51 protein-coding genes, 1 pseudogene and 1 riboswitch (1 of these 53 running past the window's edge) are annotated in these 57,671 nt (G+C 42.8%); of the genes and pseudogenes, 43 read left to right on the top strand and 9 right to left on the bottom strand.

What is annotated here, in order from left to right; genetic code table 11:
• On the bottom strand, positions 1 to 965 hold the 5' end (the start) of the coding sequence (gene acnA, locus CA600_RS13925) for an aconitate hydratase AcnA (RefSeq protein ID WP_094870719.1). 1,777 nt of this gene lie to the left of the window's left edge; 965 of the gene's 2,742 nt are visible here — the first part of the coding sequence; its start codon is at positions 963 to 965; its stop codon lies off the left edge, out of view.
• 270 nt (positions 966 to 1,235) lie between these two features.
• Here acnA and CA600_RS13920 point away from each other — a divergent pair, with 270 nt between their 5' ends.
• From CA600_RS13920 to CA600_RS13880, 9 genes are all read left to right on the top strand, one after another.
• Entirely contained in the window at positions 1,236 to 2,267 is a 1,032-nt protein-coding gene (locus CA600_RS13920) for an amidase domain-containing protein (protein WP_094870718.1), read from the top strand.
• Positions 2,268 to 2,289: 22 nt separating this feature from the next.
• Complete coding sequence (locus CA600_RS13915) at positions 2,290 to 3,381, top strand: D-alanine--D-alanine ligase (protein ID WP_094870717.1); 1,092 nt, start codon at positions 2,290 to 2,292, stop codon at positions 3,379 to 3,381.
• A gap of 47 nt (positions 3,382 to 3,428) precedes the next feature.
• Positions 3,429 to 3,746, top strand: a complete 318-nt coding sequence (locus CA600_RS13910) for a hypothetical protein (RefSeq protein ID WP_094870716.1) — start codon at positions 3,429 to 3,431, stop codon at positions 3,744 to 3,746.
• On the top strand, positions 3,743 to 4,750 hold the full coding sequence (uvsE, locus tag CA600_RS13905) for a UV DNA damage repair endonuclease UvsE (RefSeq protein ID WP_094870715.1): 1,008 nt from the start codon (positions 3,743 to 3,745) through the stop codon (positions 4,748 to 4,750). The genes CA600_RS13910 and uvsE overlap by 4 nt, the downstream gene beginning before the upstream one ends.
• 241 nt (positions 4,751 to 4,991) lie before the next feature.
• Positions 4,992 to 5,876, top strand: coding sequence for an inositol monophosphatase family protein (locus tag CA600_RS13900; RefSeq protein ID WP_094870714.1), 885 nt, complete (start codon positions 4,992 to 4,994; stop codon positions 5,874 to 5,876).
• Positions 5,877 to 5,891: 15 nt separating this feature from the next.
• On the top strand, positions 5,892 to 6,152 hold the full coding sequence (locus CA600_RS13895; RefSeq protein ID WP_094870713.1) for a hypothetical protein: 261 nt from the start codon (positions 5,892 to 5,894) through the stop codon (positions 6,150 to 6,152).
• 127 nt (positions 6,153 to 6,279) lie between these two features.
• Positions 6,280 to 7,572 (top strand): stalk domain-containing protein, encoded by a 1,293-nt coding sequence (locus tag CA600_RS13890; RefSeq protein WP_094870712.1) that lies wholly within the window; start codon positions 6,280 to 6,282, stop codon positions 7,570 to 7,572.
• Between the two features lie 100 nt (positions 7,573 to 7,672).
• Positions 7,673 to 8,224 carry a peptide deformylase gene (gene def / locus CA600_RS13885; protein ID WP_094870731.1) on the top strand — a complete coding sequence of 184 codons (552 nt, stop codon included), beginning with the start codon at positions 7,673 to 7,675 and terminating at the stop codon, positions 8,222 to 8,224.
• Between the two features lie 174 nt (positions 8,225 to 8,398).
• Positions 8,399 to 9,019 (top strand): hypothetical protein, encoded by a 621-nt coding sequence (locus CA600_RS13880; RefSeq protein ID WP_094870711.1) that lies wholly within the window; start codon positions 8,399 to 8,401, stop codon positions 9,017 to 9,019.
• A gap of 72 nt (positions 9,020 to 9,091) precedes the next feature.
• On the opposite strand, the gene CA600_RS13875 is transcribed toward CA600_RS13880, so the two are convergent.
• Together CA600_RS13875 and CA600_RS13870 are read right to left on the bottom strand one after the other, a co-directional pair.
• On the bottom strand, positions 9,092 to 10,408 hold the full coding sequence (locus tag CA600_RS13875) for a glutamate-1-semialdehyde 2,1-aminomutase (protein ID WP_094870710.1): 1,317 nt from the start codon (positions 10,406 to 10,408) through the stop codon (positions 9,092 to 9,094).
• A gap of 122 nt (positions 10,409 to 10,530) precedes the next feature.
• Positions 10,531 to 11,583 (bottom strand): LCP family protein, encoded by a 1,053-nt coding sequence (locus tag CA600_RS13870; protein WP_094870709.1) that lies wholly within the window; start codon positions 11,581 to 11,583, stop codon positions 10,531 to 10,533.
• Between the two features lie 105 nt (positions 11,584 to 11,688).
• Between CA600_RS13870 and bcp the strand changes: the two genes are divergently transcribed.
• Together bcp and CA600_RS13860 are read left to right on the top strand one after the other, a co-directional pair.
• Complete coding sequence (gene bcp, locus CA600_RS13865; protein ID WP_256989846.1) at positions 11,689 to 12,156, top strand: thioredoxin-dependent thiol peroxidase; 468 nt, start codon at positions 11,689 to 11,691, stop codon at positions 12,154 to 12,156.
• 123 nt (positions 12,157 to 12,279) lie between these two features.
• A complete protein-coding gene (locus tag CA600_RS13860; protein WP_094870707.1) occupies positions 12,280 to 16,563 on the top strand; it encodes a 2-hydroxyacyl-CoA dehydratase in 4,284 nt (1,427 codons plus the stop codon).
• 81 nt (positions 16,564 to 16,644) lie between these two features.
• On the opposite strand, the gene CA600_RS13855 is transcribed toward CA600_RS13860, so the two are convergent.
• Both CA600_RS13855 and CA600_RS13850 read right to left on the bottom strand, forming a co-directional pair.
• Entirely contained in the window at positions 16,645 to 16,956 is a 312-nt protein-coding gene (locus CA600_RS13855) for a zinc ribbon domain-containing protein (RefSeq protein ID WP_094870706.1), read from the bottom strand.
• Between the two features lie 91 nt (positions 16,957 to 17,047).
• Positions 17,048 to 17,998, bottom strand: coding sequence for a helix-turn-helix transcriptional regulator (locus CA600_RS13850; protein ID WP_094870705.1), 951 nt, complete (start codon positions 17,996 to 17,998; stop codon positions 17,048 to 17,050).
• Between the two features lie 151 nt (positions 17,999 to 18,149).
• Between CA600_RS13850 and CA600_RS13845 the strand changes: the two genes are divergently transcribed.
• Positions 18,150 to 19,421: an MFS transporter gene (locus CA600_RS13845; protein WP_094870704.1), complete on the top strand. Its 1,272-nt coding sequence runs from the start codon at positions 18,150 to 18,152 to the stop codon at positions 19,419 to 19,421.
• 13 nt (positions 19,422 to 19,434) lie between these two features.
• On the opposite strand, the gene CA600_RS13840 is transcribed toward CA600_RS13845, so the two are convergent.
• The gene (locus tag CA600_RS13840) at positions 19,435 to 20,103 is read right to left on the bottom strand and encodes a DedA family protein (RefSeq protein ID WP_094870703.1); all 669 of its coding nucleotides are present in this window, start codon (positions 20,101 to 20,103) and stop codon (positions 19,435 to 19,437) included.
• A gap of 107 nt (positions 20,104 to 20,210) precedes the next feature.
• On the opposite strand from CA600_RS13840, the gene CA600_RS13835 reads away from it, so the two are divergent.
• The 9 genes from CA600_RS13835 to CA600_RS13800 all read left to right on the top strand — a co-directional run bounded on the left by CA600_RS13835 (position 20,211) and on the right by CA600_RS13800 (position 34,527).
• Positions 20,211 to 21,623, top strand: a complete 1,413-nt coding sequence (locus CA600_RS13835; RefSeq protein WP_094870702.1) for a polysaccharide deacetylase — start codon at positions 20,211 to 20,213, stop codon at positions 21,621 to 21,623.
• A 127-nt stretch (positions 21,624 to 21,750) separates the two neighbouring features.
• The gene (locus CA600_RS13830) at positions 21,751 to 23,097 is read left to right on the top strand and encodes a DUF58 domain-containing protein (RefSeq protein ID WP_179281618.1); all 1,347 of its coding nucleotides are present in this window, start codon (positions 21,751 to 21,753) and stop codon (positions 23,095 to 23,097) included.
• Complete coding sequence (locus CA600_RS13825; RefSeq protein WP_094870700.1) at positions 23,066 to 25,456, top strand: transglutaminase family protein; 2,391 nt, start codon at positions 23,066 to 23,068, stop codon at positions 25,454 to 25,456. The genes CA600_RS13830 and CA600_RS13825 overlap by 32 nt, the downstream gene beginning before the upstream one ends.
• Before the next feature lie 160 nt (positions 25,457 to 25,616).
• The gene (gene guaA, locus CA600_RS13820; protein ID WP_094870699.1) at positions 25,617 to 27,155 is read left to right on the top strand and encodes a glutamine-hydrolyzing GMP synthase; all 1,539 of its coding nucleotides are present in this window, start codon (positions 25,617 to 25,619) and stop codon (positions 27,153 to 27,155) included.
• A gap of 379 nt (positions 27,156 to 27,534) precedes the next feature.
• Positions 27,535 to 29,082 carry a type I restriction-modification system subunit M gene (locus CA600_RS13815; RefSeq protein ID WP_094870698.1) on the top strand — a complete coding sequence of 516 codons (1,548 nt, stop codon included), beginning with the start codon at positions 27,535 to 27,537 and terminating at the stop codon, positions 29,080 to 29,082.
• Positions 29,079 to 30,320, top strand: coding sequence for a restriction endonuclease subunit S (locus CA600_RS31825; RefSeq protein WP_094870697.1), 1,242 nt, complete (start codon positions 29,079 to 29,081; stop codon positions 30,318 to 30,320). The genes CA600_RS13815 and CA600_RS31825 overlap by 4 nt, the downstream gene beginning before the upstream one ends.
• A 1-nt stretch (position 30,321) precedes the next feature.
• The gene (locus tag CA600_RS31555) at positions 30,322 to 30,717 is read left to right on the top strand and encodes a hypothetical protein (RefSeq protein WP_218832777.1); all 396 of its coding nucleotides are present in this window, start codon (positions 30,322 to 30,324) and stop codon (positions 30,715 to 30,717) included.
• A 28-nt stretch (positions 30,718 to 30,745) separates the two neighbouring features.
• Positions 30,746 to 31,426 carry a hypothetical protein gene (locus tag CA600_RS31550; RefSeq protein ID WP_373455883.1) on the top strand — a complete coding sequence of 227 codons (681 nt, stop codon included), beginning with the start codon at positions 30,746 to 30,748 and terminating at the stop codon, positions 31,424 to 31,426.
• Between the two features lie 2 nt (positions 31,427 to 31,428).
• The gene (locus CA600_RS13800) at positions 31,429 to 34,527 is read left to right on the top strand and encodes a type I restriction endonuclease subunit R (protein WP_094870696.1); all 3,099 of its coding nucleotides are present in this window, start codon (positions 31,429 to 31,431) and stop codon (positions 34,525 to 34,527) included.
• Between the two features lie 104 nt (positions 34,528 to 34,631).
• On the opposite strand, the gene CA600_RS13795 is transcribed toward CA600_RS13800, so the two are convergent.
• Positions 34,632 to 35,579 (bottom strand): hypothetical protein, encoded by a 948-nt coding sequence (locus CA600_RS13795; RefSeq protein ID WP_094870695.1) that lies wholly within the window; start codon positions 35,577 to 35,579, stop codon positions 34,632 to 34,634.
• 168 nt (positions 35,580 to 35,747) lie between these two features.
• On the opposite strand from CA600_RS13795, the gene CA600_RS13790 reads away from it, so the two are divergent.
• The 12 genes and pseudogenes from CA600_RS13790 (at position 35,748) to CA600_RS13750 (ending at position 43,113) form a co-directional block, all read left to right on the top strand.
• Entirely contained in the window at positions 35,748 to 36,062 is a 315-nt protein-coding gene (locus tag CA600_RS13790; protein WP_094870694.1) for a hypothetical protein, read from the top strand.
• Positions 36,059 to 37,129, top strand: a complete 1,071-nt coding sequence (locus CA600_RS13785; protein WP_094870693.1) for a helicase HerA domain-containing protein — start codon at positions 36,059 to 36,061, stop codon at positions 37,127 to 37,129. Before CA600_RS13790 ends, CA600_RS13785 begins: the two co-directional genes overlap by 4 nt.
• Positions 37,130 to 37,720, top strand: coding sequence for a hypothetical protein (locus CA600_RS13780; protein ID WP_094870692.1), 591 nt, complete (start codon positions 37,130 to 37,132; stop codon positions 37,718 to 37,720).
• A 144-nt stretch (positions 37,721 to 37,864) separates the two neighbouring features.
• A pseudogene (locus tag CA600_RS32100) lies at positions 37,865 to 38,168 on the top strand (Rep family protein); the annotation flags it as partial.
• Positions 38,142 to 38,471 (top strand): Rep family protein, encoded by a 330-nt coding sequence (locus tag CA600_RS13775; RefSeq protein ID WP_373455882.1) that lies wholly within the window; start codon positions 38,142 to 38,144, stop codon positions 38,469 to 38,471. The pseudogene CA600_RS32100 and the gene CA600_RS13775, both read left to right, overlap by 27 nt.
• The gene (locus tag CA600_RS31545; protein ID WP_256989845.1) at positions 38,464 to 38,583 is read left to right on the top strand and encodes a DUF3173 domain-containing protein; all 120 of its coding nucleotides are present in this window, start codon (positions 38,464 to 38,466) and stop codon (positions 38,581 to 38,583) included. Before CA600_RS13775 ends, CA600_RS31545 begins: the two co-directional genes overlap by 8 nt.
• An 86-nt stretch (positions 38,584 to 38,669) precedes the next feature.
• The gene (locus CA600_RS31820; protein ID WP_256989844.1) at positions 38,670 to 39,056 is read left to right on the top strand and encodes a hypothetical protein; all 387 of its coding nucleotides are present in this window, start codon (positions 38,670 to 38,672) and stop codon (positions 39,054 to 39,056) included.
• Positions 39,034 to 39,483: a tyrosine-type recombinase/integrase gene (locus CA600_RS31815; RefSeq protein ID WP_256989843.1), complete on the top strand. Its 450-nt coding sequence runs from the start codon at positions 39,034 to 39,036 to the stop codon at positions 39,481 to 39,483. Before CA600_RS31820 ends, CA600_RS31815 begins: the two co-directional genes overlap by 23 nt.
• 17 nt (positions 39,484 to 39,500) lie before the next feature.
• On the top strand, positions 39,501 to 39,905 hold the full coding sequence (locus CA600_RS31810) for a tyrosine-type recombinase/integrase (protein ID WP_256989842.1): 405 nt from the start codon (positions 39,501 to 39,503) through the stop codon (positions 39,903 to 39,905).
• A 312-nt stretch (positions 39,906 to 40,217) separates the two neighbouring features.
• Entirely contained in the window at positions 40,218 to 40,934 is a 717-nt protein-coding gene (gene deoD / locus CA600_RS13760; RefSeq protein ID WP_256989841.1) for a purine-nucleoside phosphorylase, read from the top strand.
• Positions 40,935 to 41,062: 128 nt separating this feature from the next.
• Positions 41,063 to 42,241, top strand: a complete 1,179-nt coding sequence (gene deoB / locus CA600_RS13755) for a phosphopentomutase (protein ID WP_094870691.1) — start codon at positions 41,063 to 41,065, stop codon at positions 42,239 to 42,241.
• Positions 42,242 to 42,369: 128 nt separating this feature from the next.
• The gene (locus CA600_RS13750; protein ID WP_094870690.1) at positions 42,370 to 43,113 is read left to right on the top strand and encodes a GntR family transcriptional regulator; all 744 of its coding nucleotides are present in this window, start codon (positions 42,370 to 42,372) and stop codon (positions 43,111 to 43,113) included.
• Positions 43,114 to 43,219: 106 nt separating this feature from the next.
• On the opposite strand, the gene CA600_RS13745 is transcribed toward CA600_RS13750, so the two are convergent.
• Complete coding sequence (locus CA600_RS13745; protein ID WP_218832775.1) at positions 43,220 to 44,797, bottom strand: carboxylesterase/lipase family protein; 1,578 nt, start codon at positions 44,795 to 44,797, stop codon at positions 43,220 to 43,222.
• A gap of 262 nt (positions 44,798 to 45,059) precedes the next feature.
• Positions 45,060 to 45,932 carry a helix-turn-helix domain-containing protein gene (locus CA600_RS13740; protein WP_094870689.1) on the bottom strand — a complete coding sequence of 291 codons (873 nt, stop codon included), beginning with the start codon at positions 45,930 to 45,932 and terminating at the stop codon, positions 45,060 to 45,062.
• 135 nt (positions 45,933 to 46,067) lie between these two features.
• On the opposite strand from CA600_RS13740, the gene CA600_RS31240 reads away from it, so the two are divergent.
• The 10 genes from CA600_RS31240 (at position 46,068) to CA600_RS13700 (ending at position 57,510) form a co-directional block, all read left to right on the top strand.
• The gene (locus CA600_RS31240; RefSeq protein ID WP_179281617.1) at positions 46,068 to 46,229 is read left to right on the top strand and encodes a hypothetical protein; all 162 of its coding nucleotides are present in this window, start codon (positions 46,068 to 46,070) and stop codon (positions 46,227 to 46,229) included.
• Positions 46,226 to 46,960 carry a CPBP family intramembrane glutamic endopeptidase gene (locus tag CA600_RS13735; RefSeq protein ID WP_094870688.1) on the top strand — a complete coding sequence of 245 codons (735 nt, stop codon included), beginning with the start codon at positions 46,226 to 46,228 and terminating at the stop codon, positions 46,958 to 46,960. Before CA600_RS31240 ends, CA600_RS13735 begins: the two co-directional genes overlap by 4 nt.
• A gap of 163 nt (positions 46,961 to 47,123) precedes the next feature.
• Positions 47,124 to 47,588, top strand: coding sequence for a hypothetical protein (locus tag CA600_RS13730; protein ID WP_094870687.1), 465 nt, complete (start codon positions 47,124 to 47,126; stop codon positions 47,586 to 47,588).
• Positions 47,589 to 47,775: 187 nt separating this feature from the next.
• Positions 47,776 to 47,875, top strand: a riboswitch (purine riboswitch).
• A 123-nt stretch (positions 47,876 to 47,998) separates the two neighbouring features.
• Entirely contained in the window at positions 47,999 to 49,399 is a 1,401-nt protein-coding gene (locus CA600_RS13725) for an NCS2 family permease (protein ID WP_042184716.1), read from the top strand.
• Positions 49,400 to 49,553: 154 nt separating this feature from the next.
• Positions 49,554 to 51,533, top strand: a complete 1,980-nt coding sequence (locus CA600_RS13720) for a glycosyltransferase family 39 protein (RefSeq protein WP_094870686.1) — start codon at positions 49,554 to 49,556, stop codon at positions 51,531 to 51,533.
• Entirely contained in the window at positions 51,530 to 53,578 is a 2,049-nt protein-coding gene (locus tag CA600_RS31805) for a glycosyltransferase 87 family protein (protein ID WP_256989840.1), read from the top strand. The genes CA600_RS13720 and CA600_RS31805 overlap by 4 nt, the downstream gene beginning before the upstream one ends.
• A complete protein-coding gene (locus tag CA600_RS31800) occupies positions 53,575 to 55,353 on the top strand; it encodes a phospholipid carrier-dependent glycosyltransferase (protein ID WP_256989839.1) in 1,779 nt (592 codons plus the stop codon). Before CA600_RS31805 ends, CA600_RS31800 begins: the two co-directional genes overlap by 4 nt.
• Positions 55,354 to 55,451: 98 nt before the next feature.
• Entirely contained in the window at positions 55,452 to 56,432 is a 981-nt protein-coding gene (locus CA600_RS13710; RefSeq protein WP_094870685.1) for a glycosyltransferase family 2 protein, read from the top strand.
• Entirely contained in the window at positions 56,419 to 56,826 is a 408-nt protein-coding gene (locus CA600_RS13705) for a GtrA family protein (protein WP_256989838.1), read from the top strand. The genes CA600_RS13710 and CA600_RS13705 overlap by 14 nt, the downstream gene beginning before the upstream one ends.
• 33 nt (positions 56,827 to 56,859) lie before the next feature.
• Positions 56,860 to 57,510 carry a class D sortase gene (locus CA600_RS13700; protein ID WP_094870683.1) on the top strand — a complete coding sequence of 217 codons (651 nt, stop codon included), beginning with the start codon at positions 56,860 to 56,862 and terminating at the stop codon, positions 57,508 to 57,510.
• The last annotated feature ends 161 nt before the right edge of the window (positions 57,511 to 57,671 follow it).

Below are 57,671 nucleotides of genomic sequence, written 5' to 3'. Positions count from 1 at the left end.
TCATCTACAGGGAAGAAACCGATCGTTGCTCCGTATTCCGGCGCCATGTTAGCAACCGTTGCCCGGTCAGCAAGACTGATGTTAGCAAGACCAGGACCGTAGAATTCGACGAATTTGCCGACTACGCCTTTTTTACGCAACATTTCAGTAACTGTCAGTGCCAAGTCTGTTGCTGTAGCCCCTTCGATAAGGCTGCCTGTAAGCTTGAAGCCCACTACATCTGGTGTAACAAAATAGAGCGGTTGTCCGAGCATACCTGCTTCAGCCTCAATACCACCTACACCCCAGCCTACAACACCAAGTCCATTGATCATAGTAGTGTGGGAGTCCGTTCCAACAAGGGAATCTGGATAAACGACAGTTTCACCATCGATAGTTTTAGTAGTGGCTACGGAAGCCAAATACTCCAAGTTCACCTGATGCACGATACCGGTAGCTGGAGGAACTGCGCGGAAGTTATTGAAAGCGGTCTGTGCCCAGCGAAGGAAACGGTAACGTTCCTCGTTACGCTCAAACTCCACGTTCATATTATATTCCAAAGCGTCTGCCGTACCGAAAGCATCAACCATAACAGAGTGGTCAATGACAAGGTCAACGGGAACGAGCGGGTTGATCTGTTTAGGATCTCCGCCGGCTTTCTTTACAGTATCACGCATAGCAGCCAGATCTACGACTACCGGAACACCGGTAAAGTCCTGAAGTACGATACGAGCAGGGATAAACGGAATTTCTTTATTGCGATCAATGTCGCCTGACCAATCAGCCAATTGTTTCACATGTTCTTCTGTAATCGCCCGTCCATCAAATTGACGAACAGCCGCCTCAAGTAATACTTTGATCGAGAAAGGAAGGGAAGAGATAGAGCCCAATCCTTGTTCCTCAAGGGAGTTAAGATCATAATAGCGATAAGATTTGCCACCTGATTCCAGGGTGCGGGCCAACGAGAAATGATCCTTGCTTGGCATATGTGCGCCTCCTTGTTTCATCTATTGAAACTCAATTTCACATTGCATGTTATTTAATTATAACGGTTACAAAGAGGGGAGTAAAGTTTTTTTTCCTATATATAAAGCCCGAATATCGCATCTCAGAAACCATTTAGAGTTACCTCTAAAACGTAAGCTATAAGTAAAGCATATGCCCTACCATGTAAATTGAAGCGATCTGTATAGCGGCCTGTTTCCTTTCATATACATAGAGCAGTAGTTAAAAGGGAATGAAGGGGTGCGAGTATAATGGAACAACAGTGGAAGCAGAGTCTATATGTATATGTAGATCAAGTGAATAAGGCCAGGGTGGAACCTAAGTCCTCATCGCAAACAGTTTCCGTATCCGTTAAAGATCCGCGTTTTCTGGTGGAGCAAGGGGAACGTTCACGCCGTATTGCTGAATGGTATACCGCTCGTGGGATCACTCCGCTGCGTGGGGAAACAGGTGTAAAGACTTTACGGACCGTCCGGCAGACTCCGACTGAGGTGGTAGCAGAGGTTACGCTGCATAGTGCACTCTATTATGAAAAAGGAGGCGTTAACCACCGCGAGGATAGGGTTGAGCTGGAGCGGTTGACCTTTGTGCGGGACGGAGGGGGTTGGGAAATTGCTGCTATAGAACGAACCATTCCCGAAAGGAATACAGTTCATAGAGCTGAGGCGGAGTTATCAGGCAGGTTGTCCAAATGGGGGGAAGCTTTGCCTGCTCCGCTGCCATCACAGCCCCTTCTAAACCGGAATATTCTTGGTGAGATCTCGGGCTCAAGAGAGGTTCGCTACAATCGTGAAGAAGCGGTGGCTTATGCCGACCGTTGGTGGAAAGACGGGAATCCGGAGTTCGAAACATTTGAGGTGGATTGTACGAATTATGTCTCCCAATGCCTCTTTGCAGGGGGCGCGCCTATCAACTATACTGGTAAAAGAGAAACGGGCTGGTGGTACAAAGGCTACCAAGGAAAACAAGAATGGTGGAGTTATAGCTGGGCTGTATCAGACAGTCTGCAGCACTATTTGAGCGTTAGCCGGAGCAATGGCTTGCGTGCGGAAGTCATGGAGCGGCCGGAGCAATTGATGCTGGGCGATATCATTCAATATGACTGGGATGGCAACGGGCAATATCAGCACAGCACGATCGTCACAGCCTTTGATGCTGGTGGCATGCCGCTTGTGAATGCACGTACCGTTAGCAGTCGTCATCGCTTCTGGGACTATCGTGATTCCTACGCATGGACGGATCAAACGAAATACCGTTTTTTTCATATTAACGACTATTTATAAGACAGAAAGAGGTTATAAAGGTATGGGGAACGCAAAACTAACCGTAGGGCTGGCGTACGGGGGCAAATCCGGAGAACATGAGGTATCGCTACAGACGGCTTTTGCCGTGATGAACTCATTTGATTACGATAAATATGAGATTATCCCTTTTTATATTTCAAAACAGGGCTTGTGGAAAGTCGGAGAGACGTTATCGGCACCTTACAGTGAGGTAGAGCAGCTTAAACTTTCAGATGCAACGGAAGATATGGGCACAGCTCTGAATGTAGTATTTAGTGGACTATCCGGTGGGGAAAATGCGGTGGACGTCATGTTCCCACTATTGCACGGCACGTATGGCGAGGACGGCACGATTCAAGGGTTGTTCGAAATGGCGAATATTCCTTACATTGGGGCTGGTGTTCTTGCCTCTTCGGCAGGGATGGATAAGGTTGTTATGAAGAAGCTATTCGCTGATGCAGGTCTGGATCAGTGTGAATATTGTTATTTTAACATCAGCGCTTGGAAAAGAAAAAGTCATGAGTTGATTGTGGGTGTAGAGGATAAACTGGGATATCCAGTATTCGTAAAGCCTGCTAATCTGGGCTCAAGTGTAGGTATTTCTAAGGCTTCTGATAAGGAAAGTCTTGTAAAAGCTATAGACTTCGCCTTCCGTTATGACACCAAAGTCATTATTGAGGAATTCGTGGATGCTCGTGAGGTAGAGGTCGGTGTGCTCGGAAATGATGAGCCAGAGGCCTCTGTTCCGGGTGAAATCGTTTCTTCTGGAGAATATTATGACTACGCAGCTAAATATACGGACGGCAAATCGCAAATGATGATTCCTGCGCCAGTAGATTCTGAAGTTGCCGATCATTTGCGGGAGTCCGCGATAACCGCTTTTCGAGCGATTGAGGGTAGCGGGATTACCCGGGCGGACTTCTTCCTGCGGAGATCGGATGGTAAAATTCTAATAAACGAAGTGAATACGATGCCCGGCTTCACGCCTTACAGCATGTATCCATTATTGTGGCGTGAGACAGGTGTGTCCTATAGAGCTCTGCTAGACCGTATGATTGAGTTAGCTTTAGAGCGCTATAATTTCAAACAAGGTCTTAAGTATGACAATGAGTAATTGAAGCTACCAGCGGGTTTATAGCGACTAGAAAGGGGCGAAAAAATATGGGTTTTCAAACTGAATTCAATTCCGTCTGTAAGTTCAAAAATGAACAAGAGCTGTACGAGCTGCTGGAGTACGGGCGTACCAAAATGGTGAAGCAGGGCTTTCGCGTATATCCGACAGGTCAGAAGGTGATTGCCTACACGCCTGAGAATGTAGCTGTAGCGATTGTCAAAATCTCTGCTTCGATTGCAGAGATTAATTTTCAGGGGCATGAGGTTACAGCGGTCGAAATGGAACTCGTGCGTAAACTGAATGAAGAAGAATCCAAAGTACAGACTGCACTAGCAGATGAAATGTTTTTTGGATCGCAGGGATGATAGTCCGATTTGGATATGTAGCGATGTCCACCGTTATTAAAGACTGCTCTCCATCCAAAACCATGACGATGGCCTCCTTCAAGAAGCTGGATGACCGTGAAGCGGCACTTCGTCGTCTGGAGAACCTCGCTCGGATGAATCTGCATAATACACTGCGACTAATGAAGCATAATGTGGGTTCGGACATCTTCGTGTATCGTCTCACTTCTAAGCTGATTCCTCTAGCGACGCATCCTGATTTACAGGATTGGAATCCGTTTGCTGCGCTCGCTGAGGAATTCGCGGAAGTGGGGCAATATGTGAAAAAGCATGGGATGCGGGTGTCTTTTCATCCAGATCACTTTACAGTGCTTAGTACACCCCGTCCTGAGGTGCTAGTAAGTTCCATCCGGGATTTGCAGCACCACACGGACATGCTGAATGCCATGGGTCTTCCTGCCATGGCGAAGAACAATATTCATATCGGCGGAGCCTACGGGGACAAGCCGGTGGCAGCCAAGCGGTTCGAGGAGCATTTCCGCGAGCTACCAGCAGCGCTGCAGGCGCGAATTACGCTGGAGAATGATGATAAGACCTTCACAGCCCCGGAGACACTGGCAGTCTGCCAGAATGTAGGTCTGCCGATGGTGCTGGATATTCACCATCAATGGGTGAATAATGAAGGAGAGCTCCCTTGGGAGCTGTGGCCTGACATTCAGCAGACATGGCGGAGTGAGCTTGCGCAGAAGGATGTTCCATCGGGAGAGCTTTTGCCGCCTAAGATTCATGTATCTAGTCCGCGCAGTCCGTCTGATCCACGCAGCCATGCAGATGGTGTGGAGCCTGCGCCATTGGTAGCTTTTTTAAAGCGAATAGCTGCAGATACCCCTGCTCTCGATGTTATGATTGAGGCAAAACTAAAAGATGGTGCGTTATTTGGATTGATGGAAGCAATGAAGGAGCTGGCTGATGCCGGTAACGGAATTTCCGTATTAAATGGGGCAAGTGTGAATATTGAACCTTAAACAATGAAAATAAGGCGATAGGTCCCGAATACGGGCCCTATCATGACTTGATATGTAACTTGAAATAGGGTACGTTGAATGAAACTTTATTACGATTAGATTAACATTCAAGGGATCATAGAAATGGGTATCCCTATGGCGGAACTTTGAGAACGTTTTGGCGTATTGAACGGTATTGTGAATAGGATTGCTAAAAATTTCATGCCAATGGCGATTATGTTCAAGGAAGCGGAGTGAAGATATGAGTCCTATAAAACCAGAGGGTAAGACCGAACGTGAACCCTATGTAGTAACGAGCAAGGGACATACGGCGGTAGCCATTAATGCTGCTGCCAAAGCAGGAGAGTGGATAAAGAGCAGACAGGGTCTGGTGAATGAACTTAGTACGAAAACATCGGCTCAGGATCTTGTTACGGAAGTAGATAAAGGCGTTGAACAGATGATCCGCCGATTGATTCTGACACATTATCCAGATCATGCGATCCTTGGTGAGGAAGGCGTATCCCCGGGAGCAGCAGCAGCGACGGCTGCATTGGAAGAAGCTCGTGAGCATGAATATCTGTGGATTGTAGATCCTGTAGATGGTACGACTAATTTTGTACACGGATTTCCGTTTTACTGTGTCTCCATTGCTTTGGTGATTCGTGGAGAATTATCGGTTGGTGTAATTTACGATCCGATTCGTGATGAAATGTTCGTTGCTGAAAAAGGTAAGGGAGCCTACATGCATGGTGTTCCTACCTCAGTATCTACAGAGAACGTTTTTGGAGATAGCTTGATTGCTATGGGCTTTCCGCCGGACCGTGAATTTGCGCAGCCTGTCAATATGGCAGGACTACAGAGCATTCTTCCGCAGATTCGTGGTATTCGCGCAGGAGGTTCAGCTGCTCTACACTTGGCTTATGTGGCGGCAGGTCGGGTAGATGGATACTGGGAAGTAGGCTTAAGCCCCTGGGATTGTGCAGCAGGAGTACTTCTAGTGCTGGAATCAGGGGGCAGAATTACGGATACGCTTGGGCGTCCATATGATATTGGCACTCGTCATATAGTTGCAAGTAATGGTCATATTCACGAATATTTGGTTTCGTCACTGAAGAATGCTGAAGCAACAGGATATAAGCTTTAGGGAGGACGATGCATCATGAGCGAGAAGGATGATCTTGAACGCAAGCTAAGCGAAATGTTGGTTGATGGAGAGATGGAACAGGGTGACCGTATAGCTAAAGAAATCCGTGAGATCTCTCCGAAGTATGAGATTCGTATCCAGACCACAATGGATCCTATTGTGGAGGAGACGCTGCGGTACCGTAAGATTGGACGTGAACTAGACGAGCGTTATGATAAATATCTGGAACGTGCCGGGAAAAATTTGAATTCACAAGAGGATTCCAATAAAGAATAAGACATTCGTTGCTAGCTGTGATAATAATTGTGATTTTCAGAGCGGTTTCCCGAATATGGGTGGCCGCTCTTTTGCGTTGCTATCAGGGATGGTAGAATGAGAATTAGAACATTTTGGGAGGGATACGATGCTAAGCAAGTGGAGAAGAATTTTAGCAGCCAGCACAAGCAGTATGCTTTTGTTATCTGTGCTGATTGGCGTAGGTGCCGGATCGGCAAATGCAGCTGACACGTCTGCAACACAAGATGCAAGTCAGGATGTCTTTCGCATCGTAGCTCTTGGCGATTCGATTACTGCCGGATATGAGCCGGGAATGACGGATGTGAATACCAAGCCTTACGGCTATGCGGAGCGACTACTGGAGCAGGGTTGGTATCATGGCAGGAGCGAGCTTACCAATTATGGTATTTTAGGACTGACTACTGCTGGATTACGTAATTACACAGGGTCAATCAAGGATGGCTCAGTGATTACGGCTGAAGGTATTCAGTCAGGTCTTCCAGATCCGCGGATAGACCAATTCGTAAAATTAACCCCTCAGATTGCATCAGAGCTGAAGGAAGCCGATCTGATTACGATTACAATTGGGGGGAATGATGTAAGCCGTCTTTTCTTACAGGTTAAGGAGCTGACAGATACAGATTTTGAATCTCAGCTGGAGCAGAAGCTGGCGGATTACAATACGAATGTGAAGGCAAGTCTTGAGAATATTCGTGCGATAAATCCACAAGCAACAATTATACTGGCTGATCAATATCAGCCTGCTCCTAAGATCGCTCTTGGTGCGATGTACACTAAATTGATGACCGCAGCAGCGAAATTTACGGATTCGGCAGATCGTGTGGCTGCAAGTATGAATCAAGAAGGAGCAAATGTAGTAGTAGCTCATGTAGCGGCAAAGTTTGCCGGCTCAGAGGGATCACTCACGCATATTATCGGGGCCGGACAAGCGGATTTTCACCCTACGCAGCTCGGATACGAGACCATTGCAAAAGTATTTGCTGAATTACAATGGGGGGAATACCGCATTCCCACTGTAATGGCGATGGCTGCAGATGCTGTACCGATGTCGATTGTTGTAAAGGGTGTAGAGTTAAATACGCCGAATAAGCCCATCCTTAAGAATGGTCAGAACTTCTTGGCGCTTAAAGATATTCTAAATGCCGTAGGCGCTAATGGAAAGTGGGATAATAAGACCTCCAGTGCGACTATTGAATACGGTGGACGGACTGTTGTAATCACGATCGGCAGCAAATTTATTAAGGTGAATGGACAGAATGTAGCCATTGATACCCCTGCTTTTCTGCAAAAGGTAGGCAAAGAAGATAAAACTTATCTTCCCCTTGCCGCATTGGCGACCGGACTTGGATTTGATGTTAATTATAGTAGCAAACTGCGAACGGCTTTCATAAATCCATAAATCTGCATACTATACCATAAGTACTTTAAATTAAGCCCGTAAGGCAAAGGTGGATGGAATATTGTCTAGTTCAAAATTTAGTGCTGAATATATCATCACAATGGATGATATTGTACGGGAAGGTCATCCCGTGCTTCGTACCGTGGCACAGCCGGTGGAGCTTCCTTTACAGAAGGAGGATCGTGAGACTCTGCAATGTATGCTTCAGTTTCTGAAGAACAGCCAGGATCCGGAGATCTCCGAAGAATACAATTTACGTTCGGGCGTAGGTCTGTCAGCGAATCAAATCGGACTGTTGAAGCGTATGTTTGTAATGTACTCTACGGATGAAAGAGGGCGGATTGTAGAGCATGCTTGGGTTAATCCTAAAATCATCAGTCACTCACTAACCATGGTATACTTACCGGAGAGCGAGGGATGTCTGTCGGTTGATCGGCCGGTGCATGGATTTGTACCTCGTTATGAATCTGTGAAGGTAAAGGGATATGATCTTGAAGGTAAGGAAGTGGTCCTTAAATTTAAGGGCTACCAAGCCATCATCATCCAGCATGAGATTGATCATCTCGATGGGATCATGTTCTACGACCGAATCAACAAGGAAAATCCATTCAAGCTTCCTCAGGGAGTGGAAATCCGTAACTTGTACGAGTAAAAGAAAATCTCCGAATCATAAAGCGTGTGGTCTTGCAGCATTAAGCTGAGGGGCACATGCTTTTTTTCTATCTGCAAGATTGAATGATTTCAAATATTTTACAAATTAATCCAAAGGAGGTACCATGTAGATAATGGGTAGAAATTAATTTTATTATCAGAAGGAGGTTATGAAATGGGGTGGGGTAGAATGCCAATAAGAGGCGTGGTCAACGAATATAATGATGAGGTTAAGAAGATTGATGAGCAGATTTTGACTCTGATTCAGGAACGTAAAGCTATAACAGGCAAAAAACGGTTCTCCCCCGAAAGTGAGCTCCTTGAGGAGTGGTCAACTAGATTCGAGATGGACACTGCTCAGATTGTACAGTATATACACAGTCTGAATGAGGCTGTGCCCAGACGGAAATATTGGGAAGAGCCCGGTTTACTGCTCGGCGTTCTTCCAATTGTGAAGCGGACAGTCCTCGAAGAGTGCGAGTATACACTTACACATGCTATGCAGTATGAAACGCTCAGTATAGTTACTGTGGAGATTAAGTATTTAAAAGAAACAGTGGAGCACGTTTATCTTAAACCGGCTCTAACATTGGAGATTTTGAGCGAGGCAGCCTATGAAATCCAGCCGCATGGAGGTCACGGAGGGGGAGCTCATACACAAATGCAATTCTTGGTCTCGCCACCGCTGCCAGCGGATCTGGATACGGTTCAATTTGCCTTAATACCCGGAGGAGACCAAATGTTTCGACCTACCATGACAGAGATTATATTGGACAAGCAAATTGACTTCGAATAGTGCCAATGCAAAAAAACCTACCACCAAGCTTGGTGGTAGGTTTTAGTATGTTTAGTGGCTGTAAATAACGTCTTATTTCTCAGCCGCCATAGCGCGGAATGAATCTTCTGCTGCAATCAGCGTAGCGTCGATATCTGCATCTGTATGTGCTGTCGTTAGGAACCAAGCTTCATATTTCGAAGGGGCGAGGTTAATCCCTCGGTTCAACATGTGACGGAAGAAGCTACCGAACAATTCGCCATCTGTATCCTGTGCCTCATCGTAATTCGTAACTGGATGCTTACAGAAATGAGTAGAGAATGAACCACGGATGCGGTTAATCGTCAGCGGAATGCCATGACGGTCAGCAGATTCCTGGAGTCCATCGACGAGGCGAATCGCAAGACGTTCCATCTCATCGTATACGCCTTCTGCGCTCAGCACTTCCAGACAGGCAATCCCTGCGGAAATGGAAGCAGGATTTCCCGCCATTGTTCCCGCTTGGTAAGCTGGTCCTAGCGGTGCTACTTGTTCCATTACATGCTTACGACCACCGTAAGCACCGATCGGCAGGCCGCCACCGATGATTTTGCCGAGGGCTGTAAGGTCAGGAGTAATGTCTTCATGATTATCCAGTCCTGCATACGTCTGTGTGGAACCGTAGTGGAAGCGGAAGGCCGTAATGACTTCGTCATAGATAACGAGGGAGCCGTTAGCATGAGCCAGCTTGCAGAGCCCTTCGAGGAATCCCGGCTTCGGCATCACCATACCGAAATTACCGACGATCGGTTCAACCATTACAGCGGCGACATCTTCGCCCCATTTTTCTAGTGCCTCTTGCAGGCTTTCCAGATCATTAAAAGGAACAGTGATTACTTCCTGTGCAATACTGCTAGGAACGCCGGCACTATCTGGAATACCAAGCGTAGAAGGCCCGGATCCTGCTGCTACAAGCACCAGATCAGAATGACCATGGTAACAGCCAGCAAATTTTACGATTTTGCTGCGCTTTGTATAAGCACGAGCTACACGAATGGTAGTCATAACCGCTTCGGTACCGGAATTGACGAACCGCACCTTATCCATTGAGGGAATTGCTTCTTTTAGCATTTTCGCAAGTTTGATTTCGAGCTCTGTTGGAGTTCCGTAAAGAACACCATTTTCTGCTGCTGTAGTAATTGCTTTCGTTATATGCGGGTGAGCATGGCCGGTAATGATCGGTCCATACGCTTGGAGATAATCGATATATTCATTGCCATCTACATCCCAGAAGTGAGATCCACTGGCACGTTTCATAAATACAGGTGCTCCGCCCCCAACGGCTTTGAAAGAACGGGAAGGGCTATTTACACCTCCAACAATATGTTGAAGGGCTTCGTGATAAAGTTGCTCAGATGTGGAACGATTCATAATGTGATCATCCTTTCGATTGTTGGTGCTCATGGCAACGGGCGAACAACGGTGTTTCCGCTGTCCGCCCGTATTATACCATTGCCTGTAGTGTCTACTTGTGAACGTTGCTTGTCAGATCTTTATTGGGTTCCGCTAGTACTACTATTTGAAGTAGTTTCTGATGAAGGTGATGGTGTAGGCGTTGGCTCAGGACCATTTAAGGTATCCTGCACAAATTCCCTTAACTTATTTTCACTGCGAATGCCGATAACCTGTGATCCGTCACTTGTAGTTTCCTCTTTGAGCAGATCCATCGGCGGAATTTGCTCACTACCGCCCATAGTACTGTCGTACCCGACGGTTGCCAGCTTCCACATATCATTTACTGACAGATTGGTTTCGATATAAGGCGTAACTTGAGACAGGATACTTGGCAGCTTGATTATGGATGTGGTCTGGATCAGTTTGTCAGCCACAACCTTGAGAAATGCACGCTGGCGCTCGGTCCGAGTGAAGTCGGAGGTAGCGTCATGCCGAAAACGTACATACTGCAGAGCTTTATTACCGTCGAGATGCTGATATCCTTTTTTAAGATCAATGTCATACTCGGGACCATCTGCAATGGTCTTGTACACCATGTCTTTCTCGACTTCATAATCTACACCACCAACGGCATCTACTAGCTTGATGAATCCTTGGAAGTCCGTGTAGACATAATATTGAATCGGGATGCCGAGCAGGTCGCTTACAGTCTGCATCGCCGTGTTAGGCCCATAAATGATAGCTGAATTAATACGTTTTTCTCCGTGATCTGGAATCGGAACGTAAGTATCTCTAAGAATTGAGAATACGGTGATTTTCTTCTTCACGGGATCAAGTGAGGCGACGAGCATTGTATCGGAACGAGGAATTTCCCCCTTCTTGACACCGCGGGCATCCACGCCCATTAGTAGTATATTAACAGGCTCTGTACCTTCCCACTTTGGAGGTTCTGGCGTGTCAACATCAACAGTCTCGGCATTTTTAAATGGTGAATCCTCGGTGTTCGACATGCTGCCAAGCTCATTGACAATGGAAGTAAAGTAATAAATGGCTCCACCGATAATAAGTAAGAGTATAATGGCCAGTGTCCAAAGCAGAGGTTTCTTTTTTGACTTACCAGTCTTTGCGTGCCTTTTCTTTCTAGGTGGCATTTCTCGTTCTTCCTTTCGCATTCACATTCTCTACATTATAATTTCTTTTGGGGATACGCGCAATTCATGCTCGATCCTCCAATATCAAGAAGGAGTGGATATAACTTGAACGTAGTAGCTATTGGACAAAAAGTACCGAATTTCACCCTTCCGTCCTCTACTGGACAAGAGGTTAGTTTAAGTGATTACTTGGGCCGAAAGGTCATTGTATACTTTTATCCTAAAAATATGACACCAGCCTGTACGCAGGAGGCCTGCGAATTCCGTGACGCCTATGATCAAATTTCTACGCTTGGTGCGGTTGTTCTAGGCATCAGCCCAGATCCCTTGGCGTCGCATATCCGATTTACGGAGAAGAATAGTCTGCCATTTCCACTGTTGTCTGATGAAGATCATAAGGTTAGTGAAATGTTTGGAGTATGGCAGCTTAAGAAGCTTTATGGTAGAGAATTCATGGGCATTGTACGTTCTACTTTTTTGATTGATGAGCAGGGGATCTTACTTCAAGAATGGCGGAAAGTACGAGTGAAAGGTCATGTAGCATCCACCATAGCAGGGATTTCCAAATCATAAAGTTTGTTAATAACTTTTTGTAAAAGTCTGTTACATTTTTAACAGCTTTCATTAGGTGTTGTCATGATATAGTTTCCTCATAATTGCTTCAAATTTGGAGCAAGACGAGGTGGTGTAGTGATCATGCTGCGTATTGGCCTTGATATCGGATCAACGACTGCGAAATTGGTTGTCATAGAGCGTAACACTATTGTTTATCAGGACTATGTAAGACATTATAGCGATATAAAAAAAGCTGCCCTCTCTCTATTAGCTGACGTACAAGTCAGATTTCCAGAGAGAGGAGCAGTCCTTACTGTAAGCGGTTCCTCAGGCTTATCTTTATCCAAACTGGGAGGCGTACCGTTTGTTCAGGAGGTGATCGCCTGTACGAAGGCGATTGGCGAGCTGATTCCAGAATGTGATACGGCGATTGAACTGGGTGGTGAGGACGCCAAGATCATCTATCTCCGGGGCGGCATTGAACAGCGTATGAATACGGCTTGCGCGGGCGGAACGGGAGCATTCATCGATCAGATGGCTTCGCTGCTACAGACCGACCCAGGGGGATTAAATGCATTGGCAGAGAAGCATGAGCGAATCTATCCTATCGCTTCACGCTGCGGTGTATTCGCCAAAAGCGATGTGCAGCCGCTACTAAACGAGGGGGCTCGCCGGGAGGATGTGGCGGCTTCAATCTTTCAGAGTATTGTTAATCAGACGATCAGCGGTCTCGCTTGCGGACGTCCAATTCGTGGACGGGTGGCTTTCCTTGGTGGCCCATTAACCTTCCTGCCAGCTCTGCGTCAGCGTTTTGCGGAGACGCTTGAACTTGCGGAGTCAGATATTCTTTTCCCCGAGCGGTCACAGTATTTCGTAGCGATTGGATCTGCTCTATCCGAAGTAAATCCGACGATCTTGCCTCTCTCAGGTTGGCTCGCGCGAATAGCAGCCGTGGATTTTTCAGCAGATCGGGCAGCAGATGCTGAATTACCACCGCTGTTTGAGAACCCTAATGAGCTTGCTGAGTTCCGGAATCGCCATGGTAAAGCTTCTGCTGCCAGATCAGACCTGGCTGTGTATCGTGGCCCTTGCTATCTGGGGATCGATGCGGGTTCGACAACAACCAAACTCGTATTGACCGGCTCTGCTGACGAAATTCTACATACCTTTTATGGCAGCAACAAGGGGAATCCCTTGTATTCTGTCAGTGAGGCACTGAAGGAAATGTATCGGGTTCTACCGGAAGGCTGTTATATTGCAGGTTCTTATGTAACAGGTTATGGAGAGGGATTAATCAAAGCCGCTTTATGGACGGACGGCGGTGAAGTGGAGACGGTTGCTCATTACAAGGCCGCATCTAAGTTCATGCCGGAGGTAGATTTTATTTTGGATATCGGCGGACAGGACATGAAATGTATCAAGATCCGCGGCGGTGCTATCGACAGTCTAATGCTCAATGAAGCCTGTTCGGCAGGCTGCGGCTCTTTTCTGGAGAGCTTTGCATCTGCGCTTGGATTAGGTATTGAGGAGTTTGCCAAATCAGCTCTGGAAGCGGTCAAACCGGTTAACTTGGGTTCCCGCTGTACGGTATTCATGAATTCTAAAGTGAAGCAGGTTCAGAAGGAAGGTGCGTCGCTGGCCGATCTTTCGGCAGGTCTTGCGTATTCTGTGATTAAGAATGCCCTGCAAAAAGTAATTAAAATTCGCAACCCTGAGGATTTAGGGCGAAATATTATTGTTCAGGGCGGCACCTTCTATAACGAAGCTGTATTGCGGGCTTTTGAGCGCCTAACGGGGAGAACGGTAGTCAGACCGGATATTGCTGGCGTTATGGGAGCGTACGGTTGTGCACTGATTGCCCGTGAGCAAGCAGGGGCTGACGGAAAAAGCACACTGCTTGGACCGGAGGAAATAGCAGGCTTTAAGTACGAGGTATCTTCAGGTCGCTGTGGCCGCTGTGGAAATAACTGTGCGTTAACGATCAGTCGGTTCCCGGACAAGAGCTTCTACGTTACAGGCAACCGCTGCGAGCGTGGTGCAGGAGGCAGGAAAGAGAAGAACGTATTGCCAAATTTGATGCAGTATAAGTACGAACGTTTCTTTGATTATGAAGCATTACCAGAGGCAGGTGCAGCACGGGGCACCGTTGGCATTCCACGTACGATGAATATGTTCGAGAATTACCCGTTCTGGTACACTTTTTTCACTAAATTGGGCTACCGGGTGATTCTCTCTCCTAAATCAAGCAAGAAGCTCTACGAAAGCGGGATGGATACGATTCCTTCAGAATCGATCTGCTATCCAGCAAAGATGGCGCACGGACATGTGCAGAGCTTGATTGGTAAAGGCGTCGATTTTATTTTTTATCCTGCGGTGGTGTATGAGAAGAAGGAAGATGAAGCAGCGGATAATCATTTCAATTGTCCGGTGGTCGCCTCTTATCCTGAGGTCATTCGCAACAATATGGATGGGCTTAGGGAAAATGGAATCACGCTGGTCAGCCCGTTTCTGACCTTCGACGATAGATCTGCGTTAACCAAGGGACTCGTGAAGACATTTACGGGGATTCCGAGAGAAGAGATAACGTTGGCTGTGCAGGCAGGACTTGCAGAAGCTGATCGTGCTAAAAGTGATGTGCGAACCAAAGGTGAAGAGACGCTTGCGTATCTTGCCAGCACTGGGAACAAGGGAATACTTCTCTGTGGTCACCCTTACCATGCAGATCCTGAAATTAATCATGGCATAGCAGATATGATTACCGGTATGGGCCTCGCCGTGCTAACAGAAGATTCTGTCTGCCATCTGGACCGAAGTGAAGGGGATGTGGCGGTAGTTAATCAGTGGACCTATCATGCCCGAATGTACCGCGCAGCCCGCCTTGCCGCAGTACGAACCGACCTGGAGCTTGTTCAATTGACATCCTTCGGTTGTGGGATTGATGCGATTACATGTGATGCCGTGCAAGACATTATGGAAAGGCATAACAAAGTATATACGCTGATCAAAATCGATGAGATTAGCAACCTTGGCGCTGCGCGTATTCGGCTGCGTTCACTGCTGGCAGCGATGCGCGAACGGGAAAAGGGAAAGGTGCTGCCACAGAAGCCGCCTAAAATACAGGCTAATGTAGCTTTCACGAAGGAAATGAAAGAAACGTACACGATCCTTGCGCCGCAGATGTCGCCCATTCATTTTGAATTGTTTGAGCAGGTCTTCCGCGATGCGGGATACCGTCTCAAGATCCTTGAAACCACTGGACCCGAAGAGACGGAAGAGGGCCTTAGATACGTTAACAATGATGCATGTTATCCCGCTATTGTAACGATAGGGCAGATTCTGTCGGCACTGAAGAGTGGGGACTATGATCCGAATCGTACCGCTGTAATCATGTCACAGACGGGCGGTGGCTGCCGGGCGACGAATTATATTTCTTTACTCCGCAAAGCCTTAAAGGATTCAGACCTCGAACAGATTCCTGTGATTTCACTGAATGCTTCTGGAATGGAGAACCAGCCAGGCTTCCGAATCAGTCTTAAGCTGGCAAACCGGCTGATCGCTGCGGCTTGCTATGGTGATCTTATGATGCGGTTACTAAATCATTTTAGACCGTATGAGGTCGTTCAAGGGAGTGCTGAACGTTTATTCCGTAAGGGGATGGAGCGCTGTAAGGTCAGTCTAGTCAACTTCTCGTTCCGAGAATACAAACGTCTGATTCGTGAAATTGTCGCCGATTTCTGTAAGCTGCCCGTTACAGGTGTTACTAAACCTAGAGTAGGCATTGTTGGAGAGATCCTGATTAAATTTCACCCGGACGCCAACAACCGCATCATCGAGATGATTGAGGCGGAGGGCGGAGAAGCGGTAATGCCAGACTTCTTAGACTTCATCTTTTACTGCGTGTATAATCCGATTTACAAAGCCGAGCAATTCGGCAAAAGTAAACGACTAGGATATATTAATCCAATGTTGATCTCCTATCTGGAGATTTATCGTAAGCCGATAAAGGTAGCTCTTGAGGATGCCGGACTGGCTAAAGGACGGGAAAATATTTATGGTCTTGCTGAGAAAGCCAGCCGACTGGTATCCGTAGGAAATCAGATGGGTGAGGGATGGTTCCTGACTGCAGAAATGATGGATCTGCTGGATAACGGTGTGAATAATATTACTTGTATTCAGCCGTTCGCCTGCTTGCCCAATCATATTACCGGGCGTGGGATGATTAAGGGTCTTAAGGAGTTATATCCCGGCGCAAATATCGTCGCCATTGATTATGATGCTGGAGTTAGTGTAGTTAACCAAGCGAATCGGATCAAACTGATGATGTCCATTGCCAGCAGTCTGGAAGGCAATAAGGTATCTGATTTAGAACAATCCGTTAAACCGCTGCAGCAGACCCTACTTGAAGGCTCCTATAGTTTGACCTGAGCTTAATAAGGTAACATATAGACGAACTGCCTATAAAAAGCGGACCAAGAATTCACCTGGTCCGCTTTTTTGTGCTGATTATTAGTTCGTTGAAGGAGAGCTGGCTACACCTCTCCACCGTTTCAGATGAGGCAGCTGTTCGGCGAGTAATTTGCGGGCGACATCCTCGTCCATTCCTTCTTGAACCAAGTAGCCTGTACAAATGTCAGACATTTCTTGCAGCGTAATGTCAGGCTGTTTAAATGCTCCATCTTCGTAGCAATATACACAATAATCCTCGATTTTTTGGCCTTCCTTGTTCGTTCCAAGTAAATCTTCCGTAGGCATAGGCATCCCACAGCTTTGACAAAATTTCGGCTCATCTTGAACTTGTCTTACATGCTCTTGTTCCATATACAGCACTCCTTTTAAAAGTACGCGAAGCTTATGAGCAATCGCTTTAAGTACATTATAGAACTATGAATCTGACGACATACCGTCAGGTTTAAAGCGAGGTTGCATATTTTTTGGCAACCCCAAGAGCCAACTCACCAAGCTTCTGACGAATATGTTCCGGCTCTAGCACTTCTAAAGCCGTTCCGAAGCTGAGCAAGAAACCATAGAGCCATCCGTCCTCGGGATAATGGATGGACACGTTATACCCACCATGTCCGTCCGGCTGAAGCTCAGTGGAGTCAAAGCGATCTTCCGCAAGATGACACCCTTCAGCTGAGAAGTGCAGAAGGATTGGAGACACTACTGAGGCTGAAGTCACCCGCTGATAATCAGTGCTCCAAGGCAGCTCATGCATGTCCCTATCTTCTCTTATGAATTCCCGCTTTTCTTTAATGAGTCCTTTCATACGATGCAGCTTGAATAATCTGAAATCCTGGCGTTGCAGACAGTAACCATACAAGTACCATGCTTGTCCTTTTAAGACTAAAGTATAGGGCTCGACAGAACGCTGACTGGATTGTCCCTCGGCATTGACATAATCAAAGGCCACAGTTCTGTTTTCTTCCAGCGCCTCTTTTAAAGTTGCGATCTTCTCTTCTAGGATAGGCTGAAGCCCCCAAGGAGAGAAATCGATGATAAGCTGGGTCGTTTTGCTTCGGAAAGCTGCGGTCTGTGAGGGCGGGATTACGCTACTGATCTTCTCCATGAGCAGAGTGTGTTCAGTTCCGCCATAAGAGGAGACGCTTTGCAGAGCGGAGAAAATATCAGCCAGCTCGCGGTCGGTCAATACATTGCGGTCTAACCGGTAGCCTTCCATAAGTCCGATACCACCACCCGATCCCTGATAGGTGACGATAGGAATTCCAGCCCCATTAATGCTTTCAATATCACGATAAATGGTGCGCACGGACACTTCGAACATGTCGGCGAGCTCCTTCGCCTGAATGAGGCGCCGGTTCATTAGTAGAATGACGATAGAGAGCAATCGATCAATTTTCAAAAGGTAGAGCCCTCCTTTTCGGATAATTTCGTTATGTAATGATGTACTACATCTTAGCAAATTCTTGAAGATAAAGCATTGTCATAATGTATTAATTCGATTAATATCTAATTAGATATTTATATAAATAGATGAAGCGAGGTTTACGATAATGGGTCACCAAACAGCTATTGCAATTTTTAAAGCTCAAAAGGGATATTCACGTCTGTTCACAGCCGGGCTAATCAATGGCATCGGTGATCGTTTTACTAGTGTTGCCGTGCTGGCATTGGTGCTGCAATTAACGGGGTCAGGGATGGCTGTGGGGATATCGCTAGGTGTACGGCTGCTTCCTTATTTGTTTCTGGCACCGCTTGGAGGTGTACTTGGCAGCAAATTCCCTCGTAAATACATTATGATCGCTACGGATGTACTTAGGGTTCCGGTTGCGCTAACCTTTTTGTGGGTAGATGGAGAAGATAAGCTATGGCTGTTATATATGGCGAGTTTTTTACTGGCGGCGGGGGAAGCGATCTACAGTCCTGTTCGTAAATCCTCCATTCCTTTGTTGGTGACCAAAAACTCTTTGTTGACGGTTAATGGACTAGAGCAGCTTATGAGTGGCTGTGTACTTATATTGGGTGCATTAAGTGGGGGGATCGTTTCGATGTGGTTCGGCCCAAAGGCAGCCTTCGTAATGAATGCAATATCCTTTCTGGTCGCAGCGCGCTTAATCTACGGTATTGATCTTCCACAAAATACTAATAGGGTGAATGAAGATAAGAGAAAGATAGACTCTCCTGATAAAATCAAAACTAAAGTGGACCGTCAGCAAAAGACAAATAAAATGGATGCGCTGTGGATTATAATCAGCGGGAGTATCACGTTACAGGTTATTTTTGGGTATGAGCTGCTTGTTCCGATGCTGAATGGTCTGGATAATGTGCTGATTAGTGTGTATGCAGTACAGGAGTTTCAAGCGGGAGATATAGGAGTAGGGGCTTTTTACGCAGCGCTCGGAATCGGGCTTAGTCTCAGTTTTTTTGCTGGACGATATGTAACAAAAGGGCTGCTGATTGTTGCGATTGTTGGGCTCATGATTGAAGGATTACTGCTGATGAGCATCAGTATTAGCAATCATTTTGTGATCGCTTTTCTGCTATATATCCTGTTATCTTTTGCCGGAGGGACGGGGAATGCCTGTCTGGATACACTGGTTATGCGAGAGACGCCGTCCACTATGCAACCTGTTATTTTTGGACTGCTGTCAGCAGTGGGAAATACGCTGCTAGGATTATCTATGCTGCTCGCGGGCTGGTTATTAGAATGGGTGGATCCTCGTACACTGGGTTTTGCAGGGGGAGCAGGGTTTTCTGGGATTGCTATATTGCTGGCAGGGTATACGTTTGTACGCAGCAAGAAGAAGGAGACTCAGCGAGCTTAAAAAGAGCGGTAAATCACCGCCCCTTGGAAGGTTTCTTAACCTGCGCCTGAATCTGTGTGGCAGCTTTGCGAGGGAAAAGACGGGCGTGGATGCTTTTGCGGTAGCGGTAAATGATCACAAGAGCTGCTATTCCTGCACCACCAGAAATAATCCAAAGCGCATATGACTCAAATAAATGGAAGATGCCCATCCACTGTGGACCAAACACCTTTCCGATGCTAAGAAACAGTACTACCCAGAATACAGCTCCACTATAAGCATATAGGGCGAATTTACGGAAGGGAAGCGCGATAATACCAGCGAAATAACCAGTGAAGTGACGTACCCCTGGAATGAAATAACCGATAAAAATAAGAAAGCTGCCGTATTTCTCAAACCATTTCTGTGTTTTTTCTAGCTTAGTAGGTGAGAATAGAAACCATTTGCCATATCGCTGGATAAAGGGCATACCGGCTTTTAATCCGACAAAATAGGTGAGGGTCATCCCAGCTGTGGTGCCTGCAAAAGCAACTACAATTAGCGTAAAGAAATCAAGTCTCCCGGTATAGGAAAGGAAACCGGCAAACGCCATAGTGGTCTCACCGGGAAAGGGTAGGGCAACGAACTCGAGAAGTAATCCAAAGAATAATACGCTATATCCATATTTGGTGAATAATTCTTGTATAAAACTCAGCATTTCCATAAGATTGTCACTCTCCAAGAGGCAGTTGCCTTATTCTATTTTACAGCTTGTCTTCATACAATCTACCAAATGGCTTTTAAGCCAATAGAATGCTGGAGGTAGAGAAGATGAAGGGTAATAAAAGCGCACACAGCCGCCGAAAGTTGATAAGCGGATTGCTCGTTATGGTTGTGATATTCATCGTTATGCTCGGATGGAGTATAGGGAAAAACTTGAATTCATGGGAGCTCCGATCCTTGCAGCCCGCTAGCGCGGAGTCTGTATCTGTTAAGAATAAGCTTACCGCAGCGGCGATGCAAGATTTGCCATCTGCAGTAGAACCCCTCGCTTCTGCATCTCCGGAAGTGCACTCCTCTTCAAGTGCGGCCCTTACTGTGACTCAACTCCCTCAAGCTAATGGGGTAGATAAAATATCCAAGGTTTCGGCAACGAGTTCTGTAATCACAGCAGCCAAAAAATCTAAAAAAACAGTCTATATTACATTTGACGACGGACCTAGCGATAACACCTTCAATGTACTTGAAATTTTACATCAGGAAGGTGTGAAGGCAACCTTTTTTGTCCTTGGTAATCAAGCGAAAAGCCATCCTGAGCTCATCGATTCCATATGGGAACAGGGCCATGCCATTGGCAATCATACCTATAATCATAATTACCATGATTTATATAGTGGATTCACGGAATTTTGGAATCAAATTAAACAGACTGAAGAGATTGTTCAGGGGATTACAGGGGTTCGTCCACAGCTTATCCGCGCCCCAGGCGGAACCTATGATCATTTTGATAATACCTACTTCAATTTATTGAAGCAAGCAGGTTATAAGGTGATGGATTGGACGGTGGATAGCGGCGATTCTAAACGGAAAGGCGTGCCAGCTTCAGAAATTTTGAAGGAATCCACAATGGATATGAAGTCTTCCCAGGTTATTTTGCTGTTACATGACGGGGGCGGTCATCAAGAGAGCGTCAAAGCGCTGCCGGACATTATTGCACGCTATAAGGCGGCTGGATACGACTTTGGCCTATTGGATGAACCGGTAGAACCGGTACAATTTAGAGTCTCTTCCAAAGCCGCTAATTTGGGGCGGAAAAAGCCCTCAGAAGCTTGGGTCGCCTCAAATATCACACCGAATGCAGAGCTCTTTGCACCTGGAAAGCCATTGGTTCTTGAGGTCGGAAAGCTGGAGACGAAGCTGAATCCCGGGGAATATTCCGTGCGAAATGGACAGTATATGGTTCCACTTCGTGCTGTAATTGAACGGCTTGGAGGGCAAGTTAGCTGGGATGTGAATAGCCGAAGCGGAGAAATAGATTGGAACGGGAAAGCGGTTATTGCCGATGTAATGAACAAACAATTGATTCTAAACCATCCTGATAACGGCCAAAAGACAATCGATGCGAGGGTAGAAATGATTGGTGGATCGATCTGGGTATCGCTACGAGAACTGCTGGAGACAACAGGCCATCCTCCGACTAATATAAGCGTTACTGAAGTAGAACGCCGAGTAAAAACATTCTGAAGGAAGAGTTGAGGCTGTCTAGTAAAAAGAAAAAACAAATGTCTGGGCACCCTTTTTCATGGGAAGAATAGATAGTAATAAGTTCCTGAGCTGGGAACAAGTCTATGACCAAAGGATGGGTGTCCCATTGTCCTCTTCAACACTAATTGATCAACTGAAGAAAGATGCCGGAAGTGTCAAAAGCTTCTCTTATCCGCGTAGCCGAAGTGCTCTGATGGAATGGTTGAGGATGCTAACTGTGGCTGGAATTATAGGTGCTTTATATGTTTGGCGAGGAGGCCCGTCTTTGCTGTTTCTCCTGATCGTTGTTGGAGTTATTATGCTCGGTGGACTTATGCTTCAGCTCTCGGGTCCACGGACGATTAAGCTAGTTCGCACGATTACTCCATCGAGACCTATGGCTGGAAATACACTTCATGTGAAGGTACAGCTGAGCTTCTCTTCTCGGTTGCCTCTCCCTTGGATGGCCATTGCCGATTATTGGGGTGATAGCCATCATCAGAAGCTGCTATTTCCTGGATTCAAACGTTCTTTTTCATACACATACACGATTGAAAATTTATCTCGCGGCAATCATCATCTACTGGGCTGTAGAGTAACTTGGGGAGATTTTCCGGGATGGTTCACGGGAAGATCTGAACCGGATGGAGGCCAGAGTTTCAAGGTGCTGCCAGCGCCTTTATATTTTGGGGGAGCTGTACCCGATAGCGGTTTTATGACGGGTGACACCTTGTATTCCCGACGGGGAAGAAGCATCAGTGATGAGGCTTTGGAATCCAGGGATTATGAGCCAGGTGATCCACTTAGCCGAATTCATTGGAAGAATAGTGCAAGAACGGGAGCGCTGCAGAGCAAAGTTCCAGAGCGGGAAAAGGCAAGAATGACCTGTATCGTATTGGCTAATGACCCGCCCAGCTACGAGGTTCCTACAGATGCGCTTAAACCTCGTGGAAGCCGTGACGATTCACCTCCGGCATTTGAGAAAGCGGTGTCGACAGCGATGGGGCTGATGCTCTCCGCTGAGCGTTCAGGTGCTTATGTTCAGTTGTTTAGCGGCGGTTGGCCAGAAGGGATGGCTAGACATGAAGGTCTGGGCAAAATCCCAGGGAGAGTACTGGATATTCTGACTGAAATTTCCCTGGACGGCACTAGAAACCTGTCGCTGCTGCTTGATGATGCTTCCCGAGGCTGGATTCCGGGGATGACAGTAGCCATTATTACGGGACGACTAGAAGAGGAATCTGCCAAGGTGATTGCCAAGTTCTTGATGCAAGGTGTGAAGGTGGAGCTTTATTATGCTTGGGACCAATCAGCACCGAAGCCAGGGGAGGCTCGCCAGCCTGGAAGGGGAACTGTCGGAGATAGTTTAGCTCGTCTTGGAGCACGAATGTTTTGTCTGGATGATGCATTGCCAGCATTCAGATTCAGGGAGGTAGAGTTCCATGAATCATCCGGAAAACCAACACTACGGTAAGGGAAAATCGGGTGATACAGAACTGGCTATGAATGGCTTTCAGTTCAATTTAGGGCAAATAGAGAACAGATATGCCGGTAAGCAGAGACAAGTGCCTCTGTACTATCGTTTGCTGTTCTCTTTGGCCATTATGGGGCTATTTATTGAATGGTTACTCCCTTTATATAGGTCTGCTTTATTAGAAGATACCTCCAAGATGCTACAAGTTCTAATGGTATTGGCGGCAGTGTTGCTGTTATGGGGGATATTTCAGATTCCGGGGTGGCTACTGCTAAGTATTCAATTTCTTATTACTGTTTCAGCGTGGTTTTACTTATGCAGTGGAGGCGAAGGTATAGGGTGGCTAGGGATTTATGCGGACGAAATTCCGAATGATCTCATTCTGCTTCTCTCTGGACATGTCTCTCAGTTAAGCGAGATCAGCAGGCTTTTGATATTGATTGTTGGTTGGGGGCTATTGGTATCCTCAGTACAGCAGCTTGCACTCTTCCGGGGGAGTACAGTGCTATTCACAGCAGTTACAATCATTTACTTGCTGGTCTTGGATATGGGCTTCGAAGTCAATACCACAATGGATATTGTGATATCAATGGGTCTTATCTTTTGGATGCATGCGATGAGTGGCCTCCTGCGTCTTCGAGAACGTGAGGGAGTTACCACACTGCCTTATGCGCGTTGGGGAGGGCTGACTTTGGCGGCAGCCATTGTCGTGATGGTAACAGCTTGGTTCGGTGGGCAGCTATTGGGGGCAAGACCAACGAGCGAGCTTACGCTGCAATCGGCATTTCAGAATTTGCAGACTTGGGCTTCAGGGCATTTGCCAGAAGATAAGGCGTCTAGTGCTTCAGGAACAACAGGGTATAGTTCGAATGACGGTGAACTCGGTGCCCCGTTATCCCGCAATACTGAACCTGTCTTTACCGCTATTACTAGCGAGCGTACATACTGGCGAGGTGAGAGTATTGCTTACTATGATGGCCGCCGATGGATTAGGGGGGGCGAAGAGTTTATGCCGCTTAATCTGTCTGGCCTTGCAAAGAATCCTCCCTCGGCGCTAAGCGATGATAAGAGCAAACGAGTACTTCAGCAGCAGATTCAATTTGTTACGCCTTCCTCTGGGGGAATTCCTTTATTCAATGCGGGAATAATAATTGATGTTGAGTCGGTGGGTCTATCGAACGGCAGTAGACTGGGATATGTTCTGGCTAATATGGACAGGGAGAGTTTTCGTCTGCCGGATTCGATAGGATCTGCACGAATTACAGAGTATACAGTGAAGTCTTTACTTCCTGAGAGTGACCCTGTGCTACTTCGTGGTATAAATAGTGACGATCCACAGGAAATTAAGGGCAAGTATTTGCAATTGCCAGATTTGTTACCTGCTCGAGTGAGAGATCTGGCGGAGAAGCTTACAGCTTCTGATAATCGCTATGACGCTGTAACGTCCATTAAGGATTACTTACAGAGTGGGTATTCCTATACGTTGAACACAACGGTTCCACCATCCGGATCTGATTTTGTGGATCACTTTTTATTTGAGACAAAGCAGGGCTACTGTGTACATTTTGCAACAGCTATGACCATTCTGCTGCGCAGTGCGGGGATTCCAGCTCGCTATGTCCAAGGCTTTGGGCCGGGGACCTTGCAGGACGATGCTATGCCGGCGAAGTATTTAGTCACCCAGGGCGATGCCCATGCTTGGGTGGAGGTCTATTTCGCCGGCGCCGGTTGGGTCCCATTCGACCCAACGCCTGGCCCCGCTCTTGCCGCAGGCTTCGCCGCGCCGGCGCTGCCTGCGGCAGCCTCGCTCGCGCCGCAAGCTGCGCGAAGTGCGGGCCTGCCCGCCCTGCCGCTGGCGGGCGGGACCTCCGCCGCGCCGCTCGCTGCCGCGGCGCTGCTTCCCGCCGCCGCTTGGCGCTGGCGGCGTAGCCTGGCTCTGCTGCTGGCCGCGCGCAGCACCAGCAGCATGAGCCGCGAGAGGCAGCTGCGAGCTGCCTCTCTAGCTTGGCACGGGCTGGCGGAGCGGTATGGACCGCCGCCGCCCGGTGTCACTGGCAGGGAGTATGTGGACTCCCTGCAGATTTACGATGCCGGACTAAGCGAAGCCGTCCGGCAGTTCGTACGCCAGTGGGAGACCCTGGCGTACGCGCCCGCGGCTCCAGCCTTCGTCGCGGCCGATCCCGCGAATGAAATGCCTACAATGTCTGCAACTTCTACAATGTCAGCAAGGTCTATGATATCTGCGATCCCTGCAATGTCTGCGGCGCTAGCATCACCTGCAGAGATCAGCGAGCTTACTACTCATGATGCGTCCGCGTTTATACGTGAATGCCTGATCATCACCTTCCGGCTAACTTAATCGGTCAGAACAGCTGTTACTGCAATACAATTCCTTCCATGGAAAGGATTGTGCTTCATAAAGTTCAGCGCTCTCCAATTATGAGAAGTGTGTTCCCCTTTCCTTGACGATGAGAATTAACCATGAGTATAATGAATCCAATAATCAAGGGAGGCTCGTAATGAATAAGCCAAATGAAATTATCGTCGTTCTCGATTTTGGGGGACAATACAACCAACTTATCGCGCGCAGAATTCGGGACCTGGGAGTATACAGCGAACTTTTGCCGTACAATACGCCAGTAGACAAGATCAAAGCACTTGCACCTAAAGGGATTGTCTTCTCTGGTGGCCCTAGCAGTGTATATGCTGAAGATGCTCCACATGTAGATCCAGCGATCTATGATTTAGGAGTACCTATCTTCGGTATTTGCTATGGTATGCAGCTAATGGCTCACCAACTTGACGGTAAAGTGGAACGCTCCGCTAAACGTGAATATGGTAAAGCCGATATTGATTTTGAAGAAGGTACTGTATTAGTTGCTGGGCTAGAGAGCCGTCAGACGGTATGGATGAGCCACGGAGACCATGTAGTTGAACTTCCAACAGGCTTCAAGCTGGATGCAGGAACTGAAAGTGCGCCAATCGCGGCAATGAGCAATGACGAGCGCAAATTGTTCGCCGTTCAATTCCACCCAGAAGTGCGTCACTCTGTACATGGTAATGAGATGATCTCGAACTTCTTATACGAAGTCTGTGGTTGCGACGGAAAATGGACAATGGAATCATTTATCGATGAAGCCATTCAAGATATCCGTAACCAAGTCGGAGATAAAAAAGTACTCTGCGCACTTAGCGGTGGCGTAGATTCATCCGTAGTTGCAATGCTTATTCACCGTGCAATCGGTGACCAATTGACTTGTATGTTTATTGATCATGGCCTTCTGCGCAAAGGTGAAGCGGAAAGTGTTATGGAGACCTTCGTCGGTAAATTCGATATTCATGTTGTGAAAATCGATGCACGCGAGCGCTTCATGAGCAAGCTTGCAGGCGTTGAAGATCCAGAACAAAAGCGTAAAATCATTGGTAATGAGTTCATTTACTGCTTTGACGAAGAATCGGCCAAGCTCGGAGATTTCGCATTCCTGGCACAAGGTACGTTGTATACGGATATCGTTGAGAGCGGAACGGCTACAGCTCAAACCATTAAATCCCATCACAATGTAGGCGGTTTGCCGGAAGATATGAAATTCAGCTTGATCGAGCCCTTGAATACCTTATTCAAGGATGAGGTTCGTAAATTGGGTGAAGAGCTAGGAATGCCGCGTGCTATTGTTTGGCGTCAGCCTTTCCCAGGTCCGGGACTTGCTATCCGTGTACTGGGTGAAGTGACAGAGGAGAAGCTTACTATTGTGCGTGACTCTGATTTCATTTTACGTGAGGAAATTGCCAAAGCAGGTTTAGACCGTGAAATTTGGCAGTACTTCACTGCATTGCCGAACATGAAGAGTGTAGGGGTTATGGGTGATGCTCGTACGTATTCTTACACTGTGGGCATTCGTGCAGTAACTTCCATCGATGGTATGACTGCGGACTGGGCACGTATTCCGTGGGATGTGCTTGAGAAAATCTCTGTACGTATCGTCAACGAAGTAGAGAACGTAAACCGTATCGTATACGATGTAACTTCGAAACCACCTGCAACGATTGAGTGGGAATAATCAAGCGACACTCAATACACTGAAAGATGTTGATTTTACGCCGTTTAGGTAAAACTCATAAGACTTTCTGAGAGCAAAATTCTTTTGAATTGTCTCCAAGATTGTCGCCAAAAACTCTCGCCGAATGATTGTCGGTGGGAGTTTTTATTTAGGGTTTAGTCGGTTGAGTGCGTGAAACGTGCGAAACATGATGAAGATGCCTAGGGATTTCCGTTAAGTACATTTCTGATAGATCTACTTCACCAAGGTGGCGTGGTGTATAATGTGGAGGTACAACCGTGTTATTAAAGGGGTAGGAACTAAGGGGAAAGAAAACTTCAAACCTATCTAGAATTGCTTTTATAATCAATACATAAGCAGAAAAACTGGAGGAATACAGATGTCAAGTACAGCACAACGTGCCGAATTACAATCCCAAATCTGGAAAATAGCCAATGATGTCCGTGGCTCAGTAGATGGATGGGATTTTAAACAATATGTTTTAGGAACGCTTTTTTATCGTTTCATTAGCGAGAACTTTTCTAGCTATATTGAAGCGGGAGACGAAAGCATCAAATATGCAGAACTTCCTGATGATATTATAACGAAAGAAATCAAAGAGGATGCCATTAAAACAAAAGGTTATTTCATATATCCGAGTCAGCTGTTTGCTAATATTTCGAAAACCGCCAACACAAATGAGAGCTTGAATACAGATTTAGCTGCTATATTTTCTGCTATTGAAAATTCAGCAAATGGATATCCATCTGAACTAGATATTAGAGGATTATTCGCGGATTTTGACACGACAAGCAATAGGTTGGGGAATACTGTAAAGGATAAAAACAGTCGTCTTGCAGCTGTGATTAAAGGTGTTGAAGGGCTTAATTTTAGAGGTTTTGAAGATAGCCAAATTGACCTTTTTGGTGATGCTTATGAGTTTTTAATCTCAAATTATGCTGCAAATGCAGGAAAATCTGGCGGAGAGTTTTTCACACCGCAGAGTGTGTCTAAGCTTATTGCTCAATTAGCCATACACGAGCAAACAACGATTAATAAGATATATGACCCTGCAGCCGGTTCAGGTTCATTGCTATTACAAGCAAAGAAACAGTTTGATGCTCATATTATCGAAGATGGTTTTTATGGACAGGAGATTAATCATACTACCTATAACCTTGCTCGTATGAATATGTTTTTACACAACATAAATTACGATAAATTTAATATTGCTTTAGGAAATACGCTTCGAGATCCTTACTTTGGCGACGAAAGGCCATTTGATGCCATTGTTTCTAATCCACCCTATTCCGTAAATTGGGTTGGTAGTGATGACCCGACACTAATTAATGATGAAAGATTTGCTCCTGCAGGCGTATTAGCACCAAAATCTAAAGCTGATTTTGCCTTTGTACTTCATTCGCTTAGCTACCTTTCAAGTAAAGGTCGTGCTGCTATCGTTTGTTTCCCTGGTATTTTTTACCGTGGTGGTGCAGAGCAAAAAATTAGGAAGTACCTAATTGATAATAACTTTGTTGAAACGGTTATTTCACTAGCACCTAATCTTTTCTACGGGACCTCAATAGCCGTTAATATCTTGGTTCTCTCTAAGCATAAAACCGATAATAAAACTCAATTTATCGATGCAAGTGGAGTAGATTTCTATAAAAAAGCAACCAATAATAACATACTGACAGATGAAAACATTGAGCAAATTATGAAAATGTTTGGCAGCAAAGAAGATGTTGAGCATGTTGCAAAATCTGTTGATTATGATTCAATCGTGCAAAATGATTACAACCTATCTGTGAGCTCCTATGTGGAAGCAAAAGACACAAGGGAGGTCATTGATATAAATGAGCTGAATGCAGAAATAAAAGCAACTGTAGCAAAGATAGACCAACTTCGTGCCGAAATTGATGACATTATTGAGGTGATTGAATCTTGATTAATCCGAATTCTATCGATAAATTGCTTGATGGGGTTGAGGTTGAGTGGAAGCCTTTAGGGGAAGTTGGCAAATTTACACGAGGCAAGAGATTTGTAAAAACCGACATGCTTTCAGAGGGTTTTCCATGTATTCATTATGGTGAAATGTATACGCATTATAATGTCTGGGCAAATACGCCAAAATCATTCTTAAGTCATGATTTAGCTGCAAAACTAAGAGTTGCAAATCATGGTGATGTAGTAATTGTTACCGCTGGCGAAACAATTGAAGATATCGGAAATGGTACTGCTTGGCTCGGAAATACAGGGGTTGTTATTCATGACGCTTGTTTTTCATATAGAAGTTCTTTGAATCCTAAGTATGTTTCATACTTTTTACGAACCAAGTACTTTCATGACCAAATTAAGAAACATATATCTACGGGGAAAATTTCAGCGATTAACGAGACTGGTTTAAGAAAAGCAAAAATTCCTATTCCCCCCCCTGAAGTGCAAGAAGAAATCGTCCGTATATTGGACGCATTCACAGAGCTTACAGCAAAGCTTACAGCAGAGCTTAAAGCAGAGTTTACAGCTCGTAAAAAGCAATATACTTATTACCGTGATAAGTTGTTAACTTTTGAAGAGGGTGAGGTTGAGTGGAAGCCCTTGGGCGAGGCTTGTGGTTATGTTGACTATAGGGGGAAAACCCCTAAAAAAACTTCAAATGGAATATTTTTGGTAACTGCAAAAAACATCAGGATGGGATATATAGATTATCAAACGTCGCAAGAATTTATTTCTGAAGATGATTATGATTTAATTATGCGACGCGGTTTGCCAGAAATAGGTGATGTACTTATTACTACAGAAGCACCTTGCGGTTTTGTAGCTCAAGTTGACAAAGAAAATATTGCTTTAGCACAAAGGGTTATAAAATACAGAAGTAAAGATGAGCGCCTTACTAACTCATTTCTAAAGCATTACTTAATGGGCGGTGAATTTCAGAAAAAACTACATGAAGCAGCTACTGGGTCTACTGTAAAAGGAATAAAAGGGAGTAGACTACACAAATTATCTATTCCCATCCCATCCCTTGTTGATCAAAACCGTATCGTATCAACTTTAGACAAATTCGACTCATTGACATCTTCTATTACCGAGGGCTTATCTCGTGAAATAGGATTGCGTAAAAAGCAATATGAATATTACCGTAATATGCTACTTTCATTTCCGAAAAGTGAGGTAGAAGCATAGTATGGGAAAGAGTTTAATTGAAATCGCACAACAATTAAAAGATAGCAATAAAAAAGTTCAATTAGTATATGGATTTAACGGAAATGGAAAAACCAGACTATCAAAAGAGTTTAAATTGTTGGTTGCACCTAAAAACGATACAGAGACGGACGAAACGGGGCTAGCCAGCAAAAAAATCATTTACTATAACGCTTTTACGGAAGATTTGTTCTATTGGGACAATGATCTAGCAAATGATATTGATTTAAAACTTAAAATTCATCCCAACTCTTTTACTGAATGGGTGCTTAATGAACAGGGACAAGATCAAAATGTCATTAGTCATTTTCAGAATTATACTGATCGTAGATTAACACCTATTCAATTCGGATTATTCGGAAGTTACATTTTCTTATGAAAGGGGAAATGAAGAATCTTCTCCAAACATTAAGATTTCAAAAGGTGAGGAAAGTAGCTTTGTTTGGAGTGTTTTTTATAGCTTACTTAAACAAGTTATTGATGTATTAAATGTAGCTGAGCCGAGTGAACGAGAAACAGATAAACTTAATCAGTTGGAATATGTGTTTATAGATGATCCTGTAACATCATTAGATGATAACCATCTTATTCAGTTGGCTGTAGACTTGGCTCATTTGATCAAAAAAAATGATTCCGGACTAAAGTTTGTTATTACAACTCATAATCCTATTTTTTATAATGTGCTCTATAATGAAGTTAATAAAAAGACCTGCTACATGCTAGGCCGTCAAGAAGATGGTACTTTCGAATTAGAAGAAAAACAAGGAGACTCAAATAAGAGTTTTTCTTATCACTTGCATTTGAAGAAGACGATAGAGGAAGCTATTGAGAACAATCAAGTGCAAAAATATCATTTCACTCTTTTAAGAAATCTATATGAAAAAACAGCTAGTTTTCTTGGATTTCGAGAATGGTCTGACTTATTACCTGATAACAAACAAACTTATTATAATCGAATTATCCAATTTACCAGTCATTCTACACTGGCGGATTCAAGTGCAGCAGAGCCCTCTCCTCAGGAAAAACAAACAGTTAGGCTATTATTCGATCATTTGATAAATAACTATAGCTTTAGGAAGGAGGCATAAAGATGAGCGAGTACATACCCATTGCTGAATCAAATCACTACATCGTTCTAGATAAATATAACAAGATAGCCGAACAAGGAGTCGGCTATCAAACGGAAGCTAATTTAGAACGAGAACTGATTCAAGATTTGGTGAATCAAGGCTACGAATATCTACCTAATTTCACTTCTCCTGAACAGATGCTTGCGAATGCTCGTGTGCAGATCCAAGACTTGAATAAAATGCAATTTTCAGATGCCGAATGGCTTAGGTTTTGTGAGCAATATTTAGATAAACCGAGTGAAAACCATATCGATAAAACCCGTAAAATTCATGACAATCATATATATGACTTTGTGTTTGATGATGGACATATTCAGAATATCTACCTAGTAGATAAGAACAATATTGCCGGTAACAAGGTACAAGTTATATCCCAATTTGAACAAAAAGGAACGTATGCGAATCGATATGATGTGACCATCTTAGTCAATGGCTTGCCACTAGTACAAGTGGAGCTTAAAAAGCGTGGGGTTGCCATTCGTGAAGCCTTTAATCAGGTTCATCGATATAGCAAAGAGAGTTTTAATTCCGAAAACTCATTGTTTAAGTATGTACAAATCTTTGTGATCTCTAATGGTACAGATAGCCGCTATTTTGCCAATACGACAAAACGGGATAAGAACAGTTTTGACTTTACGATGAATTGGGCCAAAGCGGATAATATCCTCATTAAAGATCTGAAAGATTTCACAGCGACTTTTTTTCAGAAAGATACGTTATTAAATGTACTGCTGAAATATTCCGTATTTGATACAAGCGATAACCTGCTGGTGATGCGACCTTATCAAATCGCCGCAGCAGAAAGAATACTATGGAAGATTAAGAGTACATATCAAGCGAAAAAATGGAGTAGCCCGGAAAGCGGCGGGTATATTTGGCATACAACTGGTTCCGGGAAAACGCTTACTAGTTTTAAAGCAGCTCGCTTGGCTACTGAACTCGATTTTATCGATAAAGTCTTTTTTGTTGTAGACAGAAAAGACCTCGACTTTCAGACGATGAAAGAATATCAGCGATTTTCTCCTGATAGTGTGAATGGTTCCGAGAGTACGGCAGGGTTGAAGCGTAATCTTGAAAAAGTTGACAATAAAATTATTGTGACGACGATTCAAAAGCTAAATAATCTGATGAAGGGCGAAACCGATTTGCCTATCTATCATAAGCAAGTGGTATTTGTATTTGATGAAGCTCATCGTTCGCAATTTGGGGAAGCTCAAAAAAACATCAAGAAAAAATTCAAGAGGTTTTATCAATTTGGATTTACAGGCACGCCTATTTTTCCGAAAAATGCCTTAGGTTCTGAAACGACGGCTTCTGTCTTTGGTAGAGAGTTACACTCGTATGTAATTACCGATGCGATCAGAGATGAGAAGGTATTAAAGTTCAAAGTAGATTATAACGATGTCCGCCCACAGTTTAAAACGATTGAGCAAGAACAGGACGAAAAGAAGCTATCGACTGCAGAAAACAAAGAAGCATTGCTACATCCTGAACGGATTAAAGAAATTTCTCAGTACATTCTTCATAACTTTAAAAATAAAACGCACCGTTTGAATGCAAGTGGTAGAGGATTTAACGCTATGTTTGCTGTGAGCAGTGTTGACGCAGCCAAACTTCACTATGAGTCTCTGAATAATTTGCAACAAGGAAGCGATAAACCGCTTAAGATTGCGACAATTTTCTCCTTTGCTGCGAATGAAGAGCAAACGGCGATAGGTGAAATTCTGGATGAAACGTTCGAACCAACCGCTATGGATAGCAGTGCTAAAGAGTTTTTAAGCGCAGCCATTAAAGATTATAATGCGATGTTCAAAACCAATTATGGCGTAGAAAGTAAGGAGTTTCAAAACTATTATCGTGATCTTGCGAAACGAGTAAAAGACAAAGAGATTGATTTGTTGATTGTAGTCGGCATGTTTTTAACTGGTTTTGATGCCCCCACATTAAATACCTTGTTTGTCGATAAAAATCTTAGGTATCACGGGTTAATGCAAGCTTATTCGAGAACTAACCGTATTTATGATTCCACCAAAACCTTTGGAAACATTGTTACTTTTCGAGATTTAGAACAAGCAACCGTAGACGCCATTACGCTGTTTGGTGATAAAAACACTAAGAATGTAGTTCTTGAAAAAAGTTACAAAGAGTATATGGAAGGGTTCGCTGATGTAGCAACAGGTGAAGCCCGTCGTGGTTATGTTGACGTAGTAAAAGAATTAAAGGAACGTTTTTCAAATATTGATGAGATTGTTACTGAAAGGGATAAGAAAGAATTTGTTAAACTTTTCGGTGAATATTTGCGGATTGAAAATATCCTACAGAACTATGATGAATTTTCAGGTCTGAAAGCTTTGCAAACTATAGATCTGACGGATTCGGATGCGGTTGAGGATTTTAAGTCTACTCACTATGTAACAGATGAAGATATAGCTAGCATGCAAGGGGTTCAAGTATTAGAGGAAAGGACGGTTCAAGATTATCGTTCTACATACAATGATATTCGTGATTGGCTGCGTCGTGAAAAAACGGGAAAAGAAAAGTGGAATTCCGCTATTGATTGGGATGATGTTGTCTTTGAGGTAGATCTACTGAAATCCCAAGAGATCAATCTGGATTACATTCTTGAAATTATTTTTGAACACAACAAAAAGGTGAAGGATAAAGCATCCTTGGTTGAAGAAGTTCGCCGCATAATTCGTTCTAGTGTAGGAAATCGTGCAAAAGAAAGCTTAGTCGTTGATTTTATCAACCAAGCTGATTTAGACAATATCCAAGATAAAGCCAGTATTATTGATGAGTTTTTCTCCTTTGCTCAGACGGAGCAAAAACGTGAAGCAGAAGAACTGATTAGTGCGGAACAACTTAATGAAGAGGCAGCAAAAAGATACATGTTAACCTCATTGAGAAGAGAATATGCCAGTGAAAATGGGACAGAGCTTAATGAAGTTCTTCCTAAAATGAGTCCTCTCAATCCAATGTATTTAACAAAAAAACAGAGTGTTTTTCAGAAAATCTCTGCATTTGTCGATAAGTTTAAGGGTGTAGGCGGGAGGATTTAACAATCTAAAATACCAGTTAATCAAGATTTTTAAAGTCTCATTCTAAAGTAACAAAATTGCATGGGTGGTGGTGTAGAATTATTTCATTCTGCATCATCATCTTTTTATTTACCGCTAAAATGGTATTTGTTAATCACCTCAAGCTCTATTGTTTGTACTCTTTTTAATTCAGTAATGTATGTTAATGAGGATTCTACCAATAATTTTTGCGTATGTTCATATATTGTCCATGTCTCACCTTTCATTTTTTTAGCTATCAAAGTCCCAAATTTCTTATAATCAGAAATAATTATATTGCGAGCCCTTAATCCCAAGGAATCCTCGTTCGGAACATATTGCAGAAGAAACCTAGTTAAACGTGAGACAAAATAATCTAATCTTTTATCTAGTTTCTTCAAAGAATCCCCTTCTTGCATTATGAAATCTACAAATAAAATATGAAAATGTGTTCCGCACTTATAGTAAAGAAATTCAATTGCGTTTTTTTGTATGCATTCATACTTTTCGAAAATATCATCCTCTTTAAGATTATAAAAATGAGAAGAAATACTTAATTGACTATTGGGAAACTTAGGCGTTTCGATTTCCCCAACCATAAACATTTGCCAATATGAATGATATTCTGCATACGGAACATAGTCGAACAGCACGTTGTTATATGTTTCTTTTAATTTGTCATCATCCCCATATAAAACATCAATAAGAAGCTTCTCAAATAAGACTTTAGATAGGTCGCTATTTTCAAAGTCTCCCCATAGTAATTCACGTTTATTTTTATTGAATCCCAACATTTCTGTCAAATGTTCCAATAGCGATTCCGAGATTAAATACGGATTTTTCTTGGGATAGGCTTTCCCGCCTGCAATATTTTTGATAATTGAGAGGTCGTATTTCGCGGATCTTTGTTTTTTTTCTGTATTATGTCCATCATAGTCATCCTTATTTTCATATCCTGCTAATTGGTAATAGGACAAATTCAACTCATCTTTTTTTACATGTACTCTTCTCCCAATCTCAGAGAAAATGTACTTTTTAGTTTCTGTATAAATCATATTACCTCCTAGGATGGTAGAATATATGATGAAATATACACATTTTATCACATATATGCAACCACCCTTAGTTACAATAAAATAAAAATGTCAAAGGAATCGCGAGTCCTGAGATAAATAAAACTATGCAATATGTACTAGTCATATTTGCAAATAAAGGAGAAGATCATGAAAACCAAAAACTCGCAGAACGCATACAATGAAGAAACGGCACGTCATTATATTTCTGACAACAAACCCATCATTAACGTCTCTTCAGATGTCGAAACTCAATATAACTGGATTGATGGAAAACGCACTGACGAAGTCACAGGCTACAAACTTTTCTTCTCTCAAGTGGGTGTAAATCCTTTTGCTGTAAAATTTGAAAAGAAGCCGATACTTCCACCCTTCCTTTTTGAAGTTAAGCTAGATAAACTCGAAGCAATCGAAATCCGCTCAAATGTGTATTTCCGATCAGAGGGGCTACGGGTTATTAAATGAATAAATCAGAACTTGAAGGCTACTTGCTTCAGGCTCTGAACATGGCTCTGCAGATTAACGGAGAGACCTATTACACAAATTCGTTTGATGTTCGAGTGGCGGATGAAGGCATTTTCTTCATCCCCCGTCTCCCTGCAAGCTATGTCGTCGATAACGAACTTTATCAAAAAATCTATCTTATTAGTAACGCAGCTCTGTACCCCGATTTTACGTTATTAAAACAAGCGGGAGCTTATTTTGTCCCATTGAAAACGGATGATATCCATATGAAACGTGCTCTTTTCTTCCCGTGGATATATGGTATTTGTAAGCGATTGGTTATTCGGGATATTGACGAATATGTTACGAAATTACCAGCGAACAAAGTGCCTGTCATGGAAAATTTCGAGTTCAACCTAAATAAGGTTACAAGTATTGCTATCGCAGGAAATTCAGGGTCAGGTAAATCTTATTTCCTCACCTACCTTCTATGCGTATTGAAGAAGAGCTCGAAGCTAGTAATTGTAGACCCCAAATTTGATATGCCAAGTAGATGGGGCAGAGAAAACAATGTCAGAGTGATAGCGCCAAGTGACAACAGAAACAAAAACGATTTTGTTTCAAGTGTGAATGCAGAGCTTAGTCAGTGTTTGGAGCTAATTCATCAGCGGCAACAGGTGCTTTACAATAACCCTCAAGCCGACTTTGAACACTACATGTTGGTCATTGACGAGGTTCTGGCTCTATCAGATGGGACTGCTAAGCCGATTAAAGAGGCGTTCTTTAGTTTACTATCACAAATTGCATTGTTAGGCAGGGCTACAAAAGTCCATTTGCTACTGGTATCACAGAGATTTGATAGTAATGCCATTCCTATTTCTTGCAGAGAACAACTTAATGTACTAATTCAAGTGGGCAATATAAATAGCAAAACGACACAGTTTTTGTTCCCAGACTTGTCACTTGAAGGAATAGTCATACCGCAAGAAATCGGGACGGGATTGATACAGGTTATTGACTCAGAGCATCCGTTTCAAATTGTTCCATTACTAACGCCAACATTTAATGATTTGAAAGGAATAATGTAGATGGGGAAACTAGGTAAATCATACTTCATACGCACGTTTCACATTAACGAATTTCTGTTAATAAGTTCGTTACTGCTACTTTTAGTTCTATTCACATTCAAGATAATAGGCGCTTTTCCGCAAGCCGAAAGACCACTGATTGAATATACAAAATTCTTGTACAAGGTTGTGGATGTAGTTCCCAAACTTTTAGAAGGCATGACTGCGGTAACTTTCCTACTTCTTATTATGTTGGTGCTTACTGAGATTATAACAAGGATATCTAAGGATTCACTAGGAAATTGGTTCAAGTCAATCTGGGTGAGCCACCGTTTAAGAAGGTTTCTAGTCAGGCAAACCGACCATGAAGGAGAAGGTGTTCTCAAGATTCAACAGCATAATAGATCAATACGAAAATCCGTCACTGATATTAGGAATAAAAAAATCACCTATCTCGTTAAATTGCCAAATGACATGCAAGCCCAAAAACTAATCTTAGAATCAAAAGAAATCCTTCGTGAAGAGATATCAAGTCGCTTTCCAGCCTACTCTTTCTCGAATTTTGAGCGGCCCAAACACTGGCTGAGGATTGAAGGAACAAAAATTAGATAAAGAATAGTGGAGCTTTTGCCTGCCTTGGGCAGAAGCAAAGTAGCTCCACTATTCTTGATAGATGGCAGAAAAAGCTATTCCACGGGGTTACTACGACCCCCGTGGAATCAATAATCAATAATCAATAATCGAGGAAAATGAACTATGGAAAAGAAAAAAGAGCAGAGAAGCAATAAATGGGCGTTCATATTCTATCAAGAAAGTGCCCCGGAGAACTATTTGGAAATTTTAGAAGAAATGCATATACCCTTTGTGTTGAGCCCTTGGCACGATAAAGACGTGAATAAAGAGACAGGGGAAATTAAAAAGGCACACAAGCACGGTGCACTATACTTTGAAAAGCTATTCGCAGGTTTCAAGCCTGATTAGCGAAAAGCTTAACGCTCCAGAGCATGTTGAGGTTGTGATGTCTCCAAAAGGAATGTATGAGTATTTCACACACGCTGAAAATCCAGATAAGATACCCTACCAAACAGAAGATATTGAGTGGGGGTGTGGATTTGAACTTGGAAAATTCCTTGTTGAGCATAATACCGGTGAATTTTTGAACAGCATTATTGATGTGATTGTAGAACAAGATTTTAAGGAATTTGAAGAACTTGTAATGTACGCAAGAAATAATGATTATTTGTTGCTTGAGTTAATCATAGATAAAACGTATTTCTTCTCAAGGTTACTAGACTCAAGGCGTTACAGTTCAAATAGACCCATTAAAAAATTTTATAAAGAAATGGGGGATGTCGATGAGTAAAACAATGGTGAACTCAGAAGACTTAAAGCGTGCTGCTTTCTCACCTTACACGGCTTCCAATATCATTAGACAAGCAAAACACTATATGGTACAACAAGGGTATGAGTTTTAAGAGGGACGGCGTATTTCTGTTGTCCCCTTACAGGCAGTGAAATCCGTTATCGGTGATGTTGAGTTGTCCGAAACGGAGGATTAAATTTGCCAAAAACTAGCTACCAAGATATCTATCAAGATGAAAATGGGCAATACTATTATGAGGTAAGCTTAGGTACGGACAAGATCACAGGAAAACGTATCAAACGTAAAGGTCGCAAGTCGCAATCTGGGAAGATATTTGAGTCAGCAAAAGAAGCCTATGCAGAAGCTATCCGTGTAAAAAATGACTTTTTGCAAACCCAAGGATATTCTGATTATGGCATGACCTTAGAACAATTCATGAACAATGTCTACATTCCACATTATAAGACGGAGGTGACGGAAGATTCATTTGAGTCACGGAATCAATCCATCTTTGAAAATTCTGCTCGAACGTTTTGGAAAGAAGCCATTACGGAAGATTACTTTGCACGATATTCAATTTTTTAGAACGTGGCTTCTAGATAAAAATGCGGCAGGATATTCACAGTCATATGCTTCATTGGTCTTTGGAATGTTGAAAAAAATTCTTGAATTTGCCGTTACTCTCAATTACCTTGATAAGAATGTTGCTCAGCTAGTGAAACCAATTCCTAAAGTGAAGACGGATGTTCCTTACTGGACGAAAGACGAAATTGAGAAAGTAATCTCAAAGATTTACACCGCAGATTTTTATGAGCATATGTGTTTTGTGATGTTGTGGGTCTACTATATGACAGGTGTTCGTGTGAACGAAGGAACAGCTCTCTGGTGGAATGATGTTGATTTTGAGAAAAAACAGCTTCGTGTTCATCATATGCTAGTTACTAAGAGTCGCAAGAATTACATTCGGAAGAACCACACGAAAACAGTTGATGGAAAACGGGTGCTGCTTTAGATAATGATACACTTGAAGTGTTACGTGTATGGAAAGAGCGACAAGCACAACACGGAAATATGGACTTCATTTTCTCCTATGATGGCTTACCCATGATTAAATCAACGATTGCCCGAATTATTGCTCGTTATGCGAAGCTTGCAGGTGCTCCAGTAATACAGGCAAAAGGACTACGTCATTCTCATGTGAGCTTTCTCATCAATGAATTAAATGCTTCGGTCTTGGTTGTCTCAAAACGTCTCGGACACAGCTCGCCAGAAATTACGCTAAAACACTATGCACATTTGTGGCGTGGGATTGATGATGCTGTCGCAGAATCAATGGCAGGCATTATCAAAATTAACACTGCAACGAGTAAGCAATTTGCATTCGTCGGTAATCAAGTGGTGAAACAATTGTCGCCAAAACTGTCTCCAAAGTAGTGGAAACACCTTAGAAATATGATAACAACAGGCTATATAAGCCCTACCCGCTCCATTGAGTGGGAATAGGATCGGAGCAACAATAGATTTCAAAAAAAACTCTCTTTTATTTGCGCGATTAGCAAATAAAGGGAGTTTTTTTATTTTCCAAGTTAATAATTGTTATGGAGACACCGTTCGTTTTTCACAAATCCTTCATGAATACGTTTAATTGAAAGGGCTTGCAACCGTCGAAAAGTTATGATAAATTGTACTTGTCTAAAAAATAGACAAGATAAATAAATACATTTTCTACTAAAGGAGCCAATCAAAATGATGACTACTACCAAAGAAACACCTCATATTAAACCAAACGGAGTAGAGATCGCTGAATCGATTCTGTTGCCTGGAGACCCTTTAAGAGCAAAATTTATAGCGGAAACCTTTTTAGAAGATTACCAGTGCTTTAACGAGGTAAGAGGCATGTTAGGATATACCGGGACGTATAAAGGCAAGAAAGTCTCTGTAATGGGTACGGGAATGGGTCCAGCGAGCATGGGGATTTATTCTTGGGAATTAATCAATGTATTTGGAGTTAAGAATTTAATCAGAATTGGTACCTGTGGAGCCATGCAAGAAAACATTGAATTATACGATGTGATTTTCGGTATGGGAGCTGCAACGGACTCCAATTACGGTCATCAATTTAATTTACCTGGACAATATCCGTTGACGGCTTCCTATGAGCTATTGGAGAAAGCGAAGAAAATAGCGGATAATCAAGGACAAAAGGTTCATATTGGTAATATTTTATCCAGTGAAATATTTTATAATGCGGATCGGACAGCTAATAAAAAGTGGCAGGATGTAGGGATTTTGGGCGTTGAAATGGAATCTGTAGCCCTCTATTGGAACGCTATCCAAGCACGTGTAAATGCGCTGTGTATTCTAACAGTGAGTGATCATCTTATTACAGGAGCAAAGACCACTTCGGAGGAACGCCAAACTGCATTTACTAAAATGATGGAGATCGCATTAGAGTTAGCGTAAATGCCCTCTTTGTTTGTAAAAATAATGTAAACGATATTATTCACTTTTTGTTTTTACAGCAGCGTAAACTTAAATAAAGTCGTTTCGGATATATTATTTTTAATTACTAGATAAGGGATGAGAGTAGAATGAAGAAATTTAAACGTGTACATTTGATCGTCATGGATTCAGTAGGCATTGGAGAAGGAAAAGATGCGGATCAATTTAACGATGTGGGTTCCCATACCCTACTACATATTGCAGAACATATGAACGGATTAAATCTGCCGAACCTAGCCAAATTAGGTCTATCTAATATTGAAGAAATTTTGGGAGTTCCGAAAGCTGAGAAACCACTTGCTTATTATACTAAACTACAGGAAAAATCAGTCGGGAAAGATACAATGACAGGTCATTGGGAAATCATGGGTTTAAATATTGATCAACCCTTTAATGTATATCCAAATGGATTTCCGGACGAATTAATTAAACAGATTGAGGACATCACTGGCCGAAAAGTAGTAGCGAATAAGCCTGCAAGTGGAACGGCTATTCTTGATGAATATGGCGAACATCAAATGAAAACAGGGGATCTGATCGTCTATACTTCTGCTGACCCGGTTCTCCAAATTGCAGCTCATGAAGAAATCATTCCTTTAGAAGAGTTATATGATATTTGCGAAAAGGTTCGGGAAATTACTAAAGACCCTGCCTATTTAATTGGTCGTATCATCGCTAGACCTTATCTAGGCGAACCTGGGAAATTTACGAGAACCTCTAATCGTCATGACTATGCCTTAAAGCCATTTCATAAAACCGTTATGAATAGCTTGCAAGACGGAGGTTATGATGTCATCGCCATTGGTAAAATCAATGATATTTTCGATGGTGAAGGCGTTACAGAATCCATTCGTACAAAAGACAATATGGATGGTATGGATAAACTGCTTGATGTAATTAAGAAAGACTTCACTGGAATGAGCTTTTTGAATTTAGTTGATTTCGATGCTTTATACGGTCATCGTCGTGATCCGGAAGGCTACGGAAGAGCATTAGAGGCATTCGATAAACGATTAGATGAGGTATTCGATTCCATCCGAGAAGATGATTTGTTAATCATTACGGCTGACCATGGAAATGACCCAACCTTCCCTGGTACAGACCATACTCGTGAGTTTATTCCTGTCCTAGTGTATTCCAAGCAATTAAAGGACAATAGCGCATTACCTGAGCATGATACCTTTGCTGATATCGGTGCGACTATAGCAGATAACTTTGATGTTGATATGCCAGACAACGGTGAGTCTTTCTTGCCATTTCTTAAATAATTGATATCACGTAAAAACCTCCAAAGTTTCTTTTTGGAGGTTTTTACGTTGTGATTGAAGCAGAGAATGACATTCCTTGTCGCTTGAAAAACGATGTGTCATAATGGGGAGAAAAGGACATCAGATGAATGAACACACATAAACTAGATAAATTGAAACGGCCGCTTTATATCAATGTATATGATGAGCTTCTTCTTCAGATTAACAAAGGAGAATACCTCGTAGGTAGTCAGCTTCCTTCAGAACCGGATTTAGCCAAAAAACTCGGGGTTAGTCGCGCTACTTTACGGCAGGCTTTAGTTCTTTTGCAAGATGATGGATTAGTTAGAAATGTACGCGGTAAGGGAAACTTTGTACTTGAGTCTTCTTATAAACAAGAGGATATTCAATTAGAGAAACTGAGCAACCCCATGCATAAATGTCATATAAGCATATTTGACCAAGTAGATTTACATTATCGGCTGGACCCGCAAACGGAACATACCAAACAAGTATTAAGAAGAGATTCATCTGCAGTTGTAGCTTTAGAACGTTTGTATAGAGCAGGAGGAGAGCTACATGCTTACGCTTTTACTTTTATGTCCATGCAAACAGTAGAGAGGTTATCTTTGGATCTTGATAATAAAGAGAGAATGCTGGATTTTCTAGAGAACAAGGCCTACGTAGATGCTAACCATGGGAATATTGAAATAAAATATACGCATACCGTTAACTTAGCTGATCGGAAAGGTAAATTAATGGGGCAGAACGAGTGCTTTTTACTACTAGAAACCCTGTACGACACAACGGAGCCAGATTATCCGTTAATGTATAATAAATTTTATATCCCACAGCAGTTCTCAAATTTAAAGTTAAATATGTCTAAAGGCTAACCAATAATAATAATGGATTAGAAAAACTCCCTTTTATCTGCGATATTTAGCAGACAGAAGGGAGTTTTTTTGACCCGAATCAAAGAGTTTTTCGATGGGGGATTGATTAATGCAAAATAAATCCTTCCTCTTCGTCCTCATTGCTTGGGAGGAAAGGCAGCTTCGGGTTCGTTTTCAATAAAGTATCCATCAACGCATGGTCAAAATTATGCTTTACTGCACAGTTGCGGTCAAAAATCATGGTTACCTCATCTCCCGGTTTACATGCCGGCCACTGGGGGAGGGAAGGGGTGTTAGGATTGCCATAGCGTGCAAAGCTTACCCAGGCACCACAGATACGTTCCTCCATCCGATCGGAAACTCCCGGAATGAGGCACACAGGAACACGTTTCGTATTATGGAATACGAAAGGGATCTCAGCGCAGTGCCATGCTATCTTGCCGCCCTCAAAAGGAAATTCATAAGCAAACAAGTAGGAGTAGGTAGGCGCTTCCTCGTGTACGGATTTCTTCTCAATAAAGTCCTTGGTTGGAATACGGAAGAAGGTATCTAAGAATAGCAGGTCAGACAAGTGTTTATCCGGATACGATTCCCTAAATTGTGCGACAAGATTTTCCGTATGACTGCCATACTTTTGAGTCAGCATCTCCATGGTGGCTTCCTCAGTCGCGTCCTGCTTGTTAGGGACACCGGGACCAAAAGCAAACTCACCAAATACGCTACCAATCAATACCGGAATGGTCTTCGCATGTTCGGTGAAACCCACCTCTCTAGGATCGCCTACATAAAATTCATTAGGCATAGGATTGCCGCCAATGTATTCCCCTTGCATTGCGAGCGCTGGTGCAACTTTATTATAAGCTGCAGCTAACTGATGATAAGGAACCGCTTCCAATTTTTCCACTTCGGCCACGCCCATATTAAGCTCTGCTAACAGTGCCTTTACTATGGCAGTGCTATCGGTCTTCCGGGTGTCCAAAAACCCATCAATTAATCCGCTCTGGATAACGCCCTTATGGAACAGACCGTCTGCTGCGGGAGTATTCATTAGTGTCCATACCTTCATACCGCCACCAGACTGTCCGTAGATGGTTACATTGTCCGGGTCGCCGCCGAAAGCTGTAATGTTTTCCTGAACCCATTTTAAAGCTGCCACCATATCGGCATTTCCGGCATTAGCGGAATTGACGTATTTATCTCCAAAAGCAGACAGGTTCATGTATCCCAGAATATTCAATCGGTGATTTAAGGTTACTACGACCACATCGCCGAACTCGCTAAGCTTGTCTCCTTCATAAGCTACCTGCTCAATAGAAGAGCCAGCAGCGAACCCGCCCCCGTGTAGCCATACCATAACAGGTTTTTTAGCCTGCGGTTCAAGGCTCTGGGTCCAGATGTTCAGATACTGACAATGCTCATCCATAGGCCAGTAACGGTGAGGAACCAGCACTTCCATGACGGGCTGATCCTGGGTTAACATGGGAGACACATAACCGTAAGCGAGTGCATCCTTAATTCCCTCCCAAGGCGCTATTTCTGTGGGCATCTGGAAGCGCTTGGCATCTGCGTACTTTATCCCGTGGAAGGTGTAAGTGCCGTTGACCTGAAAGCCTCTTATTTTTCCGGCTTTAGTCTGTACAATGGGTTCTGCTGAGGAACATACGAAATTTTTTGCTGTCATCATGGAAATCCCCCTTACATAAGATAGCCCTATTATAATAAAAGAAGGATAGTGAAAAATATAGGAAACTTATCTGCTTTATCCTTATTCTTTGCTTCTTTTCCGGAGGTCAGCAGGTCTGGTCTTAGGATAAGAAAATATTCATGATAAAAAAGTCAAGATTCCCTTATGCAGCAAAATTCCGCCCTCTAGAGGTCCTCGCTTCTTTTGCAGCCACATATGTCATTTGCATTTAAGTCTTGAATACAGGACTTTTGCTAAAACTCTATTGTAAGATCTGTGACAATATAGCCTCTAATGTTTTTGCTTGATAGGGCTCGCCAAATTCATATAATACATCGATTGCTGATTGGGCAAGCGCCGTTCCTTCTTCTTTACTGTTCCTTTTTATTTTAATTAGACCGTTATAATACTTATATACAATCTTAAAGAACAGCATTTGATATTGAGGATTGCTTATATTATTTAAGTTCTCTAATAAGATCTCTGCATAGCTTATTTGATTGATCATAATTAATTCGTAAATCATATTGGTTAGCATTACACATATGACATCTCGTCCGCGTTCGTGGGCTTCATATTTTTTCATAGACTTAATAAGCGTTTGAAAGAGTATATCTCTTTGATCGTAATCTATGTAATTTAAAGTATTTGTGAACAGCTGTATTTCTTGAAGGGTCCAGGATTGGAGATTGTTGAGATAGTTAGTGATCGTCTCAATATCTTCTGTCAAAATGACAGACTTTTCAAACTTATCCGTCAAGTTAAAGTGCTTTAATAATCTTATACGAGACCTGACTTCTGCCAGATGGACTTGAGAGATCAGATCCTCTCTCTGACGTAGTTCTTGATATAGTTCAATTAATGCTTCAAGATCGTTATTATTTCCAGCTTTGGAGTATTTATTGGTAAATGTATCGTGTTTAGATAGTCTATAACCTCTATAAATGTAGAAAAACTCGTCAATCCCCATCATAAGTCGATCTAAAATTTGTTCTAACAGTCTTAATGTGATCTCATGGTTTCCTTTTTCAAATTCAATGGCATATGATTTCGAGATAATATCTAAATACACTTCTTTTTGACTTAATCCCTTATTGGTCCGTATATTTCGAATAACCTCACCGTAGGTATTCAAATCGTTCGCCACCCTCTTATTGAAATCGTGAGCTTTTATTATATTTCAGAGAAAATTTAATTTGATTACGAAAAAATCATATTTTGACTTTTGAAAGCTTACTCATTGTGGTTTTTTTTGGGGTGAATGTAAATATTGATTAATAAATTAAATCCAATGGAAATTCCTTTAAAAGAAGGTCCTATTTATAAGACCTTTATCGTAATTGGACATAAAAACAATTATGATGTCAGTACGTTAGATGGATTAATGGAAGATAGGTTTTACATTTCCTTGGAAGGATTTGATTTATTATGAATAATAAAAATGATTTTTTCGGATTTGAGCGTAAAAATGATGATTTTCCGTTCTACAATGATTTGCAATCTCCTACTCTAAATTTGAAGAGTGGCCTCATTTTTCTTATTGCTGTAGCTGTGGGCTTCGCTCTTTTTCTTATTGGTTTTGGAGGCCCAGTACAACCTTTTATGAATGTGATTTTTCCATTGGCAGCAGTGATTTTTGTTGCACGAAGCCAATGGACGTCTTTATTCAGGAAATTAGTTGCTAAAGATATTATCTTAATTATTGGAACGTACATTGTGAATATTATTGTGACATTCGTTGCTGGTTTCGTTATTTCAAAATTGTTTAATGTGAGCGCTAATCCTGTAGGCGAAAGCTTCAATGGTAATTTTGCGGATGCACTTCCGATGTTCTTGAAGATGGTCCCCATGCTGTTTGGTGAAGAATTAATAACAATACTTCCATTCTTAGTTATTCTAGCATTTGGAGTGAAGAAGCTTAAACTGAGTAGAAAGTCTGCAATAATTGTAGCATGGGTTGTAGCATCCATTATATTTGGTGTATACCATTTACAAACATATAATTGGAACCTTGTACAAGCCATTCTTGGTATCGGTATTGCACGGGTCGTTCTACTTTATCCATACATTAAGACTAAAAATATCTGGACATCTTTTATAGTACATGTAATGAATGACTGGACACTTTTTGGATTTGCATTTTTATCTTCAATGCACCATTAATTAGGTTCAAGCGTTTACGATAGAGTCTAATCAAAAAACTGCAACTCCTTATTGAACAAGGGGGTGCAGTTTTTTTGTATTCAAAAAAATGTGATAGACGCAATATAGCTGCTTTATATGAATGTGATAAAATGGGAAAAATCTATCATAGGGAGAAATTAACATGGGGTTTTCTCTTCTCGGCACACTAATGGCCTTAATTATCCTTGCACCTAGTTTGCTAATGATTAAGTTTCCACCTGAGAATGCACCTGCTGGTGTTCGAGATGCAGGACCGGTCTTTACAATTTTGGAGAGAGTAGGGCAATTGGGTTGTATCGGCATTCTTGCAATCTCAAAGGATAACTTTCAACATGTCAAATTCGGTGTGATAGCTGCCTTCATCGTCTTGTTTATCGTTGTTTATTATGGTCTATGGGTTCGATATATAGTTAAGGGGCAGCAATTTAAATTATTATGGGACCCTTTAGTTTTTATTCCGATCCCGATGGCAGTTCTCCCGGTATGTGCATTCGGATTGGCAGCGATTTGGGGGAAATCTATTTTTTTGAGTATTGCAGTAGTTTGTTTAGCGATAGGGCATTTAGCTAATTCTTGGCATAGTTATATGTACTCCAAGAATCAATAACTAGAATTATAGGGAAATATACCCATGCAAATAGTGATTGGATAGTTAATAAGCTACATAACTAGAGCTGGTTTTACAGTAGATAAAAGCTTGGAAATGTGTGATTTACGAACAATGGAAAAAATAAAGTCGAAAATGTTCGCTTTTTATCATTGACAACTTATGTGGTATCCACCTAAAATGATAGAGCACAACAACATAATTCTTTCGTATATTTCCGGGAATTGGCCTGGAAGTTTCTACGAGGTCACCGTAATGACCTGGCTACGATTAAGAAGAGCAGAGCAACCCCACATGGTCCTGGATTTAGGGCTATGGTCACGGGTACTACTCTTTTTTTCGAGCCGGTGTCTATCAGATACCGGCTTTTTGTTGCTGTCAGACACAACATACCTTAGGGGGAGAACAATTTGAATCGGTTTTTCAAGTTGAAAGAGAACGGCACCACAGTTCGTACAGAAATCATGGCGGGTTTGACCACGTTCATGGCAATGGCTTACATCTTGTCGGTTAATCCGAGTACTTTAACAGCATTTGGCCGTATTGATATGGGCTGGTATTCTGTATTTCTAGCGACTGCGCTGGCAGCAGGTATTTTCACCATCGCAATGGGCGTGTTCATAAACTTTCCAGTGGCATTGGCACCTGGTATGGGACTTAACGCATATTTTGCTTCCGTAATTCTATCTTCCGCCACATCAGAGCATCCATTCACTTGGCAAATGGGTCTGACAGCCGTATTTATTTCCGGTTTGATCTTTATCTTGCTGACTGTAACTCGAGTGCGACAGATCTTACTAACTGCAATTCCTGACAGCTTGAAACATGCGATTACAGTGGGTATCGGGATGTTCATTACGATCCTTGGTCTTAAGAACAGTGGACTCATGACGATTGGTGTTGAAGCTGGTAAAGACATTCCTGCTAACACTTTCACAGATGTCCTTTCCTTTGAAACTATCATTCACATGGGTAGCCTAGAGAATTCCAATGTACAATTGGTAATTATCGGACTTCTTCTAATCTCTATCCTGATGGTATTGAACGTTAAAGGTGCAATTTTATTCGGTATCTTGGGAACAACTGTCGCTGGTATGTTGATGGGCGTAGTTGATTTCAGCGCATTGTCCAGTCCGGCAACGCCTTGGGTTCCTGACTTCACACAATTGAACTTCTTCCAATTTGACTGGGATGGTATCCTGCACACAGGTATTGTTTCGGCGATTGCAACCTTCACATTTGTAGAGCTGTTTGATACATTTGGTACACTTGTAGGTACAGCTCAACGTGCAGGTATTATGGATAACCCTGAAGAAGGTAATAGACGTGTAGGTAATGCAATGTTTGTCGATGCAGTTGCTGTAGCAGGTGGTGCGGCATTGGGTACTTCGACTACTACTGCTTTTGTAGAAAGCGCGGCAGGTGTTGCTGAAGGTGGACGTACAGGTCTTACGGCTGTAACAACTGGCGTATGTTTCTTGCTTGCATTGTTCCTTGCTCCAGTGGTTGCTCTTATTCCTGGATCTGCTACAGCCGCAGCATTGATCGTCGTAGGTGTGCTGATGGCACAATCAATTCGTCAAATTGATTTTCAAGATATGGTTGTTGCGATTCCAGCATTCCTTACGCTTGTTATCATGCCGTTCACTTATAATATCGCTAACGGTATTTCCTTCGGTATCGTAACTTATGTAATTCTTGCTTCTGTAGCTAACCTTGCGGGTAAGAAGAAATACGATATTCACTGGATGATGTGGGTACTTGCGATTCTGATCGTTCTCCGTTATGTATTCCTTGGTAGCGAAGGCTAATATATATAGAGTATTTCTGAAATTCATCTCGGGCTCCTTCATTACTGAAGGGGCCGTTTTTTTATTTTCGATTATGTATTCTTCTGTTCAACTTGTTGTAGGTTCTGCCTTTCCATCATCCAATATTTAGATTATATTGTTGAAGAGGTGATGAATGTTGTCCACAAGATTTAGCAATTGGTATTCTTATTTTAAGAACAATCCTTGGCCTCTCTTATTGTTTTTGTTAGGGGCTGTAGTTCGTATTCTTTACTTTGGTTCTATTCCAGGTGGCTTGAATCAGGATGAGGCATCTATAGGTTATGATGCTTACGCTATTCTTCATTATGGAATAGACCGCAATGGTATTCATTTACCTATTCATCTCATTGCTTGGGGAAGCGGACAGAATGCACTTTATGCTTACTTATCTTTGCCTTTCATATTATTGTTCGGACTCACTCCAATGTCTGTACGTGCTGTTAGCTTAATCATGGGTCTACTGGGTATGCTCGTATTCTATCTTCTTTCCAAAGAGCTATTTACTTCCAGAACTGCTGGTATTGCGGCCATGTTTTTTATCGCAATTAATCCTTGGCATATTATGATGTCTAGATGGGCACTGGAATCCAATTTACTTCCCACTCTGATTCTGCTCTCCGTTTATATGTTACTTAAATCATTTCGAACTCCAAAATGGTCTTATGGCTTTACAATCATGCTTGCCCTTTCACTTTATGCTTATGGAACCTCCTATTTTTTTGTCCCGATATTTGCTTTAGGTACTGGAATTCTTCTATTCTATACAAGAGCACTAAAGCTTCGGACTATTCTATGGAACGGTGTTCTGTTTATATTAATGGCGCTCCCAATCTTCCTATTTATTATGATTAATCGATTGTCGTTAGAAGGGATTTCGACTCCCTTGTTCTCCATTCCGAGATTGACGACGCCGCGTGTGGAACAAGTAACATCGATATTCGGAGGTCAACTCTTACATACAATATCAAGCAATTTCCGGGAATTTATGAAGATATTGATTAGCGGATCGGATGGTCTACCTTGGAATTCAATTTCACCTTATGGATACGCGTATCCTATTGCGTTACCTTTTGTTCTTATAGGACTTGTATTGATGTTCACAACATTACGAAGCCGTGGTCGTGAGAGAATGGGATGGGTCGTTGTTTTACTATGGTTGTTTGTTTCGGTATTGATGACCTTTGTTACGAACGTGAATATTAATCGGATGAATGTGATTTTCTATCCAATCATTTTGCTGATTGTTGCAGGGTTTATGTGGTTAAGCAAGAAAGTAAAAGTATTAGGAATTCTGTCGGCTGTAGCCTTTAGCTTATTTTTTGTTCTATTCACGACAGTCTATTTCCGTGATTATCCTAAAGAGATTGGACCAGCTTTCTTTGAATCTTTCGGTGAGGCTATTCAATATGCTTCTAAAGAGAGTGACGGGGACATTTACGTAACAGACAAAGTTAACATGCCCTATATTTATGTCCTTTTTTATGAGCAGATCAATCCCCATGATTTCTTAGCAACGGTTAATTATTCTAATCCTGGAGGTGCATTTCAGCAGGTATCTTCCTTTGGAAGATATAAATTTGGAAATTCAAGCATAGCTCCGGGAGAGGCAGCGACATATATCTTTTGGAATGGTGATCCCATTCCTGCTGAAAGCGATAATTATTCAGTTAAACGCTTTGCCAACTATACTGTTCTGACCGCTAAGACTGGGGTAATAGAGGAAGTCTCGGAATTTAAAAATGGAGGATTTGAAGAGGGGATATCAGGTTGGAGCTTCTCATCAGGTACGGGTGTAGCGACCAATAATCCCTATAATGGAAGTTATTTAGCCTATCTTGATCCGGGATTTGACAAAACGATTACACAATCTATCAGAATAGCAGAACCCGGAGAATATAAGCTTGCTATAATGGTTAGTGCCGGAGGAGAAGAAGGAAAAGTTGGCGTCCGAGTTAATGGGGGAGTGCGGGCAGAGACGGAAATACCTGTTAGTGAGATCTATCAAGAGCTTATACTTCCAATGGTATCTATCGGTCAGAATGAGCAAACTGAAATTTTTATTAAAGGCGGTAAAGGCTGGATTAACATAGACGAGGTGAGGTTGGAACGATGATCAAGAGTACACGTACGGCCGTAGTGACTGTATTGATGCTGTTATTGTTTTTGCTTCCTGTAACAAGCATTTATGCAGATGGAAATCTATTGCAGAACCCTGGATTTGAGGAGGGGGGAGAGGATGCTCCTTCTAACTGGACTAAGGATATGTGGATTTCTGGAGACAACTCTGGCATACTTTCAATCCAATCGGACGAGGCCCACTCCGGTAGTAAAGCGGCAGTCATTGAGAATATCGAGCCCAATCATGTGAAATGGGTGCAGACGATTAAGGCAACGCCGGACAGTTATTATAAAATTTCTGGATGGATCAAAGTTGTAAGTACCGCAGGCGAGGGAATGGGCGCCAATATCCTTGCCGTTGGAGTAGGCGGGGGTTATCCCAGCGTAACGGATACAGCAGGAGAGTGGCAGTATCTTGAATACATAGGTCAGACAGGACCTAAGCAGAAAGAATTCGGCATAGGTGCAGCTTTGGGAGGCTACTCTAGCTTGATTCAAGGTAAGGCTTATTTTGATGATTTGTCTGTAGAACAATTAGATGCAGCTCCCGAAGGGGCTAATGTCATCTCACTGGATAGTGCAGCAGTTAATCAGGATGCGGGTGGCAAAAAAGCGGATACCCCACATAAAGTATCTCCAACTAAGATGCTGTTGATCTCAGCACTGTTCAGTGTGTTTTTTGCAGTGCTTTATACAAAAGCATTCCGCAGTGAGAAGCTAATGAAGCAACCAGAGAATGTCTATTTCAAATGGTTAAGTATTGCCATCGGAGTTGCTTTTATCCTAAGGGTTTGGATGGGTCTGACGGCACAAGGCTATCAGAATGACATGAATACCTTTATAGCTTGGGGACAGCGTATGGTTGATTTAGGTCCAGGCAAGTTTTATGAGGAAGGGTATTTTGCCGATTATCCGCCAGGTTATTTGTACATTTTGTACCTGCTTAGTCTTATTCGCGGCGTATTTGGCTTTGTCCATGATTCGGGTGGAGAGAATTTACTATTTAAACTACCGGCTATTATTTCTGATTTAGTGCTGGGTTACATCATATATCAAATATCTCGCAAAAAACTGGGTACAGGGATAGCTTTTGGCTTAATGCTATTGTTTCTGTTTAATCCGGCGGTGCTCGTTAACTCAGCAGCGTGGGGACAAGCGGATTCGTTCTTTTTGATTTTCCTGTTGCTCAGTATTCATGGCGCTGCGAACAAAAAGTTTGTTCAATCCGCGATATTGTTTGCATTAGCAACATTAATCAAACCACAAGCGTTAATATTTACGCCGGTATTGATGTTTGCTTTTTATCATCACCGTGCTTGGAAGCAGCTTGGATTAGGAGCTTTGTATGGATTAGGTATATTCGGATTGCTTGCTGCACCATTTTTCTGGAATAACGGTGGTTTAGTTGGGCTTATTAATCTGTATAAGAGTACCTTATCTTCCTATCCCTATTCTTCTGTGAATGCATTTAATTTGTATGCACTGACTGACCCCATGTGGTCATCCCTTGACTTAACCTGGCTGGGCATTACTTATCGTGTATGGGGCTTCATATTTATTTTAGTGGCAGTAGCCGTAGCAGCGTTTTATTCCTTCAAAAAAGATCGCTTGGATTTATCCAAATCCTACTTTATCGGTATGGTGCTCATTGTAGTGGTCTTTGTGCTAGGAACCAAAATGCATGAACGCTATATGTTCCCTGCTATTATTTTATGCATGTTCACTTATGTAGCGAGTCGGGATCGTAGGTTTTTATCCTTATTCCTTGGATTCAGCTTAACGCAGTATATCAATGTAGCTTATACGTTGACCCATCTGAATGCAGGTGTAAATCCAGGTGCAGATGGAATCGTTTTGGTCACTTCTATCACTAACCTGTCATTATTGCTATACATGCTCTACATCGGTTACGACGTGTATGTTCGTGGAGGAGTAAAACCTCTTCCAGCACCACCAACACCTGAAGAAAAATATGAGGAAGACCTTAAAGTCGTCGAGCAAATAAGACCGCACCAGAAGGGAGGGAGACTTAAGCGATGAAGTTTAAGCGTATAGATTGGATATGTATTCTTGCCATTACTGCCGTTTACGCGGCAATTGCTTTATATAATTTAGGTTCTACTAAATCTCCAGAGACCTTGTGGGAGCCAGCTGCCAGCGGTGAAAGCTTCTATGTAGATCTAGGACAGACTAAACAATTGGAACGAGTGAATATATTCGGTGGTGTAGGTACCGGTAAGTTTAAGCTTGAGTTCAGTGAATCTCCTGATGTTTGGAGCAATCCGCTGGATGTGAGCGAGGATGTTGGGAATGTCTTTATCTGGAAAAGCCAACCTTTGAACGTTGCAGCAAGATACGTGAAGTTTACAGTCACATCTCCAGGGTTCACTTTAAATGAAATGGCCTTCTATGAGCAGGGAGGCGAAAGAGTACCTCTTCCTATAGCCGGTGTTACACCGGATGCTAATGCAGCCGCAAAAAGAGGAGAACCTGCCAATCTTTTTGACGAGCAGTCACTCATCCCAGAATATTCTAACTTTATGAATAGCACTTATTTTGACGAGATCTACCATGCACGGACAGCTTATGAATATACACACGGGATTGTGCCTTATGAGAACACTCATCCACCACTAGGCAAGCTATTGATCGCAGTAGGGATGGAACTGTTCGGAGTCAATCCTTTCGGCTGGCGTATTATCGGAACATTGTTCGGGATTGCCATGCTGCCTCTCATTTATGTAATGGCACTACGTCTCTTTAAAAAGAGCAAATATGCAGCACTTGCAGCTGGATTGTTCGCACTGGATTTTATGCATTTCACACAAACAAGAATTTCTACGATCGATGTATACGGAGTATTCTTCATCATGTTAATGTTTTATTTCATGCAGCGATATTACACTATGAATTTCTTCAGGCAGCCCTTAAGAAAAACGCTAATTCCGTTATTCTGGTCCGGTCTATTTTTCGGAATTGGTGTAGCCTCCAAATGGATTGTACTGTACGGAGGAGCTGGGCTGGCCATTATGCTAGCGATTTCGCTCTTCGAGCGCTACAGAGAATACCAAGCATCGGGACGGTTGCTCGCGGAAGGGAAGATCAAAGACAAAGAACTGCTAGGCACTTGTCGCGAAGCCGTAAATTCATTCTGGAAGAATACCATTATTACACTAGCTAGCTGTATTGCATTCTTCGTAATCATACCGGTCGTTATTTATAGTTTATCTTTTGTTCCGGGTTTATCTGCTTCCGCAGAGGGCTTTACTATAAAAGGCTTGATTGATTCTCAAAAGAACATGTACAACTATCACAGTCAGCTTGTAGCTACACATCCTTTTGCGTCCTCCTGGTGGCAATGGCCGTTTATGAAGAGACCCGTCTGGTTCTTCAGTGGCAGTGAAGGATTGCCGCAAGGTCAGGTCAGCAGTATAGTGACTATGGGGAATCCGCTTATCTGGTGGACGGGTATATTCGCAATGCTGGCAACGCTGTGGATTACACTGAAACGCAAGGATAAGAACCTTTATATGATCTGGATCGCATTTTTCTCACAATATGTTCCGTGGATGCTTGTCCCAAGGGAAACCTTTATCTACCATTATTTTGCTATGGTGCCTTTTATGATTCTTGGTATTGTATATATAATGAAGTTGTTAGATAGTAAGTATCCTGAGGCTCGTTATGTTAGTTATATCTATGTGGCTGTTGCTTTACTGCTCTTTGTCGCCTTCTACCCAGTCCTATCAGGGATGCAGGTAAGCGGAGATTATGTGAAGGATATGCTGCGTTGGTTCCCATCTTGGGTTTTCTAAGATTTTTTCAATATCTATAACAATAAGTTTATGCTTACAGCGTTATTATGAGGAATAGAAAGTTGTAACGCTCCATAAAGCTTTTAGGAGGAATAAAGGTGAAAGCCAGATATAGTGTAATTGTACCCATGTTCAATGAGGAGCAAGTAATTAGCGTTACTTATGAACGTTTGAAAAAAGTAATGGACGAATGCGGCGATACTTATGAGCTAGTCTTCGTTAATGACGGAAGTCGTGATCGTTCGGCCCAGATGATTCGGGAGATCAGTGATCGGGATGAATGCGTCAAGCTAATTGACTTCTCGCGTAATTTCGGACATCAGGTAGCAATTACAGCTGGCATGGACTATGCCGAAGGTCAAGCGGTTGTTGTTATTGACGCTGACCTTCAAGATCCACCGGAGGTCATCTTGCAAATGATCGAGAAGTGGAAAGAGGGCTATGACGTTGTGTACGCGAAGCGGCTGAAGCGCCGTGGAGAAACGATGTTCAAAAAAGTAACGGCTAAGATCTTTTATCGGTTGCTCAGCAGCATGACAAGTGTAGACATTCCTACGGACACAGGTGACTTCCGTCTTATTGATCGTAAGGTATGTGATGTCTTGCGGGGTCTCAAGGAAAAAAATCGGTATGTCAGAGGTTTAGTGAGCTGGGTCGGCTTCAAGCAGACGATGGTGGAATATGAGCGGGAAGAACGATTTGCAGGAGAAACTAAGTATCCTCTTAAGAAAATGATTCGCTTTGCGCTGGATGGGATCACTTCTTTTTCGCATAAGCCACTTAAGATTGCTACGTATGTCGGATTCTTTCTTTCCTTCTCCAGCTTTCTCTATTTATTCTTCGTATTGTTTCAAAGAATCTTTTTCACCTCATGGACGGTTCCGGGTTGGGCTTCCATTGTAGGCGTCAATTTGCTCTTTAACGGTATCGTTCTGATGCTGCTAGGTGTAATCGGTGAGTATATTGGACGGATTTATGACGAGTCTAAGGATAGACCATTGTATATTGTCAGTGAGACCATAGGATATCGTAACGAAGAAGAAGTGGATCGCCGGAAGGATTATAATGATGTCAGATAAGAACTTGCGGACTGCTTTCATACAGTTTCTCAAATTTAATGCTGTAGGTCTGGTAAATACCCTCATTGATTTCGTAATCTTCACATTACTGAACTCACTTGGGATGGTATATGCATTGGCACAGGTGATTTCTTATAGTGCAGGGACAGCGAATAGCTTTATTTTGAATAAAAAAGTAACCTTTCGGGATCGCGATCGTGGCAAAAAAGAAGGTTTTGATAAGGTACAGTTGTTGAAGTTTATCATGCTGAATCTGGTGGTCTTAGGGATATCGCTGCTATTAATGCATCTGTTGACTGACAAGTTAGGCATTCAAGTGTTGATCTCCAAGGTATTAGTAACCTTTGTTACGGTGATCATTAATTTCTTCGGAAGTCGTAAATGGGTATTCTAAAATCAAGAGAATCAATACACGGAGGTGACAATCATGCGTAAATTCTCGTACGTGCTCATACTGGCTGGGATCCTTATCATGCTCTATCCAAAAGCTAACGAATGGTATAACGACTGGCAGCAGGATAAGCTATTAGAATCAGCTGAACTCAGCACCACTGAAAGCACTCCACCACCTGATCTGAAGAGCAGATATGCCGAGGTCACTCAGCTACTAGCGGAGGAATCCGTTCTAGATGCACAAGCACAGCCGCAAGAAACAGAAAAGCCGGAACCGGAAATTGAAGTGGGTGGCAAAGTCATCGCATTAATTGAGATCGATAAGATCGATCTGAAGCTGCCTGTATTAGAAGGGGCTACTAAAGCGAATATGAAGCATGCTGCGACCCATATGAAAGAAACAACTCCATTAGGAGAAATAGGGAACGCTGCAATAGCTGCGCATAGAGCTAGAACTACGGGCAGATTGTTTAACCGATTGAATGAGGTTGTGATTGGGGATACGATTACGGTAAAAACTAGCGATCAGACTTATAATTACGAGGTTTATGATATTTCTGTTGTACTTCCTAGTGATGTGTCTGTTCTAGACGGGAATAACAAAGATAAAATTCTTACCCTAATTACGTGTGACCCACTAGTAGATCCTACACATCGTTTGATTGTTCATGCCAAGCTTTCCTAATCGTTGACGAGAAATAACAAGAGAACTCAAATACAGAGAAATAACTATAAAATAATAGTAAATCTAGCAATTTTGTTCTTGTTTACGAGGATAAATATGGTAGTATAAGACTATAAAAGCTAAACACGATAAACGGCAAACCTATCGAAAGGTAGGGACGC

This window comes from Paenibacillus sp. VTT E-133280 (assembly GCF_002264385.1).
In the GTDB taxonomy this organism is placed as follows: Bacteria; Bacillota; Bacilli; order Paenibacillales; family Paenibacillaceae; genus Paenibacillus_AQ; species Paenibacillus_AQ nitricinens.
The sequence above is the reverse complement of the archived record's forward strand: the minus strand, read 5'-3'. Positions and strand labels throughout refer to the sequence as shown.

Excerpts from the sequence above, each read along its gene's own strand:
- CA600_RS13920 (WP_094870718.1), top strand. The coding sequence starts at position 1,236 with ATGGAACAACAGTGGAAGCAGAGTCTATATGTATATGTAGATCAAGTG.
- CA600_RS13915 (WP_094870717.1), top strand. The coding sequence starts at position 2,290 with ATGGGGAACGCAAAACTAACCGTAGGGCTGGCGTACGGGGGCAAATCC.
- CA600_RS13910 (WP_094870716.1), top strand. The coding sequence starts at position 3,429 with ATGGGTTTTCAAACTGAATTCAATTCCGTCTGTAAGTTCAAAAATGAA.
- uvsE (WP_094870715.1), top strand. The coding sequence starts at position 3,743 with ATGATAGTCCGATTTGGATATGTAGCGATGTCCACCGTTATTAAAGAC.
- CA600_RS13900 (WP_094870714.1), top strand. The coding sequence starts at position 4,992 with ATGAGTCCTATAAAACCAGAGGGTAAGACCGAACGTGAACCCTATGTA.
- CA600_RS13895 (WP_094870713.1), top strand. The coding sequence starts at position 5,892 with ATGAGCGAGAAGGATGATCTTGAACGCAAGCTAAGCGAAATGTTGGTT.
- CA600_RS13890 (WP_094870712.1), top strand. The coding sequence starts at position 6,280 with ATGCTAAGCAAGTGGAGAAGAATTTTAGCAGCCAGCACAAGCAGTATG.
- def (WP_094870731.1), top strand. The coding sequence starts at position 7,673 with ATGGATGATATTGTACGGGAAGGTCATCCCGTGCTTCGTACCGTGGCA.
- CA600_RS13880 (WP_094870711.1), top strand. The coding sequence starts at position 8,399 with ATGGGGTGGGGTAGAATGCCAATAAGAGGCGTGGTCAACGAATATAAT.
- CA600_RS13875 (WP_094870710.1), bottom strand. The coding sequence starts at position 10,408 with ATGAATCGTTCCACATCTGAGCAACTTTATCACGAAGCCCTTCAACAT.
- CA600_RS13870 (WP_094870709.1), bottom strand. The coding sequence starts at position 11,583 with ATGCCACCTAGAAAGAAAAGGCACGCAAAGACTGGTAAGTCAAAAAAG.
- CA600_RS13860 (WP_094870707.1), top strand. The coding sequence starts at position 12,280 with ATGCTGCGTATTGGCCTTGATATCGGATCAACGACTGCGAAATTGGTT.
- CA600_RS13855 (WP_094870706.1), bottom strand. The coding sequence starts at position 16,956 with ATGGAACAAGAGCATGTAAGACAAGTTCAAGATGAGCCGAAATTTTGT.
- CA600_RS13845 (WP_094870704.1), top strand. The coding sequence starts at position 18,150 with ATGGGTCACCAAACAGCTATTGCAATTTTTAAAGCTCAAAAGGGATAT.
- CA600_RS13840 (WP_094870703.1), bottom strand. The coding sequence starts at position 20,103 with ATGGAAATGCTGAGTTTTATACAAGAATTATTCACCAAATATGGATAT.
- CA600_RS13835 (WP_094870702.1), top strand. The coding sequence starts at position 20,211 with ATGAAGGGTAATAAAAGCGCACACAGCCGCCGAAAGTTGATAAGCGGA.
- CA600_RS13825 (WP_094870700.1), top strand. The coding sequence starts at position 23,066 with ATGAATCATCCGGAAAACCAACACTACGGTAAGGGAAAATCGGGTGAT.
- guaA (WP_094870699.1), top strand. The coding sequence starts at position 25,617 with ATGAATAAGCCAAATGAAATTATCGTCGTTCTCGATTTTGGGGGACAA.
- CA600_RS13815 (WP_094870698.1), top strand. The coding sequence starts at position 27,535 with ATGTCAAGTACAGCACAACGTGCCGAATTACAATCCCAAATCTGGAAA.
- CA600_RS31555 (WP_218832777.1), top strand. The coding sequence starts at position 30,322 with ATGGGAAAGAGTTTAATTGAAATCGCACAACAATTAAAAGATAGCAAT.
- CA600_RS13800 (WP_094870696.1), top strand. The coding sequence starts at position 31,429 with ATGAGCGAGTACATACCCATTGCTGAATCAAATCACTACATCGTTCTA.
- CA600_RS13795 (WP_094870695.1), bottom strand. The coding sequence starts at position 35,579 with ATGATTTATACAGAAACTAAAAAGTACATTTTCTCTGAGATTGGGAGA.
- CA600_RS13790 (WP_094870694.1), top strand. The coding sequence starts at position 35,748 with ATGAAAACCAAAAACTCGCAGAACGCATACAATGAAGAAACGGCACGT.
- CA600_RS13785 (WP_094870693.1), top strand. The coding sequence starts at position 36,059 with ATGAATAAATCAGAACTTGAAGGCTACTTGCTTCAGGCTCTGAACATG.
- CA600_RS13780 (WP_094870692.1), top strand. The coding sequence starts at position 37,130 with ATGGGGAAACTAGGTAAATCATACTTCATACGCACGTTTCACATTAAC.
- CA600_RS13775 (WP_373455882.1), top strand. The coding sequence starts at position 38,142 with ATGTATGAGTATTTCACACACGCTGAAAATCCAGATAAGATACCCTAC.
- CA600_RS31545 (WP_256989845.1), top strand. The coding sequence starts at position 38,464 with ATGAGTAAAACAATGGTGAACTCAGAAGACTTAAAGCGTGCTGCTTTC.
- deoD (WP_256989841.1), top strand. The coding sequence starts at position 40,218 with ATGATGACTACTACCAAAGAAACACCTCATATTAAACCAAACGGAGTA.
- deoB (WP_094870691.1), top strand. The coding sequence starts at position 41,063 with ATGAAGAAATTTAAACGTGTACATTTGATCGTCATGGATTCAGTAGGC.
- CA600_RS13750 (WP_094870690.1), top strand. The coding sequence starts at position 42,370 with ATGAACACACATAAACTAGATAAATTGAAACGGCCGCTTTATATCAAT.
- CA600_RS13745 (WP_218832775.1), bottom strand. The coding sequence starts at position 44,797 with ATGATGACAGCAAAAAATTTCGTATGTTCCTCAGCAGAACCCATTGTA.
- CA600_RS13735 (WP_094870688.1), top strand. The coding sequence starts at position 46,226 with ATGAATAATAAAAATGATTTTTTCGGATTTGAGCGTAAAAATGATGAT.
- CA600_RS13730 (WP_094870687.1), top strand. The coding sequence starts at position 47,124 with ATGGGGTTTTCTCTTCTCGGCACACTAATGGCCTTAATTATCCTTGCA.
- CA600_RS13720 (WP_094870686.1), top strand. The coding sequence starts at position 49,554 with ATGTTGTCCACAAGATTTAGCAATTGGTATTCTTATTTTAAGAACAAT.
- CA600_RS31805 (WP_256989840.1), top strand. The coding sequence starts at position 51,530 with ATGATCAAGAGTACACGTACGGCCGTAGTGACTGTATTGATGCTGTTA.
- CA600_RS31800 (WP_256989839.1), top strand. The coding sequence starts at position 53,575 with ATGAAGTTTAAGCGTATAGATTGGATATGTATTCTTGCCATTACTGCC.
- CA600_RS13705 (WP_256989838.1), top strand. The coding sequence starts at position 56,419 with ATGATGTCAGATAAGAACTTGCGGACTGCTTTCATACAGTTTCTCAAA.
- CA600_RS13700 (WP_094870683.1), top strand. The coding sequence starts at position 56,860 with ATGCGTAAATTCTCGTACGTGCTCATACTGGCTGGGATCCTTATCATG.